This is a genomic window from Reyranella soli, from assembly GCF_007992495.1.
Classification (GTDB): Bacteria; Pseudomonadota; Alphaproteobacteria; order Reyranellales; family Reyranellaceae; genus Reyranella; species Reyranella soli.
On record NZ_BKAJ01000033.1, the window covers coordinates 112121 to 165930 of the forward strand.

Here is a 53810-nt window from a genome sequence, read left to right on the forward strand (position 1 = left end):
CGACCTGGGCGATCAGCGGCGGCAGGGAGGTCGTGTTGCCGATGCCGGCGCCGAACAGCAGGACACCCGCGACCAGCAGCACAACGTTGTCGCCGGCGGCCAGGATCAGGGCGAGCGAGCCCGCGATCTGCACGGCGTGGCTGGCACAGGCGAACAGGCGGCGGTCGCTGCCGGCCGGCATCAGCCAGCCGACGGCGGTACGGCCGGCGATCGCGCTCGCCGTCGCCAGCCCCATGACGATGCCGGCAGCCTGCTCGCCGAGAGCGGGCACCAGCAGGGAGAAGAGATGGGCGATCAGGCCGATCTGGGCGAACAGTCCCAGCGCCATTGCCGCGGCCAGCGTCAGGAAGGCGCGATCGCGCCACAGCAGGCGACCCGGCAGGGACGGTGCTGACGCCGTCGCGGCGGGAGCCGTGTCCGAGGTTTCGCCGTCGGGGAGCTGGCCCATGCCGTCCGGCGTGCGCGAGAAGATCAGGTCGGACAGCAGCCACACCGCTAAAAGCATGGTGGCGCCGATGATCGTCGCGGCGATCGGGAAGTCGAGCCAGGCGATGGCGGCGACCCAGAGCGGCGAGAAGACCACGCCGCCGATGCTGGCGCCGTTGTAGGCCATGGAGAGCGCGGCAGGCCGCTTGTGGACGAACCACGGCGCGATGATGGCGTTGACGGCGGCGGCGCCCATCGCCACCCAGCCCGCGCCGCTCGGCAGGGTCGCCAGCAGGAGCTGCCACGGCTCGCGCGCCACGGCCCAGCCGATCACGCCGATGGCGAGCAGTAGCGCGCCGGCCTTGGTGATGGTGGGCAGGCCGAAGCGCCGATAGAGCGCCGGAAGATTGGCGACGATGACGGCGCCGATCAGGAAGTGCAAGGTGACGGCCGTCGAGACCAGCACGACCGACCATTGCCGCGCCTCCTGCACGGCATGCAGGTAGACCGGCGGACCATAGAAGCCCAGGCCCCATCCGAAGACGGCCAGCACGAAAGCGCCGGCGACGACTCGCCAGCCGAAGAAATCAGTCGATGCGTTCATCGGCCGACCATGCTGCGCCACGCGTGGCCTTCGTTGCGGCGCGGGCCGAAGCGTTGGGGATGACAGGCGATTGACACACGGTATGCAATTCCGTATCGCTTAACCATCAAGTTAAGCGTTGGGAGTTGAACACATGTCCTATGTCGACGGTTTCGTCCTGGTCGTGCCGAAGCGGAAGCTCGCGATCTACAAGAAGATGGCGAGTCGCGCCGCCACGGTGTGGCGCGACCATGGCGCGCTCGACTACCGCGAATGCGTGGGCGACGACCTCAAGGTGAAGATGGGCCTGCCGTTCCCCAAGCTCGCCAAGACCAAGCCCGGCGAGACGGTGGTGTTCTCCTACATCGTCTATAAATCGCGCGCCCATCGCGACAAGGTCAACGCCAAGGTGATGAAGGACAAGCGCCTGTTCGAAGGCATGCCCAAGGAGATGCCGTTCGACATGAAGCGCATGGCCTACGGCGGCTTCAAGACGCTGGTCGAGTTCTGAGCGGTCGCGTTACAAGCGGGCATGATCGAGATCACGCCGCTTCGCCAGGACGACCGCGCCGCCTGGCAACCGCTCGCCGTGGGCTACAACACCTTCTACGAGCGGACGATGCCCGATGGGATCTACGACCATGTCTGGCGGCGCCTGATGGACGCGAAGGAGCTGAACGGGCTTGCCGCCCGGCTTGACGGCCGGGTCGTCGGCATCGCCCACTTCTTCTTCCACACCAACGTCTGGGTCGACGAGGTCTGCTACCTGGCCGACCTGTTCGTCGACGAGCAGGTGCGCGGCCAAGGGGCGGCGCGCCTGCTGATCGAGGCGGTGGCCGACAGGGCGCGCGAGCGCGGCTGCCGGCGCTACTACTGGCTGACGCAGCAGCACAATGTCCGCGCCCGCGGCCTCTACGACAAGGTCGCGCGCTTCGCGGGCTTCATCCGTTACGACTATCCGATGGGATAGGCCCAGCGGCGGCTAGTGCTTGCCGTGATGCTCGGCGTGATGCTTGCTCGCCTCGCCGGCGTGATGAGCGGCATGATGCGAATGACCATGCGCCGAATGGGCGTGATGGGCGGCCTTCTCATGCGCATCGGACTCATGATGCTTGGCGGCCTCGCGATGATGCTTGGCAGCATGCTCGTGATGCTCGGCGGCGGCAGTGTGGTGCTCGACGATCTTGTCCTTGGCCATGATGACCTCCGTGTGGGGACGCTGCCGACGCTTTGGTCGACGCGCCTACCGTAGGAGGGGCGTGTTGCACGGGGGTGACCGACCCGTGAAGCAGCGGTGGATCAGTCCGGCGTGACCCCGAAGCGGCGCTGCCAGAACTCGCGGCTGCGCCGCTCGCCGATGTCGCAGCCGAGTTCGTATTCCGGCCGCACGAACTTGGTGTAGTCGTCCTCGCCGCGAACCGGCCGCCGCCCGCTTTGCGCGAGCTGGGTGCCGTCGGGCAGGGGCCCAAGGGCGATGTCGAAGTCGCTCACAGGTCCGAAGTGGGGGCCGACGTCGGCCACCTCCTGCAGGAGCTTCTTGCGCACGGCGCGGGGAAAGTCCTCGAAGTTGGTGGCGACCTCGACGAAGGAGCGCGGCCCGCCGGTGACGCAGTGCAGGTAATACTTGTCGAGGTCGGCTTCGCTCGGGAAGCCGAACGGGTTGGGTCGGTCGTTCATGATCGGCAGGCCGTTGATGACGATGCGCTCCTTCAGCGCCTCGTAGCGCATGTCAGTCACCAGCCCGCCATCGTTGTTCGAGCCGTCGCCCGAGATGTCCAGGACCTTGCGCTCGGCCTCGTAGGGGCTGCGGCCGAACAGCGGGATGGCGTAGCGGATGGCGCCGCTGATCGAGGTGCGCCGCGCGATCGAGATCGGCGCGTTGGCGAGCTGCGTCGTGAAGGCGTCGATGGCTGCTTCCGAATCGAGCAAGGTCCAGTCGATCAGCAGGCGCTGCACCCAGGCGTCGGACCATTCATAGTAGGCGACGGCGATGCGGCCGTGGCTGCCGCCCAGGATCGCCTTCTTGATCACCGGGTCGCGGAAGGCCTGGACGTAGCCCTCGCGCTGCAGCTTGGCCTCGTCGGGATCGATGCTGCCCGAGATGTCGATGCCGAGCGCCAGCGCCAAGTCGACTTCCTTCCTGTCCTGAGCGGCGGCCGGCAGGGCGAGAAGGAGAAGCAGGGCGAGCAGCATACGCATGGCCGACCTCCAACCAAGTTTGTCATGCTGAGCGAAGCGAAGCACCTTTCGTGCCGCCGAAAGATCCTTCGCCTACGGCTCAGGACGCTGACGCGGAACCATACCGCCCGTCGGAAGCCTCGGCCAGTCGAGTACTGGACTCGGTTGTGCAGGCACCGCTAGCCTTTGTGGAAAGATCATCGGAGGAAACGCATGGATCTGGCCCTCAGCCCGCAGGACGAAGCCTTCCGCGACGAGGTGCGGCGCTTCCTTGACGAGAACCTTACGGAGGACTTACGCGAGGCCGGCCGCAAGACCGGCGGCGTCTTTGCCGACGTCGATGCCGGGATGCGCTGGCACAAGGTGCTGGCCAAGCGCGGCTGGTCGGCGCCGAGCTGGCCCACCGAATATGGTGGCACCGGCTGGAATGCAACCCAGCGCTACATCTTCGCCCGTGAATGCATCGCCGTCGACGCCCCGCGCATCTTCGCCATGGGGCTGCGCATGGTCGGCCCGGTGATCATGAAGTTCGGCACGCAAGAGCAGAAGGCCAAGTACCTGCCCCGGATCGTGGCGGGCGACATCGTGTTCTGCCAGGGCTATTCCGAGCCAGGGTCGGGCTCCGACCTCGCCAGCCTCAAGACGCGCGCCGTGCGCGACGGCGATGACTACGTGATCAACGGCACGAAGATCTGGACGACCGGCGCGCATGTCGCCGATCACATGTTCTGCCTGGTGCGCACCGCGAGCGACGGCAAGCCGCAGGACGGCATCTCCTTCGTACTGATCGATTCGATGAAGACGGCCGGCCTCACGGTGAAGCCGATCGTCACCCTGGCGGGCGACCACGAGGTCAACCAGGTGTTCTTCGACAACGTGCGTACACCTGTCGCCAACCGCATCGGCCCGGAGAACGCCGGCTGGACGGTCGCCAAGTACCTGCTCGAGTTCGAGCGCGGCGGCGACGCCTACACGCCGAACCTATACGCCCGCATCGAGGACATCAGGCGCATCGCCCGCGAGGAAGCCTCGGACGGCACCGGCCGGCTGCTCGAAGAGCGCACCTTCGCCGAGCGCCTGGCCGAAGCCGAGATGGAGATCCAGGCGCTGGAGATGATCGAGATGCAGGTCCTGTCCGACCTGAGCCGCGGCAAGAATCCGGGGGCGGTGTCGTCGGCGATGAAGATCCGCGGCAGCGAGACCCTGCAGAAGCTCGACCATCTCGGCGTCGAGGCGCTCGCCTGGTATGCTGCGCCCTTCGAGCCCGAGGCGCGCCTGCTCGGCAACAACCAGCCGACGGTGACGCCGGAGTGGGGCATCACGACGATGCCGCTTTATCTCAACAATAGTGCGTCCACGATCTACGCGGGCTCGAACGAGATCCAGCGCAACATCATCGCAAAGGCAGTTCTCGGCCTGTAGGGCTGACCCACCGCACGGTCCGACCGTTCCTGCCGACCAGGTAGCTGAGCGGCGCGTCGTCGCCCATCAGCGTGCTGCGGAAGAAGGCGACCTCCAGCCGCTCGATGGCGTCGTTCATGGCTGAGCGCCGGGAATTGGTCCGGAACAGCGTGCTCCGCCGCAGCTCGAACAGGCCATCCGCAAGGTCGTCGTGGGCCGCCGGCTCGATCATGGACCAGTAGTTGCGCGGCTGTTCCATGCGGCGCTTGTTGCGCGGTATGTCGACCGCACTGATGTGCGCGTAGTTGCGCACGGCTGGATCGGCCGAGGTCAACTCGGCTTCGGCGGGAAATGCCTCACGGCTGGACAGCAGGAAGTAGGCCTGCGGGCCGATCTGGTCGGAGGTCGGCCCCAACAGGGCGCCGTCGATGTTGAGGACGGCGAGGATGCGATGGTCCATCAGGCCCGCCTGGATCGCCGCCGCCCCGCCCACCGAGAAGCCCATGGCGCCGATGCGCGCGAGGTCGAGACGGCCGGCGAGGTTGGCAACCTGGCCTTTTTCGAGGGCGTGCAGGATAGCGATCAACCGATCGGCCTGCCTGAGGACGTGCCGGCCGCCGCGCTCGATCGTTGCCTTCAGGGCCGCATCGGATCCCAGGTCGAGCGACACGCCGCGGTCGGGATCGAGGGCGGGATCGCTTGCGACGTCGTCGCAGCCGACGACCACGAAGCCGTGGCTCGCCAGGTTCTCGATCTGGATGCTACTTTGTGTGCGCGTCCCGGCCCAGCCCGGAGAGTAGAGGATGACCGGCGCCGGCTCGCGCACCCCCGCCGGATACCAAACAGTGACCGGCAACGAGCGCCCGTCCGAGACGCGCAGCACGACTTCCATGTGGCTGACGGCCTGCGGTCCTGTTGGCGAAGGCCGGCGCGGCACGAACACCAGCACCAGCACGAGCAGGCAGCCGAGGACGAGCAGCCCCGCCACCAGCGACAGGCGCAGGGCGGTCATCCGCTGCGTTGGCCTTCGATCGCGGTCAGCAGCGGATCCAGAAACGACGCGATGGCGGCGGCCGGCTTCTCCTGGAACATGTCGAGATGGGCGCTGTCTATGTTGGCCTGGTAGAGCCTGCCGGCCACGATCGGTCCCCAACCCATGCGCTCGTCGAACAGCCGGCCGCGCAGCGTTTCGTTGCTGCGGAAGATGACGGCGTCGATGTTGGCGGGCGCTGGCCGGTGCTCGTGCGCTGCGTCGCGGATGTGGTCGTCGAACCAGCGGCCGGTGAACAGGTCGGCCTCCGTCGGCTCGGCGGGCGGCGTCTGGTGGCCAAGACGGCGCAGGATCGGCGCCCAGACGAGGTCCTTCATGCCGATCTCGCCCCGGCGGTATTGCTCTATGCGGTTGAGCCGGCCGCGTATCCGAAGCTGACACTGGCGGCGCTCCTGATTCGCGCGCGACATCGATTCGCGGTAGCCGGGCGCCCATGTGTCGAACAGGCAGACCAGCTCGATCTTCTCGCCCATGCGCTGCAGCTGTCGCGCGGCCTCGAAGGCGAGGGCGCCGTAGACGCAATGGCCGCCGAGGAGATAGGGGCCGCTCGGCTGCGCCCAGCGGATGAGCCGCACGGTATAAGTGGCGAAATCCTCGAAGCTGTATCCCGAGAGGTCCAGCGGGCCGTCGGGATGATAGGTCTGGATGTCGATTAACGGTCGGTCGGCGCCCAGCGCGCGCGAGAGCTGGTAGTACACGGAACGATTGTTGATCGCGATCATCGGCGTGCGGGTGCCGCCTTCGTTGAAGCGCACGACCTGCCGCGCCGGATCATGGACGGGAATGGGCTCGCGATGGCCACCTGTCTGAAGCGCGGGCGCTGCCATGGACGTGGCAGAGGCTCGCGTGGCAATGCCATGCAGCGCTGGACAGTCGGCCAGGCGAAGATCGGGTGAGGCCACCAGCGCTTCCAGGCAGGTGCGCCAGCCTTCCAGCAGTTCCTGCACCGTCGAGGAGTCGTAGAGGTCGCGGTCGGCCTCGCACGACATGCGCCAGCCTTCGTCGCGCCAGATCAGGAAGAAGTTGAGATCCCACGGCGTGCCCGAGGAGAAGGACGGCAGCGAGACGAGGCTGAAGCTGCCTTGGTCGCGCTCGGATTCCCGTGTGCCCGAGTAGGATCGATGGACGACGAGATTGACGGCGTGCAGCCGCTCGCCGGCCCCATCGGGCAGCTCCCGCAGCGCCACCTCGAAAGGCAGTCGCTGGTGATGCAGCGCTTCCCGTACCTCGTCGGCCGCCATGCGCGCGAAGGTGAGAAGGGAGGCCTGGCTGTCGACCGGCAGGCAGAGCGTGATCGAGTTGACGGTCGGGCCTGCCAGCAGCTCGGCCGCCGGCTCCTCGCGGTGCGCCACCTGCGATCCGATCACGACCTTGGCCTCGCCGGTCACGCGATGCAGCAGCAGTGCCAGGGCGGCAACGGCAAGGCCGTAGAGCGTGAAGCTGTGCCGGCTCGCGAAGTCGTCGACCGCATTGCTGAGGCCTGGCGGCAGCAGCAGCGAGACGATGTCGCCGTGATCGCCGGGACGGTCGGCCGGTTCGTGGTCCGCCGGAACGGCCGTGCCGGTCACGCCCTTGAGCTTGCGCTGCCAGTACTGGCGGGACTCCTCGAGGGCGCCGCTCGCCAGCAGCTCCCGCTCCCATAGCGCGTAGTCGACGACCTGCAGCTCGGGCTCGGCGTTGCCAGGGGTGGCGCCGGCCTCGATCGCCTTCGCCGCCGCCTTGAACTCCGCGACCAGCAGACCGATCGACCAGCCGTCGGCAATCGCCGCATGGAAGGTGAGAAGCAGGATGCTGCGGCCGGGGTTGAGCCGCAGCAGGCCGGCGCGGAACAAGGGCGCTACACCGAGGTCGATGGGCTCGATGGCCTCTCTCTTGGCAATCTCTTCGGCGCGCGCCATGGCGGCGTCGGCATCGAGCGTCGACAGGTCGATGCTGCGCAGCTTGACCGGGCAGTCCGGCAGGATCACCTGCTTCGGCACGCCGTCGACCTCGCGCAAGCACGTGCGCAGGATCTCGTGGCGCCGGACCAGAACCTGCAGGGCGCGTTGAGCGACATCCTGCGTGAGCCGGCCGATCACCAGCCAGCGCATGGCGCCGTTGAGACCGTAGGGCCGTGCGGACCGGGCCTGCGACCACAGCCGCTCCTGCAGCAGGGTGCAGGGAAAGGGGCGGCCCTCAGGGTCGGGCAGCGGCGCCTGGTTGTCGTCGGGCCGGCCAGCCATCACGAAGCCACCATATGCCGCCGCGCGCGATGCCGGAAATCGGCAAGGGCAGGCGCCTTTCCGCGACCCGCGTCGGCCGGCCCGCGCTTCTTGTCTAAAACCGTCCGGGCCAGGGCTGCGATGGTCGGGTTCTTCATGAGGTCGCGCGCGTCGACGGCGATGTCCTGCCGTTGCAGGCGTGCGGCGATCCGGAAGACATGCAGCGAATCGGCGCCCGCCGAGAACAGCGGATCCTCGACCCCGAAGTCATTCCGGCCGAGCACCTCCACCCACACGGCCGCGATGGCGGCTTCGATCGGCGAGGCCGGCCGCTCAGCGGTCGATTTGACCGGCCGCGGCGTTTCCGGCGGTGTCGGCAGGGCATTGCGGTCGAGCTTGCCGGCGGCCGTGAGCGGCAGGGCGTCGAGTGCGATCCAACGGGTGGGCACCATGTAGTCGGGCAGGCGCCGTGCCAGGTCGGCGCGAAGCGACGCCGGATTGCCGCTGGCCGCCACGATGTAGGCGACGAGCGCCGGGTCCGGACCGATATCGTGACGCAACAGCACCGCGCAGTCGCGGACGCCGGTGGCCTGACGCAGCGCGCTCTCGATCTCTTCAAGCTCGATGCGAAAGCCGCGCAGCTTGACCTGGCGGTCGTTGCGGCCGCGCAGCTCGAATTCGCCCGTGGGCAGCAGTCGGGCCCGGTCGCCGGTGCAGTAGAGGCGCTGCGGCGGTCGGCCCGCCAGCGAGACTTCCCGGAACGACCGGGCCGTCAGGTCCGCTCGGTCGAAGTAGCCCTTGGCAAGGCCGTCGCCGCCGATGAAGAGCGTGCCGAAGACGCCCGGCGGGACGATGCGATCGTGTTCGTCGAGCACGTAGAGCTCGGTGTTGGCAATCGGCCGGCCGATGGTCATCTCGCCGCCATCGACGGTGACCTCGCGGCCTGACGCACAGATCGCTGCCTCCGTCGGACCGTAGAGGTTCCACAGTCGCCCGCCGCCGGCCAGCAGGCGGTCGGCGAGATCGCGCGGCAGCGCCTCGCCGCCGGCCAACATCTTCATCCCGGGCCGCGCGGCGAAGCCCGCCTCAAGCAACATGCGCCACAGAGTGGGCGTCGCCAGCAGCAGGGTGGCGTTCGCCTCGTCGAGCAGCGCCACGAGCTCGAAGCCGGTCCGGACGGCTTCGGAGCCGGCGATGACGACGCGGCCGCCGGCGATCAGAGGCGTGAAGAGCTCGGGGAGCAAAGCATCGAAGGTCACGGCGCTCGCTGCGACGAACACGTCGTCGGCTGCGATCTCGCACAGCGTCGACCAGGCGATCAATGTGTTGGTCAGCGATCGATGGGCGATCTCGACGCCCTTCGGCGCGCCCGTCGAGCCCGAGGTGAAGATGATGTAGGCCGAGGCATCCGACGGCACGCGCGGCAGGTCGGGAACGCTGGCTGCCTGGGCATCGAACCTGTCGAGGTGAAACGCAAAGGCGCCCGGCGCGATCGCGGCCATCGCTTCGTCCTGGCAGACGATGCCGTCGATGCGGGCGATCGCCGCGATCTGCCGTAGCCGTTCGACCGGCTGGCGGACGTCGAGCGGGACATAGGCATGGCCCGCCTTCATCACGGCCAGCAGGCTGACGAGCAACGTACAGGATCGATCGACGGCGACGGCAATCCGGCCGCGCCGCACGGGACTCGCCTGCAAAAGGGCGTGGGCGAGGGCGGTCGATCGGCGGTCGAGTTCGGCGTAGGTCAACGATCCCGTGTCGTCGCTGCAGGCCACGCGCTCGGGCGCCCGGGCTGCCTGGGCGGCGAACAGGTCGTGGACGCAGCTCTCGCTCGGATAGGGCGTGGCTGTATCGTTGGCGATGTCGAGCACGAAGCGCTTCTGCTCCGTGGACAAGAGTTCCAGCGCTGCGAGCGGCGTTTCAGGTGCGGCGACGATGCTCTCAAGCACCAGCCGGTAGTCCTCCATCCAGCGCGCGATCGTCGCCTCGTCGAACAGGGCCGTGCTGTAGTCGCAGTCGATCCGCAGCCCCGCGTCGGACTCGATGACGTTGACGCAAAGATCGAAGATGGCGGCGGCCTTGGCGTTGGGCGTGACCTTCACCGACAGGTCGCCGAAGTCGGTCGCGGTCGACAGGCGCTCGAGGTTGAACTGGATCTCGGTGAGCGGCAGCCGGTCGACCGTGCGTTCGATCGGCAGGGCACGCACCAGGGTGCCGTAGGTGCACCGGGCGTGGTCGAAACCTTCGGCCAGCCGTCCGGCCGCCATCCGTACCATCGAGCTGAACGACTTGTTCCAGTCGATTGGTGAGCGGAAGGGAAGCATGTTCACGCAATGGCCGACGAGATCGGGCCGATCTTCCACCGCCTGGAGCGCCACCGGAACGCCGATCACGACATCGCTGGTATTCGACAGCCGGCCGATCACGATCTGCAGCGCGGTGAACAGCGTCGAGAAGAGAGTTGCGCCGCTCGCCGCCGCGGTCCGGCGCAGCCCGGCAAGAAGCGGCGCGTCGGCCTGCGTCGTGTATGTGGCGCCGGCGTAGGCGCGTTGCTGTGGGCGCGGGCGGTCCGCCGGCAGCTCCGGCAAGGGAGGAATATCGCGGTAGAGCGACGTCCAGTAGGCGAGGTCGGTTGCCTGCTCTTCGCGTGACGACGCTTCGTCGTGGGCATGGCGCGAGAATGACGCGGCGTCGGGGAGCGGTACGGGTTGCCTCGCGCGCGCCGCCCGGTAGCAGGTGGCGAGCTCCCGCAGGATGACGTTGGTCGACCAGCCGTCGCATACGATGTGATGGGCAATGAAGACGAGGACGTGGCGCTGTGCTCCGAGCTGCACCAGCGCTGCCCGCACCAGCGGTCCGGCCCACAGGTCGAAGGGCGTGCGCGCGTCAGCCGCGACGAGGGCCGCCAGGGCGGCATCGGGATCGGCCTCGTTGCTAACGTCGTGTGGACGGAGGGTGAGGGCCAGCCGGGGCGCAAAGTGCATGCGCTCGTCGTTGCGGCCGACGCGGCCGCGCAGCGCATCGTGCCTCGCGATCACCTCATTCAGTGCGGCCTCGAGGGCAGTCGGATCCAACGGGCCATCGAGCGCGATGCTGATCGATTCGTTGAAGGTGCAGGAGGCCTCGTCGCCCATCTGCGCCGCGGTGAGGATCTCGATCTGCGGCTCCGTGAGCGGCGCCGATGCGATTGCCCTGCCGCTCGCTTCGAGGATCCCGGCGGCCTCGAGGGCATCGAGCGAAGCCGTGAACGCGCTTTCGATCGCCGCGATGTCGGCGTCGCTGTGCGCCGTCGTGAGGAAGCAGGGAAAGCCTTCCTGCATATGGATGCCGAGCAGCCGCATCTGCGGCCAGAACAGGGATGCCAAGGGACCCTCGGCCGCGAAGCTGATGTGGAACCAGCTCGAATAGCCTTCGGCGCGCGTCGCCAGGCCGCGCCGTTCGAGGTCGCGGTTGAGGGTATCGACAAGCCGGCCCATGCGCTCGGCCAGCCGCTCCTGGAGCGCCGGCCCTTCGGCCTGGAGATGAAGCAGTACCGCCTTGGTGGCAGCCAGCGCCAGGGGGTGCCGCACGAAGGTGCCGGCGACGAAGGTGGCGGCCGCTTCGGGGACCGAATCGTCGCCATAGCGCCAGGTCCCGCCGTCCAGCGCGTCCATAAACTCGGCCTTGCCGGCCAGGATGCCGATCGGCATGCCGCCGCCCAAAACCTTGCCGTAGGTCACGAGATCGGCGGCAATACCGAACACCGCCTGCACACCGCCCGGGTGGACGCGGAAGCCGGTGACGATCTCGTCGAACATCAGCGCGGCGCCGCTGGCGTCGCAGAGGGCACGAAGCTTCTTCAGGAATTCGACCGGTCTCAGCGCGGGATGGCGGCTCTGCACTGGCTCGACGAGCACGGCCGCGATGTCCTGACCGTTGGCCGCGATCCAGTCCAGGCTGCGCTGCTGGCCATAGGGCAGCACGGTCATGTTGGCGATGGAGCCAAGCGGAATGCCCGGCGCTGTCGGCAGCGCCTGCGGGCCGGTGCCGCCGATCGCCTTGACCAGCGCCTCGTCGAACTGGCCGTGATAGTCGTTGTTGAACACCACCACGCGCTCGCGGCCCGTGACCGTCCGGGCCACGCGCATCGCCGCCATGACCGCTTCGGAGCCGGTGTTGCAGAACGTCACGCGCTCGCTTCCGGTCATGTCGCGAACGAGCGCAGCGACGTCGCCGGCCAACGGGCTTTGCGGGCCGATCGGAAAGCCGTCCCGGAGCTGCGCCGCGATGGCGTCGGTGACGAAATCGGGAGAGTGCCCGAACATCGTCTGGCCGAAGCCGTTCACCAGGTCGACATAGTCGTTGCCGTCGATGTCCCGGATCTTTGAGCCCTTGGCCCGGTCGGCGACCACGGGATAAACCAATTCCTTCCATTCACGCCGGAAGCCCGCGGCCGTACGCGGATCGGCCAGCACGTCGCGGTCGCGCTGGGTGCGTGCCTTCGACAGCGGCGTGCGCGCATTCAAGCGCTGCGCCAGCGTCCGGATGTAGTCCTGTTGCCGATGCGTTAGCGGCGTACTCTTGCCCCGCGAGAGGCGAGGCGGGCCGGCGACATCCTGAGTCTGCTCTGCCGCGGGCAATCGCGCCGCCGGGGCCACGGCAGGCGCCTGTCCATGCAGGGCGCGCAGCTGTTCGGCGAACAGGGCATGCATGGCGTCGAGCTGCGCCTGGAAGAGTGCCGTGGTCGGGGGAGTCAGGGTTTCCGCGGCAGTCGTTGCTGCCGATGCCGCGGGCTACGCCGGCAGGATCGAAGCGAGATGATCGGCCAGCGTCGCCGCCGAGGGCGTCTCGTTCAGCAGTTGCCTGAACGATATCTTTGTCTGGAACTTCTTCTCGATGGCGCGCGCCGCCTGCCCCAGCAGGAGGGAGTCGAAACCTTGCACGATGAAGTCGGCTTCGGGATCGATGTCGGTGACGCCGGACAGGTCGCGGAAGATCTCCACGATCTGGGTGACCAGCGCAGCGGCTGGTGGCGCCGGCATCGGAGACGACGCCACCGGCGCAACAGGTCGCGCGGCCGGCGGGGCGTGCCAGGGCGCCGGCTCGATCCAGTGCCGGCTGCGCTGGAAGGGATAAGTCGGCAGGGAAATCCGATGACCGCGTGAGCCCGCCGCGTTCCAGTCGAGCGGCAGGCCGGCGCTCCACACGGCGCCGGCCGCATCGGACAGGTCGCCAGTGTCGGGTTCCGGCATGCTCGTGATCACGCCGCGCAGCGCGGCCCGGTCGACGATCTGCGGTGCCAGCGACGACAGGGTGCGTCCCGGCCCGATCTCCAGCAGGTACGGCCGGCCGTCGCGCGCCGCGGTGGCGAGCGCAGCGGCGAACTGTACGGGCGCTCGGCAGTGGCGCACCCAGTACTGCGGATCGACGGCCTCCGTCGCGGTGATCCAGCGCCCGGTAACGCTAGAGACGAAAGGAACGATCGGCGGATGCAGCCGGATCGTCTTGGCGCTGAGCGCGATCTCAGCCAGTGCCGGTTCGACAGCGCGCGAATGAAAGGCGTGGGAAACGGAAAGACGGCGGCAGGGCACGTCTCTGCCGGCCAGCCGCGCCTCGAGCGCTTCGATTTCACGGACCGTCCCCGCCGCGACGCAGAGCGACGGCGCATTGACCGCGGCGAGGTCGAGCCCATCGCCGAGCTCGGCCTTGAGCTCCTGTTCCGGCAGGCGCACCGCCAGCATCGCGCCGGGCGGCAGCGCCTGCATGACACGGGCGCGCGCGGCGACGAGCCGGCAGCCTTCCTCGAACGAGAAGACGCCAGCCAGACAGGCGGCAACGAACTCGCCGACGCTGTGGCCGACCATGGACGTCGGCTCCAGACCCCATTCCATCCAGAGGCGCGCCTGGGCGTACTCGAAGATGAACAGCGCCGGTTGCACCAGGCCGGTGGCATCGCCGCCACGGGCATCGGGCTGGAGCAACTGCTCGCGCAGGCCTGTGCCGACGAAGGGCGTGGCGATCTCGATGCCCTGGTCGATCAGCGCGCGAAAGCTGGCATGCGGTTCGTAGAGATCGCGCGCCATCCCGGGCAACTGCGCACCCTGACCAGGAAACATGAACACGAGAGGGACCGCATTCTCGGCGGTGCGGATCGTGGCCGGCAAGGCGTGCAGCGCCTGGATCGCCTGCTCGCGCGATGTGGCGACGATGGCGGTGCGCTGTTCGAAGGCGCGCCGACCGGCCTGCAGCGTGAAGGCGACATCGTCGAAGTCGACGTCGGGACGCCCGGCAAGATCGTCGGCAAGCGCGGTCGCCGAGGTGCGCAGCGCGACATCGTCGCGGGCGGACAGCGGCAGCACGTAGTGACGCCGTGCGCTCGCTGTGGCTCGCGCGATCCGCGGCGCCTCCTCGAGCACGGCGTGCACGTTGGTGCCGCCGACGCCGAAGGAGCTGACGCCCGCCCGGCGCGGCCCGTCGCCGCTCGACCACGGCTGGGCGGTTGTCGGGAAGTAGAACGGGCTGTTCGACGCATCGATGTGCCGGTTGAGCCGGCGGAAGTTGGCGAGCGGCGGAATTTCGCCGTGATGCAGCGTGAGCGCGGCCCTGATCAGGCCGACGACGCCGGCCGCCGCATCGAGATGACCGATATTGGCCTTGGCCGAGCCGATCGCGCAGGTGGGCCGGTCGACCCGGTGCATTCCGAAGCCCTGCTGCAGGCCGGCGAGCTCAATCGGATCTCCCAGCGGCGTCGCCGTGCCGTGGCACTCGACATAGCCAATCGAGCCGGCGTCGACCGCGGCCACTGCAAGCGCCGTCGCGATGGCCTCGGCCTGGCCTTGTGCACTGGGCGCGGTGAAACCAACCTTGCCGCTGCCGTCGTTGTTCACGGCAGTGCCGCGGATGACGGCATAGATGTGGTCGCGGTCGTCCATGGCGTCGGCGAGGCGCTTTAGGGCGACGATGGCCACGCCGTCGCCGAAGACAGTGCCTGTCGCATCGTCGTCGAAGGGGCGGCAGATTCCATCCGCCGACACCATGCCGCCCTCCTGATGGAGGTAGCCGCGCTTCTGCGGGAAAGTGATCGAGACGCCGCCCGCCAGCGCCATATCGGACTGGCCCAGCAGCAGGCTCTGGCAGGCCTGGGCGATCGCCAGCAGCGACGTCGAGCAGGCGCTCTGCACGGTGATGGCTGGGCCGCGCAGGTTGAGCTTGTAGGCGACGCGCGTGGCCAGCGTGTCGGGCAGGGCGCCCAGCAGGGCGTCGTAGAAGCCGACCTGGTAGTCGCTGGCGAACCGTTCCGGATCGAGCTCTCCCGCCAGCACGTTGGTCAGCAGATAGGTCGACATGCTGCTGCCGGCGAACACGCCGATCGCGCCGGGAAAGCGCGCCGGATCGCAGCCGGCGTCTTCGAGCGCCGCCCATGAGCATTCGAGCAGCAGCCTGTGCTGCGGATCAGTGAAGGCGGCGACCTTCGGCAACATGCCGAAGAAGTCCGCATCGAACCGGTCGACGTCGCGCAGGATGGCGCGGGCGCGAACGAAGTTGGGAGCGTTGCGCACCTCGTCGGGAAAGCTGTCCTCGAGCTCGGCATCGGAGAAGCGCGTGATCGACGTCACGCCGCTTCGCATGTTGGTCCAGAATTGCCTGACGTCGTCGGCGCCGGGGAACCGCCCGGCCATGCCGACGATGGCGATGGCATTGTCGGGCAGGCTCATCGCGGCCTGGCGTTGTGCAGGCGCTGCAAGGCAGCGGCCTGGCCTTGCGCCCGCCGCTGGGCTTCCTGGGCGATCGAGCCGTGCCTGCCGTCGAGGGCGCGGGCCAGATCGCGGATCGTCGGATGGCGGAACAGCGTCAGCACGTCGACCTGCGGCCAGATCCGGCTGATCGAGGCGTGCGCCTCCATGAGTTTCAGCGAGGTTGCGCCGAGCTCGAAGAAATTGGTGGCGACGTCGATGCTGTGCACGCCCAACACACGGGTAAAGATCCCGCTCAGCATGCGTTCGGTCTCGCTGGTCGCGGACATGATCGGCGACGGCTCGACCGCAGCACGTGCCGCCAGCAGGCGCTGGTCGATCTTGCCGTTGGCGGTGAGGGGGAATTCGTCGTGCGCCACGATCCGCGACGGCCGCATATGTGGCGGCAGCGCCTGCGTCGCCTGCGCATGCACGGCGGCAACGGCCACCTGTCCCTGGCCGGCAGCGGCCGGCTTGACGTGGGCCGTCAGGACCAGGGCGCCGGTGTCGCCCTTCGTCGCCGTTACCACGGCGTCGCTGACGCCGGCGCAGCGCCGGACAGCCTCCTCGATCTCGCCAAGCTCGACCCGCTTGCCGTCTACCTTTATCTGGCGGTCCCGGCGACCGATGAAGTCGAGGTTGCCGTCCGGTCGGCGACGCACGAGATCGCCGGTGCGGTACAGCTTGCTGGCCGGACGCTGCGGATCTGGCACGAACTGCTCGGCCGAGCGCAGCGGATCGCCGGCGTAATCCACCGCGAGCCCGAGCCCGCCCGCATAGAGCATGCCGATCTCGCCATCGCGCACCGGGCGCATGGCGTCGTCGAGCAGACGTACATAGGTGCCGCCGATCGGGACGCCGATCGGCACCGGCCCGCCACCCCAGCCTTCGCGCGGGACGCGATAGCAGCAGGTGAACGTCGTATTCTCCGTGGGCCCGTAGCCGTTGATCAACTGGCAGCCGGGCAGGGCGGCGACGGCGCGCATGACGTGGTTGGGCGACAGGACATCGCCGCCGGCAAGGAGCTGGCGAAGCCCGGACAAGGCCTCGAGCTCCTGGTCGACCAGCGCCCGGAAGAAACCACGCCGTCGTCACGCCGTCGCGCCGGATCGTATCGGCGATGGACTTGAGGGAAGGGTGATCGTCGGTGACGAGGACCGCACGTGCGCCGTGCAGCAGGGTTCCCCAGATCTCGAACGTGCTGGCGTCGAACGACAGCGGCGCGTTATGGAGGAAGACCTCGTCAGCGCCGAAATGGGCGTAGGTCTGACCGGTGACCAGGCGCACCACGGCGCGGTGCGGAATGCGAACGCCCTTTGGGCGGCCGGTCGAACCCGACGTGTACATCACCTAGGCGATGTCGTCGGGCCGCGAGTCCTCTTCGAGTGCGAGGTCGGACTCGTCGCGGCTGAGGTTGATCGCGTCGGAGAGGTTGATCGCGTCGGAGAGGTTGATCGTGGGCACCGAGAAGGCACCAGCATCGCGGTTCGCCGAAAGCACCAGGTCGGCCTGACAGTCCTGCACGATGGCATCGAGATAGCTGTAAGGACTGCCCGGATCGAGGGGAACGTAGCCGGCGCGCATCTTCAACGTCGCCACCATGGCGATCAGCGACGCCAGCGAGCGACCGGCATGAAGGCCGACCAGGCTGGCCGGCTTTGCGCCGCGTCGCAGCATGAAGCGGGCGAGCTGGTTGGACTGGCGATCGAGCTCGTCATAGGTCAGGCACGTGCCACCCTCGACGGCGGCCACCGCCGGGCCTGCCGTTCGCACCGCCGCGGCAAAGCGGCTGGTTATTCCTTCGCCGGCGGCCTCGAAATCGAAGCCATCCCACTCGTGAAACGTAAGCCTCGCCGCTCCAGGTGCTGACCCAGGCATTGAACCGACCATGACGATATGCTCGAACCGGAACGCATGAGTTCACCCCGGAACCGAGTTCCGGGAGAGCTCACCGTCCGCCCCCAATTCCCACGGCCAACGCTTAGCAACATTGGGCCAAGAATCAAAGTATTTGCGTGATTCCGGCACCTTCTTGCATTGAGTCCGAACTGTCTGTGCGGGAACGCCCGCCGTTGGATGGCGTTGGCCGTCATATGGACAGGAGCGCGTTGCCACGGACGATCATGGGTTACGTGGTCCGCAGCTCGGGCCGCCATCAGATCGCGCTCGCTGCCCTGTCAGCCGCGGTGTTCGGGCTGAGCAGCGTTCCCCTTGAACTACAGCGCCGGGTCGTCAACGATGCCATCAAGAACGGCGCGACCGAAACCATCATGTGGCTCGCCATCGCCTATGCCGGCGTCGCCGTGCTCGAGCAGGCGCTGAAGATGGCGCTGAACCTCTATCGCAGCTGGGTGAGCGAGGATGCGGTGCGTACCCTGCGCAAGACCCTGGAGGATGTCGAAGGCGCCGAGCCTTGCGAGCGCGATGCGACGGGCACCCATACCGCCATGGCGGTGGCCGAGGCCGAGCCGATCGGCGGCTTCGTCGGCATGGCGATCTCCGAGCCGCTGCTGCAGGCCGGCATCCTGTTGAGCGTTATCGGCTACATGGTCTGGCTGGAACCTTGGACGATGGTGCTGAGCCTGGGCTACCTGCTGCCGCAGGCGCTGTTCGTGCCGCCCCTGCAGCAGGCGATCAACCGCCGCGCCGAGGACCGCATCAAGACGCTGCGCCAGGTGAGCGGCGATATCGTCGAAGGCGGCACGCCCGACGATCGACATGTCGAGCGCGTGTTCGAGCTCAACATGGGCATCTACAGATTCAAATTCGGCATGAACCTCGGCATGAACCTGATGTATGCCTTCGCCGTCGCCGTCGCCCTGGGCGTCGGCGGCTGGTTCGCCGCGAGCGGGCGCATCGATGTCGGCACCGTGGTGGCCGTGGTCTCGGGGCTGGGCAAGCTCAAGGATCCGTGGAGCGACTTGGTGAGCTGGGGCCGGGAATTGTCGGTCGACAGCGTGAAGTACCGGCTTTTCGTCGATGCGGTCGGCCGGCGGGGGCTTGCAACCGCCTGAATCATCATCACATTTGGCCCACTATGGCTGATCCCTATTCCGTTCTTGGCGTGCCCAAGACCGCCTCGGAAGACGACATCCGGAAGGCGTTCCGCAAGCTCGCCAAGAAGCATCATCCCGACCTCAACCCTGGCGACAAGGCGGCCGAGGCGAAGTTCAAAGAGATTTCGCAGGCCAACGATATCCTGTCCGATGCCGAGAAACGCCGCCGCTTCGACGCCGGCGAGATCGACGCCACCGGCCAGGAGATGCCGCCGCGCGGCTTCTACCGCGACCATGCCGGCGGCTTCGGCGGCGCCAAGTACGAACGGTCGGGCGGCGAGGAGGCCTTTGTCGACATGGGCGACATCTTCTCGGACATGTTCGGCCGCGCGCGTGGCGGCCGCGCCGGTCCCGGCGGCTTTTCGTTCCGCTCCGGCGGCGCTGAAGGGTTCGACATGGGCGGAATGCCGGTGACTTACAGTCTGCGTGTGCCGTTCCTGGCGGCGGCGCGCGGCGGCAAGCAGCGGGTCAACCTGCCCGACGGCAAGACGCTCGACATCGACATCCCCGAAGGCACGACCGACGGCCAGACGCTCAGGCTGAAGGGGCAGGGCATGCCCGGCGCCAAGGGCGGTCCGGCGGGCGACGCCTATGTTGAGATCCATGTCGATCCGCACGCCTTCTTCGAGCCGCGCGACAACGACATCCATGTCGAACTGCCGGTGACTCCGACCGAGGCGGTGCTGGGCGGCCGCATCCGCGTGCCGACAGTGGGCGGGCCGGTGATGCTGAATGTGCCGGCCGGCTCCAACACCGGCACGTCGCTGCGGCTGAAGGGCCGCGGCCTGCTCGACCGCAAGTCGGGCCAGCACGGCGACCAGTACGTCAAGCTCAAGGTCGTGATGCCGGACAAGCCGGACGATGCCCTGAAGGAGTTTCTGGAGAAGTGGGAGGCGGGCCGCGGCTACGACCCGCGCCAGTCGATGGAGCAGTTCACATGACCACGCTCGAGGAACTGCTGCGCGTGCACGAGCGGCTCACCACCGTCCATGTCGAGCGCTGGGTCGCGCGCGGCCTCCTGCGGCCATCGGCCGATGGCCAGGATTGGGTCTTCGAGCCGGTCGACGTGGCGCGCGCCCGGCTGCTCGCCGACCTGACCGGCGATCTCGGCTTCGACGAGGAGGCGGTCGAGACGGTGGTCGATCTTCTCGATCAGGTGCACACGCTGCGCCGCCAGCTCCATCAGCTTGGGCTGGCGATCGGCCAGCAGCCTACGCAGACTCGCGAGGCGATAGCGGTGGCGCTGAAGGATTTGCGCGAACGCTAGCTCATATTCGGACCGCGGGCCTCTGGCCCGCTCATGAGCGGGCCAGAGGCCCGCGGTCCGCGTATGACTATCCCGGCTCGACGCCGGCGCGCTTCACGGCTTCGCCCCAGGCGGCACAGCCGGTCTTCATGATCTCGGTCAGCTCGGCCGGCGTCGTGCCCGTCGCGAACAGGCCCATGTCCAGAAGCTTCTCCTTGCCTTCGGGTGTCTGCACCAGCTTGCGGATCTCCGCACTCATGCGCTCGACGATCTCTTTCGGCGTGCCGGCAGGCGCCAGGATCGCATTCCAGCCGGTGAGATTGATCTTGTAGCCGGCCTCCTCGAAGGTCGGCACGTCGGGCAGGCGCGGCCAGCGCACGGTCGAGGTGACGGCAAGCGGCGTCAGCTTGCCGCCCGAGATGGCAGGCCCGCCGGCGGCGAGATCCTGGATGGTCATCGGGATGTGGCCAGCCAGCGTGTCCTGGATCGCCGGGCCCGCGCCCTTGTAGGGCACGTGCGTCATGTCGAGCCTCTCCGCCTGGTTCAGCATCTCGTCCCAGATGTGCGACGACGAGCCGTTGCCGAACGAGGCGAAGCTCACCTTGCCCTTGCGCTCGCGCGCCCAGGCGACGAACTCCTTCACCGACTTGGGCCCCAAGGTCGGCGGCACGACCATGGCAAGCGGCGCCAGACCATGCTGCGTCACCGGTACGAAGTCCTTGAAGCCGTCATAGGGCAGCTTCTTGTAGACGTAGGGGTTGATGCACATCATCGACGAGTTGACGTACAGGAACGTGTAGCCGTCGGGCGGTGCATTCTTCGCGATCTCCGCGCCCACCATGCCCTGCGCGCCGGGCTTGTTCTCGACGATCACCTGCTGGCCGAGCACTGCACTCAGCTTGTCGGCGAAGTAGCGCGACACGACGTCGGTCTGCCCGGCCGGCGGATAGGGCGCGATCAGCTTGATCGGCTTGTTCGGCCACGCTTGCGCCGAAGCCTCGGTGGCGAACAGCAGCAATCCGCCGGCAAGCGCGGCGAGCATCTTCCGTGTCATTGAATATCCTCCCGACGGAAAACTAGCCGCCGGTCAGTCGCCTGCCAACTTTCGCCAGGCGGCGGCGATCGCAGCCGTCGCCGGAGGATCGGCGATCATGCCGAGATGAGTCTCGTTCGGCACGATGGTCACGCCGATGCGCGGATTGACCGTTTGCAGCATCGGCTTGAACTGATCGGCATTGAACAGCTCGTCGTTGGCGCCGACCACGATCTCGGTCGGCGCCGTTATGCGCGCCAGCACACCGCGCCAGTCGCGCTCGAGCTGCAGGCTCGCCGCCAAGCGGAAGGAATAGACAGGTGTGCGACGGTCGCTCGGCTTGGCGTCGGTCGCGAAGTGGACGGCGGGCAAGTCCTGGAACCAGCCGAGACCGATGCTGCTGAGCAGCGACAGCGCGATGACGCGCGGCACGGCGACGCCGGCCCAGCCGCCGGAGTTCGGCTTGTTGGTCGGCGAGTCCTGGCCGATGTAGGGCGAGATCGCGAGGTAGTCGTTGAACAGGGCAGCCTGCCGGCCGCCGGCGATACGGAGCGCGAAGCCACCGCCGGAGGAGAAGCCCATCAGCGTTCGATGCACGCTCGGCTTGTCGAGGCCCAGTTCTTTGACGAGGTCGGCGAGATCGTCGTCGAGCTGGCCGAGATAGGAGACGTCGCCGTTGGCGGTGCCGCTGCCGCCATGGCCGCGCAGGTCGATGGCATAGACGCTGGCGCCGGCAGCCTGCAGCGCCTGGGCGAGCTTCAGCATCGAGGCGTCCGTGGCGCTCGAGCCGTGCACCAGGACGACGGCGCGATCAGGGCGGGCGGGATAGGCGCGGTAGTTCAACGGGGCTCCGTCGCGCGCCTTGAGAGTCTGCAGTTTGGGCAGTTCGGCGAAGTTCCACTGGGCGATGCCGGGGACCGAGTTGCCGGCGGCCAGTACGGGCGGCGCGGCGGGTGCATTGAAGGCGATGACGGCGGCGAAGGCGCCGACGACGATAGGGACGAGCACGCCGGTGGCGATGAGGAGGCGACGGAACATGGGGCGACTATGGGCTGTCGACGTTCGCGATCCATGGTCGTTTCGCGAATTCGCCGTGCATTTCACGAAGCGTCGGAGCGCGGGCCTCTGGCCCGCTCATGATTCATGCTCTTTCGGACCGCCGGCCTCGGGCCGGCATCATGATCATGAGCGGGCCGGAGGCCCGCGCTCCCGCTAGCGCCCGTTTATCGCCCGCCACACCTTGTGCGCCGTGATCGGCATGTCGATATGGCGCACACCGAGCGCCCGAAGGGCATCGAGCACGGCGTTGGCGATGGCGGCCGGGGCGCCGTTGGTCGGCAGTTCGCCGACGCCCTTCAAGCCCATGAAGTTGTTGGACGAGGCCGTGGCGATGGTCTCGACCTGCAGGGACGGGGTGTCGTCGGCGCGCGGCAGGGCGTAGTCCATCAGGGTACCGCTCAGCAGCTGGCCGCTCTCCTCGTCGTAGACCGCCTCTTCCAGCAGCGCATTGCCCAGGCCGTGGACGATGCCGCCATGGACCTGGCCCACCAGAAGCCGCGGATTGACCACGGTGCCGCAGTCGGCGACCTCGGTCAGGCGATCGACGCGCACCACGCCGGTCTCGGGATCGACCTCGACCTCGCAGACCATGACGCCGGTGGGGAAGGATTCGATCTTGTCGCCGAACAGCGCGTCGCCGGTGAACGGCTTGGCGGCCGCCAGCTCGAACAGGCCGATGCGCCGGTCGGTGCCGACGACCTCGAAGCTGCCGTCGCGATAGGCGATGTCGGCCGGCGCCGTCTCCAGCCGCTCGGCCGCAAGGTCGCGGCCGCGCTGGATCACGACGTCGGCGGCGCGCTTCAAGGTCGTGCCGCTGATGATGGTCGAGGACGAGCCGCCGGTGCCGCCGCCGTGCGGGATGCTGCGCGTGTCGCCCTGGCGCACTTCTATGCGGTCCATCGGCACGCCGAGCGACGCCGCCAGGATCTGGGCGAACACCGTCTCGTGGCCCTGGCCCTGGCTTTGTGTTCCCACGCTTGCCACCAGCCGGTCGGGCCCGACTTGCACCACGACGTGCTCATCGGCGATCCCGCCGGTGCCGTGGAGATGACAGGCGAGGCCCAGTCCGCGCCGCTTGCCCGCGGCTTCGCTCGCCGCACGACGCGCCGTAAAGCGCGGCTCGTCGGCGGCCTTCAATGCCGTCTCGAACAGCTGCACGCAGTCGGCGGCGTCATAGGTGTAGCCGCTCGCCGCCGCGTACGGCATCTCGTCGGCCTTGAGCAGGTTCAGACGGCGCAGCTCGGCCGGCGTGTGGCCGGTCTCATGGGCGGCGAGATCGACCAGGCGCTCCAGCAGGAACAATGCCTCGGGCTTGCCGGCGCCGCGGATGGCGTCGACCGGCACGGTGTTAGTGAAGACACAGTCGAAGTCGATGCGGATCGCCGGGATGCGGTAGAGGCCGGAGATCACCTTGGCCAGGCCCGTGGTCGGGATGGTCGGCGCGAACATCGAGACATAGGCGCCGTAGTTGGCCTCGGCCTTGACGCGCACCGCCAAGAATTTGCCTTGTGCATCGAGCGCGAGTTCGCCGCTGGCAACAAGGTCGCGGGCATGGCTGTCGCTTTGCGTCAGCTCGGCGCGCTCGCAGGTCCAGCGCAGGCCGCGCTTGAGCTTGCGGGTGGCCCAGGCGATCAGTGTCGATTCGGCATAGATCGGATATTTCGGCCCGAAGCCGCCGCCGACATCCTCGGTAACAAGACGAAGCTTGTCCTTGGGCACGTTCAGCACGCGCTCGCACATCAGGCGATGCGGGATCTGCACGCCCTGCGAGGAGAAGGTGACGGTCACGAGGTCGTCGGCGTCGTCGTAGGCCGACCACGCCGCGCGCGTCTCCATGTAGTGCACGATCTGGCGCGGCGAGCGGATGGACAAGGTCGAGACGTGCGCGGCGCGCGCGAAGGCGGCATCGGTCGCCGCCGCGTCGCCCTTGCCCCATCGGCACATCAGGTTGCCCGCCACGTCGTCATGGACCAGCGGTGCATCGGGAGCGAGGGCCTGCGCGGCCGTGACGACGGCGGGCAGCGTCTCGTAGTCGATCTCCAGCAGTTCGGCCGCGTCGCGCGCCTGGTCGAGGGTTTCGGCCGTGATCATGGCGACGATGTCGCCGACATGGCGCACCTTGCCCGGCGGCATCGGCAGATGCTCGGGCTCGCGATGGCGGTTGCCGGCCGCGTCCTTGATCTCACTGATCGCCGGCAGATGGCCGACCTTGTCGGCTACAAGGTCATCGGCGGTGTAGATCGCCGCAATGCCGGGCGAGGCTAGGGCCGACGCCTTGTCGATGCCGGCGAGGCGCGCATGGGCGTGCGGCGAGCGCACGAACAGGACAGCCAGCGCACCGGCCGGCGCGGTGTTGTCGGCATAACGGCCGCGGCCGGTCAGCAGGCGGCGGTCCTCACGCCGCATCAGCGGCTGGCCAAGAGCAACTGGAGCATTCATGCGGTCGGGTATACCGGCTTTTGCAGCCGGCACGTGACGATGAAAATCTGGGGCTGGGATTACTCCTGTTCCTGGCGTCGGGCTCTTGGCGTTGGGGGGCCTTGCAGCCGGCGCACGGGCATGGCAACTCGGTTGCCATGGATAGCATTGTGGTCCTCATCAGCGTCTTCGCCGTCTTCATCCCCGCACTCATCCTGCCCGGGCCGGACTTCGTTGCCGTCGTGCGCTCATCCATGACCCACGGCACGCGCGCCGGGCTGTTGACGACGCTCGGCGTGTCGACCGGCCTCTGCATGTACTCGACGCTCAGCCTTTTGGGCCTGTCGGCCATCCTGGCGGAGTACCAGTGGCTCACCTGGACGGTGCGCGTGCTGGGCGGCTGCTATCTCGCCTACCTGGGCATCAAGCTTCTGCGGGCCAAGCCGCAGACCATCGACCTCGATCAGGAGCCGCGTCGACCCGCCGGCGCGCGTGCGATCCTGTTCGGCTTCCTGGTGACGCTGACCAACCCCAAGGCGATCGTACTGTTCGCCAGCGTGTTCGCCACGGCGGTTACGGCTTCAACGCCGACCTGGCTGATGGTCCTGATGATCGGCCTCGTGACGGCATCGTCCTTGATCTGGTATTCCTGCGTCAGCCTGTTCATGTCCTCCGGCCCGGTGATGCGGCGTTTCCAGAACGCGCGGCACTGGATCGAGCGGGCGGCAGGCGTCTGCTTCATCGGTCTCGGCGGCAAGGTTTTGGCCGACGCCGGGAGACCGATATCGTAAGCTTGCGTAACTGAGTGCTGGGCTTCCAACTGGACGAGGGGTCATCCGCCATGTCCGAGCCGCCACCGAATCGCAATCCCGCCTTTCAAGCCGTCATCAGGCGGCTGCTTGCCAGACGGCCGCCGCAGGCCAGGAGCGCGCCCGGCAAGAGCCAGGCGCGCTCCTCGTCGAAGAAGAAACCCCGGGCGGCTTGAGCGCTACGCGGCCAGCGCGTCGCTGATCACCTTCAGGGCGGTGTCGATGTCCTTGCGGTTGACGTCGAGATGCGTCACCGCACGGATGCGCGTCGCGGTGTTGGCGCCGATGCCGACGCCGCGCTCGCGGCAGGCGTCGACGAGCTTGGCCGAGGTCCAGCCGGGCTTGGTGATCTCGAAGAACACCAGGTTGGTCTCCATGCGCGGCACGTCGATCTGGATGCCCTTGATGTTGGCCAGCCCCTCGGAGAGGTGCCGGGCATTGTCGTGGTCCTCGGCCAGGCGATCCCAGTTGTGCTCCAGCGCATAGAGCGCGGCGGCGGCGATCACGCCGGACTGGCGCATCGAGCCGCCCAGCATCTGCTTCTGGCGCCACGCCTCCTTGATCAACGCCTTGTCGCCCGCGAGGCTAGCGCCGACCGGCGCGCCCAGGCCCTTGGTGTAATCGAGCCACAACGAATCGACGCAGGCCGCATAGTCGCTGGCCTTCACGCCGGACTTCACCGAGGCATTGCAGAGCCGTGCGCCGTCCATGTGCAGTGCCACACCTGCGTCGCGCGCCACCTTGGCCACGCCCTGCATGGTGGCAAGCGGCCATACCGTGCCGAAGCCGCCATTGGACGTGTTCTCGATCGAGACCAGGCGCGAGCGCGGGGCGTTGCGGCTGTTGGGGTCGCGCAGCGCGGCCTTGACCTGCTCGCCAGTGAACACGCCGTTCGGGCCTTCGATCGGCCGGATCATGACGCCGGAATTGGCGGCCGGGCCGCCGGTCTCGGCGTTGATGATGTGGGCGGTGCGGTCGGCGATCACCTCGTCACCCAGCCGGCAATGCACGCGGATGGCGATCTGGTTGGCCATGGTGCCGCTCGGCAGGAAGACGGAATCCTCCTTGCCCAAAAGCTCGCAAACGCGCTCGCGCAACCGGTTGACCGTGGGGTCTTCCATTTTCTGCTCGTCGCCGACTTCGGCGTCGGCCATGGCCTTCCGCATGCCGGGTGAGGGCTTGCTCTTGGTGTCGCTGTAAAGATCGATGAAACGGTTTTGCATGGCGTGTCAGGTTCTCCTGCTCCACCATAGCGGCAATCGGCAGGTGGAGGAAACATGAGCCAGTTTGCGGCCCAGCCCGCAGCTTCGGTAATGCCGGAAGAGCTGCTCTACGGCGTCGACGGCGCCATCGCCACCGTCACGCTGAATGCACCGCAGCGTATGAACACCATCTCCGGCCCGATGCTGAAACAGCTCACCGATGCATTGGTGCGGGCCAATGAGGATCGCGAGGTGCGCGCCGTCATCCTGACCGGCACCGGCCGCGCCTTCTGCGCCGGCCTCAATCTCGAGGCGCAGAGCAGGGGCACCGACAATCTCAGCGTCGGCTCGGGCGCCACGCCGACCAACATCGACCTGCGCAACACGCCGCCGCCGGTTCTACATGCCATGGACAAGCCGGTGATCGCCGCGCTGAACGGCTCGGCCGCGGGCTACGGCCTTGACCTGGCGCTGGGCGCCGACATCCGAGTCATGGCGCAGTCGGCCAAGCTCGCGGCGTCCTATGCCAAGCGCGGCGTGCTGCCGGAATCGGGCGGCACGTGGTACCTGCCGCGCATGTTGGGCTGGGCCAAGGCGGCCGAGCTGATCTTCACCGGCCGAACCCTCAATGCCGCGCAGTCGCTGGAGATCGGCCTGGTGAACAGGGTCGTGCCCGATACCGAGGTGCTAGGCGCCGCGCGCGAGCTTGCGTTGGAGATCGCAGCCAACGCGCCGCTCGCCATCCAGGCGGCCAAGCGCATGATGCGCATGGCCTGGAACGAGCCGTTCAACGAGCACGTCCATCACGTCTTCCTGCAGCTCCTGCCGTTGATGCAGACCGAGGACATGAAGGAGGGCATCAAGGCCTTCCTGGAGAAGCGCGAGCCGCAGTTCAAGGGACGCTGATGCAGTTGAGTGCCAGCGGAATGGCCCAGAACGCCCTCGCTGGTTCGCACTACGATATCGAGCGGGCATCTCGACGGCCAGCGTCGGTGCCGTACAATGACGGCAACGGAGCACGCCGATGAAATTCACCTGGTTCCATCTGATGCCCTGGCCGCACATGCCGGACGACTTCCGCGAGAAGCATCGTTCGGTGTGGGTCGACCTGCCCAACCGCATGTACGAGCCCGAGCTCGGGCACATCGCCTATCACCAGTATCTCGACCAGCTCGAATATGCCGAGACCGTCGGCTTCGACGGCATCGGCGTCAACGAGCACCATGCCAATGCCTACGGCCTGATGCCGTCGCCCAACATCATGGCGGCGACGCTGACGCGGCGAACCTCCAAGGCGGCCCTGGTCGTGCTGGGCAACTCGATCGCGCTCTACAATCCGCCGCTGCGCGTGGCCGAGGAGATGGCCATGCTCGACGTGCTGTCGGGCGGGCGGCTGGTCGCCGGCTTCCCGGTCGGCACGTCGATGGACACCAACTATGCCTACGGCACGATCCCAGCGCTGACGCGCGAGAAGTACGCCGAGGCGCATGACCTCATCCGCAAGGCATGGGCGGCCGATGAGCCGTTCGCCTTCAACGGCCGCTACACCAAGCTGCGCTACGTCAATTGCTGGCCCAAGCCGATCCAGCGGCCGGCGCCGCCGATCTTCATTCCCGGCGGTGGCTCGGTCGAGACCTACGACTTCTGCCTCGACAACACCTATTCGTATTCCTACCTGAGCTACTCGGGCTATCTGCGCGCCAAGCTGCTGATGGACGGCTACTGGAAGCGGGTCGCCGAGCGCAAGGCCGACGAATCGCCCTACCGCGCGGGCTTTGCCCAGGTGATCTGCGTTGCCGATAGCGATGCCGAGGCCGAGCGGCTGTACTGGCCGCACGTGAACTACTTCTACAATCGCTGCCTGCACGTCTATCCGGGCTTCGCCGACGCGCCGGGCTATCGCACGGTCAAGACCATCCAGACCGGCGCGCTGTCGCAGTTCACCCAGGCCGCGGCGCGCAACTATCCCAGCATGACCTGGAAGGACCTCGTCGACGGCCGCTATATCGTCGCCGGCTCGCCCGAGACGGTGCGCCAGCAGATGGAAGAGCTGATCAAGACCCTGCGCGTCGGCAACATCTTCTGCCTGATGCATGTCGGCAACATGCCCAACGACAAGGTGCGCTATTCGACGAGCCTGTTCGCTGAGAAGGTGATGCCACACCTGCGCAACCTGTGGCCCGAGTGGAAGAACCACGACGACCGCTTCTGGATGCACCCGATGAACGAGCCTGTGCCGCTGAAGGTCGCCGCGGAATGAAATCGCGTTTTCTCACGCTCAAACCCTCGGGCATCCGGATCCAGGTCGTCGAAGCCGGCAAGGGCCGTGACCTTCTTTATTTCCACGGCGCAGGCGGCCACATGCCGGCCGATCCGCTGATCGCGGCCCTCGCCACCAAGTACCGCGTCGTGGCGCCGTTGCTGCCGGGCTACGGCCAGTCGACGGGCGAGGACGAGCTGCGCGACATGCTCGACATCACCCTGCACGGACTCGACGTGCTGGAGGCGTTGAAGCTCAAGAAGCCCATCGTCGTTGGCCATTCCATGGGCGGCATGATCGCTGCCGAGATGGCGGCGATCGCGCGCACCGAGGTCGCCAAGCTCTGCCTGCTGGCGCCGGCCGGCTTGTGGCTGGACGACCATCCGATCGTCGATATCTTCTCCAAGCTGCCCTACGAGCTGCCTGGATTGCTGTTCCATGACGCCGAAGCCGGCGGCCGGCTCCTGGCCTCGGGCGGCGACATGAACGACCCGGAATTCCTGAAGCAGTTCCTGGTCATGAATGCGCGCCGGCTGGGCATGGCGGGCAAGATCCTTTTCCCCATTCCCGATCGCGGTCTTGGCCAGCGCCTGCGACGTATTGCAGCCCGCACGTTGATCGTGTGGGGCACGGAGGATGCGCTGATCCCGCCGGTCTACGGCCATGCCTTCAAAAAGGCGATTTCCAAATCGAAATTGGTTAAGGTCGCCAAGGCCGGACACGCTGTGGGGCAGGAGAAGCCAGCCGCCGTGCTCAAGGCGATCAGGGAATTCTTCTAAGGGAGACAAGAGCGATGCTGAAGGGTGCAATTGTCGGCGCGTTGGCCGGTCTGCTGGTCGCGGGCGCCGCCCAGGCGGAACCCGTCGTTTGGACCTGGACCGGCTATGGCAAGAACGTCCCCGGCAGCTCCAAGTGCCCGACCTACAAGATGGTGATCGACGTCACGGTCGACGGCGAAGCGGTCAAGGGCAAGTTCCAGCAGGAAGGCCGGCCGGAGCGCACCTTCGAGACGACGCTCGGCAAGAGCGGCGCCATCAAGACGGCCGCCATGGTCGGCGGCGGCGGCATGATGGACGTCATCGGCCAGATCAAGGAAGGCGATTCCAAGATCAAGCTCTACGGTTACTGCGAGTTCGAGGGCGCGCTCACCAAGAAAAAGTAGTCGGTAGCCCGGCGGCGGGCAGCGAGGCTATCGGACTCGCCGCGATCGACAGTTCAGCCCTTGTCGATGTGAGTGCAGGGGTTGAGAGAATGTTCAGCATCCATGCTGTCGTTTCGGGCGTCGCTGTCGGCGTGATGGTCGTCGGCTGTGCGCAAGCGCCGGTCCAGCCGATACCCGAGGCGGCCCGACGCAGCGTCACGTCCATCTCCGGCGACGTTTCCGGTCTCAAGCAGGCCGATACGTCGAAGCTCGGCGCACGCGGTAGCGCGGAGGGCGCGCAACTCGGCGCCCAGCAGGGCGCGTCGGTGCTGCCGGGCGGCGGCGGCCTTCTGGGTCTCGCCGTGATGGGGGTGGGGGCGATCGTCGGCGGCGTGAAGGGCGCCAACGAGGCCCAACGCGAGGATGTGGTCGATCAGACCCGCGTCTTCCTGCGGACGGCGATCGAGGATACCGACTTCACCGAGCTGCTGCGGGCGCGGCTCGCCTCGTCGAAGGCAGCCGGGGACGTCGAGATCATCAACGTGACGTCCCAGGGAACGCCTTTGGCGGCGGTGCCCGATGGCGCCAGGGCGCCGGATCATTTCCTGGTCATCGAATATCGATTGGGCCTGCAGCGCGAGGATCTGGTCAATCCCAAGGTCGGCATCATCGTGCTGGCGCGCGCCAAGGTGCGCGACGCCGGCGCCAACCAGCAGGTCCATCAGGCAATCTGGGCCTATTGCGGCGATCGTTACCATTTCGTCCAGATGGCGGCCAACAACGGCGCGGCACTGCGCGCCCAGATCGACCGGGCGGCTGCGGTGCTGGCGGAGGCGATCCCTCACGACCTCTATGTCAGCAGACGGCCGCGGCATCTCCTGTTCAACAGCACCTGCATGGATTTCAGCGACTTGCCGAGCGGCATCGGCCGGCGAGCCGTTTCGTCGCGCTCGTGATCTCGGGTAGGCGGCGGCGCGCGGGAAGGCTACCTTGCGCCGCTGAGTGCTACCGGGGGAGCTGAGATGAGATCCGCAAAACTTGCTGCTGCCGCCATTGCCGTGGCGGCGTGCCTCCCCGGTATGTCCAAAGCCATCGCCGCCGACGGCTTCGACCTAGTGGTGCTAGGCGCGCTGGGCGGCATCCAGGACGGCAATCTCAGCGCCTCGCTGATCCATCCGCATGGCGACAATCGCGGCGTGACCTGCGATGCCGGCACGCTGGTTAACGGCTTGCGCGTCGCCGAGGAGAAGGGCGCCTTCGCCAACGTCACGGTGCCGGCGGATTCCCCGCAGAGCCGCGTCGGCTACATGCTCACCAACGCGATCAAGGGCTACCTGATCAGCCATGCCCATCTCGACCATGTTGCCGGCCTGATCGTCGCTTCGCCCGACGACAGCAAGAAGCCGATCTACGTGCTGCCCTCGGTCGGCGCCGACCTGGTCGAGACCTATTTCAACTGGCGCGCCTGGCCGAACTTCAGCGATCGCGGCAAGGCCCCGCAACTCAAGAAATACGCCATCGCCGAGCTGAAGCCCGGCGAGGCAATGCCGATCGCCGACACCGCCATGACCGTGACCGCCTTTCCGCTGTCCCATGGCGGCGTGGAATCGACGGCCTTCCTGCTGGAGAGCGGTGGCGACGGCATCCTGTGCTTCGGCGACACCGGCCCCGACGCGGTGGAGAAGGGCACGCGCCTCGCCGACATCTGGGCCGCCGTCGCCGAGCGCGTGAAGCAGAAGCGGCTCAAGGCAATCGTCATCGAGGTGTCCTACACCAGTGACCGCCCGGACAACCTGCTGTTCGGCCATTTGACGCCGCGCTGGCTGATGGAGGAGCTGCGCAAGCTCGATGGGCTGGCCGGCGGCAAGGCACTGAAGGACCTGCCGGTGGTCGTGAGCCACATCAAATATTCACTGACCAAGGAACAGCCGCAGCGTCAGCTCCTGCAGGAGCTCGAGGCGGCCAACGACGTGGGCGTGCGCTTCGTCATGCCGGAGCAGGGCAGCCGCTGGCACTTCAAGTGAGCGCCGGAAATGCCGATCTACTGGACGATCGATTCCAAGCAGCAACTCGTTGTCGTGACGGCCGAGGGCGATGTCACCCGCGCCGATGCCGACGACTATCTCGACGCCGTCGAGGGCGGCGGCGCGCTCGCCTATCGCAAGCTGTACGACGCCCGCGCCGGCAACGTCGTGATGGACCATGACGAGATGATGGCGGTCGCCTTCAGGATCAGGAACTACCATGACCAGCCGGTCGGCGCGCTCGCCATCGTGCTGGCGGACAACGTCGCCGAACTGGCGAAGCGCATGCTGGGCATCCTGGCCACCGCCGACCGGCCGATCAAACTCTTCACCAGACTGACCCCGGCGCAGCGCTGGATCGACAGCCTGGCGCCGGTGCAATGACGCAAATGGAGGCCTGTTTCCCGTGAGCAACGACAACTGGGGCTGGCGGGCCCGCTTCGGCCTGTTCATCGTCGGCAACGAAGCCGTGCCGGAAGCCGAATGGTGGGCGATGGCGCCGTCCGGCGTCTCGGTGCATGCCGCCCGCGTGACGGCGCGCGCGCCCTGGCTGCGCTGGCGCGACGATCGCCGCGACGTCGAGCCGGAGGACGACCTGGTGCGCGGCTGCCGCCAGTTCGCCAACATGCGGCTGTCGGCTGTCGTGATCGCCCACAGCTCGAGCAGCCTTTTGGGCGGCAAGGGGTGGGACGAGGCAGCCGTGGTGAGCCTGCTGCCGCTGCTCGGTGACGGCACGATCGTCACCACCAACGGCATCGATACCTGTGCCGCGCTGCGTGCGTCGGGCAGCAAGCGGCCCTTCCTGGTGCTGCCGCCCTGGTTCAACGACGAGACCGTGGCGGCGGGCTGCCGTTACTACGCTGATCACGGTTTTACGCTCGCCGGCCATCTGCGCTACGACCCAGGCCGCAAGTGGCGCGACCTCGCGCCGGGCGAGCTGGTCGGCCAGGGCGCGGGCTTCGAGCAGGAGATCGAGCCGCTTTACGCGCAGATCCGGGCGGCGTGCCCGGCCGATGCCGACGCCGTCCTGATCGCCGGCACCGGCTTTCGCTGCGTCGGCATCCTCGAAGCGCTGGAGCAGGATCTCAAGCGGCCGGTGATCTCGGCCAACCAGGCCAGCCTCTGGCACTGTCTGCGCTCGGCCGGCGTCCAGGCGAAGGTCGACGGCTACGGCAGTTTGCTCAGGCTGTAATGGGAGCGCGGACCTCCGGTCCGGATATGAGCGGGCCGGAGACCCGCGCTCCCGTTAGAGCAACGCGTCGTAGCCGCGCTCGTTGAACTTCAGCAGGCAGAAGCCGTGGCCGAACGGATCGGCCAGCATGGCGATGCGGCCCCAGCTCGTGTCCTTGGCTTCGGCCTCGAGCTTGGCGCCCGCCGCGACCGCGCGCTCGACCGCGGCGTCGACGTTCTCGACGACGATGTCGGGATGGACCGGCGTCCAATGCCGGCTGTACCGCCGGGGATCGCCGCCGGCGCCGATCGTGCCGGCCGCCTTGGTCAGGAGATAGACCGGCGCCGGCCAGCCCAGCAGCTCGACGAAGTCGGCGCCGAAGCGGCGGCCGACCTTGAGATCGAAGGCCGTCGTGTAGAAGCGCAGGGCGGTCTCGACATCGGGCACGTCGATATTGAGCAGCAGCGTCATGGCGGGCCTCATGGGTCAGGGGAGGTCGCCATAGTTTCACATGCGTGCGGCCGCTTCTCGCGATTTTCGGCCTCGGTCGCTGTCAGCAACCGTTGGATGACAGTCACGTTGCGACCTGTGCCCTTTCAGGCACAAGGAGCCCTCATGAAGTTCGTGATCATCGGATTGACACTGGCCGTGGCCACCGCGGCCTGCACCGTCCAGGAACGCACCACGGTCCAGCAGCGGCCCGCCGCGACGACAACCACCACCTACAGCACGCCGGCTACCGCCAGCACCACCACAGTGACGACGCCGGCCGCTCCGGCCGCGACAACGACCGTCTACACGCGCTGAACGTCCACGCCCGGCGTCCGCTGACTTGAGCGGGCGCCGTCGGCTTGGGATGGCGGCAGATTACTCGGCCGGCGCGACCGCCGGCGCAGGCATCGGCTTGGTTTCCTGCGGTCCCGTCAGTAGCCGCTTCAGTAGCCACATGGCCGCCCGGCGCCACAGGGGCGGCGGGCCGAAGTGCGAGGCGAACTCGCGGTTGATCATGAGGGGCCGCCAGTAGTTGGCGTGCCAATCCTGATAGGCCGCATGGAAGACCTTGGCCTGTTCCGGTCTGGCGCGCAGCAGCGAGCAGTCGCAGAGGGCATCGATCTGGACGTCACCCTCGCTGTCGAAGCGGAACCTGTGCCGACTGCGTGGGTGATGAAGCGTGTCGTTGATGAACTCGAATTCCTCCGGTCGCGCACGAAGGGCCGTGATGGCCGGAGCAAGGTCCAGGTAGGTCATCGGATGCTCCTCTCGTAACATCCATCAATGACCAGCCGGCGGGCTTTGGTTGCACCGGTTCACAGGTATTTTACGCCCCTGTCGTCTCGGCGGCCTGGCGCGCCTGCCGGAGCAGCCCGTCGTCCGTGGGACGATCCATGGGCGAGATGCAGAGGAGCTGCTGTCGAAGGCCGGCAATATGCCCGTCACGGTCCTTGTACCTGTCGAGGTAGCCGACCAGCTCTTCCTTGGCGCCGTCGGGGCCGGCCAGGCACCAGGCGCGCGTGCCGCGCAGGGAATCGATGACCCGGTCGAGGAAGTCGAGGTCGGCAGCGGGCCGGCCGGCATGCATGCGGCCGGCCTTGTGGTCGACCTTGAGGAACGGGCTGTCGGCGTGAAGGCGGTCCTGGACGAGATCGTCCGCGCCGAACCTGAAGACGCTGGCTTGGCGTGAATCCATCCAGACGATCGCTCGACTGAGGGGCATCGGTATTTCCTGTCGCGGTTGAGGATCAGCTGATGATCAGCAGCAGGCGGCGCAGCTCGCGCGCGCCGTCGCGGGCGGGCAGCTCCTCTGGCGCACGCGGCCGGGGTACGGGTTCGCCGGTCACGATGAGGTTGCGCAGGCACTCGCGCACGCTGCGCAGCAGGCGATCGGCCACTTCCTTCTCGGTCTCGCCGTCGGCGCTGATGCCGGGCAGGTCGGGCACCCATCCCCAGAAATGGCCATCCTCGCCTCGTTCGATGATCGAGTAGTAGCTGGCGTCCATCACACCCTCCACCGAACAGGATAGGTGCTGCCTGCCGTCGCTCGTTGATCTGGATCAAACACAAGCTTGGGGTGGTTGGCGATCATCGTCGCGACCAACGGAGGTGCCGATGACGACCGATCAATTCTACTACCTGCTTCTCGTGATCTTCTCCTTTGTCGGCTTCGGCGTGTCGATCGGCATCGCCTATATCCGCTACCGCCGCTGGCTGGCGACCCAGCCGCCTAGGCACGTCTGATCGCGGGCGCGACCTCGGCAACGCCGAACGGTCGCGCGACGCCGTCGTGCTCGGTGATGGTGACGTATTCGCCGATCACGAAGCGGTGCCTGTCGAACTTGAAGATCGGCTCGTCGTCGTCTTCGCTGGGAGCGTAGGAAAACGCCCAGCTCCCGTTGCGGCGGTGGATCAGCGCGCCGTGCTCGTCGGTCGCGCCGGCCCAGAAGCGGTGCACCGTGCATGCCCCTTTCTGCGTCGGCCATTCCGATGAGGCGAGGTGCCCTGTGCCGTCGAGCGGCGCCATGAACTCATAGCCGTGCGACGAGCTGCCGTTGGGATGATCGGGCGTGCGGGCCGGTTCCAGGCGGCTGCGCTTAAGGCTCATCGGCTTCACTCCTGCTCGATCTCGTCGTAGGCGGTCTTGACCATCCACCAGCAGAACAGGACGGCGTAGAGCGCCAACGCCAAGCCGAAGGCGAGGATGCCGAAATCGCGCGCGGCGCCCGCCATCAAGAGACCGGCCAGCCCGAGCAGCCCAGTCAAGATCCCCATGATCCAATGAGACATCGTTCTCTCCTTACTCGTCGTCGAACAGGATGCGGCCCGCCGCCCCGTCGGGGTCGTCGTATTGGCCGTTGCGCAGCGCCCACAGGAACGCCGCCAGTGCCAGAAGGCCGAGCAGCAGGGCGGCGGGAACCAGGATAAGCAGGCTATCCATCGGTTTTCCTCCGCGAGCGTGGTGCGAGGCGCAGCGCGTTGCCGATGACCAGCAGCGAGGACGAGGACATGGCGACCGCCGCGACCAGCGGTGTCACTTCGCCCAGGATGGCGAGGGGCACGGCGCTCAGGTTGTAGAGCAGGGCGAGCGCCAGGTTCTGACGCATCAGCCGGCCGGCCCGCCGCGAGACGTCGACGATCTCGACGACACCGCGCAGCGCATCGCCCTGGAACACAGCGTCGGCGGCATTTTGCGTCGCCTCCGCCGCGGTGGACGGCGAGATCGAAGCATGGGCCGCCGCCAATGCCGGCGCATCGTTCAAGCCATCGCCGATCATCAGGACGCGCCGGCCTTCGGCGGCCAGCGACGCCAGGCGCTGGGCCTTGGCAGCCGGCGGGACTTCGGCGCGCCAGGCCGCCAGACCGACCTCGCGGGCGACGCGCGCCACTGCCGCCGGGCGATCGCCGGACAGCAGCTCGAGCGTGAGGCCGCGCTTGGCCAGGCGAGCGACGGTATCGACCGCGTCCGGCCGCAGGCGATCGGCGAAGGCCAGCCGCACCGGCGTCGCTCCAGGCCGCACGAACCACAATTCGGAATGACCGTCGTCCGGCGGATCGTTTATGCCGCAGAAGCGGGCCGAGCCCAGCCGGCTCTCGCCACACTCCAGGCCGAAACCGGCATGCTCCACCACGCCGTCGGCGGGTGTCGCGTCGGCAGTCGCGCGTAAGAGCGCCTGGGCCAGCGGATGGCGCGAGTTGGCGGCGATCGCCGCAGCCTGCCCCAGCATTGCGGGATCGTGGCCCGTGCCGACGAGCTCGGGGCGGCCCAACGTCAAGGTGCCGGTCTTGTCGAGGATCACGTGATCGGCGCCGGCCACGCGCTCCAGCGCGGTCGGCGACAGCAGCAGCACGCCCTCGCCGAGCAGGCGCGTGCTGGCCACGACCTGCACCACCGGCACAGCGAGTGCCAGCGCACAGGGGCAGGTGATGATCAGCACGGCCGTAGCGACCAGCAGCGCGCGGTCCCAGGCAAGACCGCCCAGCAGCAGCCAGCCCAGGAAGGTCAGCAGTGCGGTCAAGTGAACGACCGGCGCGTAGGCGCGCGCCAGCCGGTCGGCGATGGCGACGAAGCGCGAACGGCCGCGCTCGGCCGCCTCGACCAGGCGGACGATCTCCGACAGGAGCGTGCATTCGCCCGCCGCCGTGACGCGCACCCTGAGCGGCGTGCCGAGGTTGACCATGCCGGCGAACACCTGGGCGCCGAGCTCGACGGGCCGCGGCACGCTCTCGCCGCTCACCAGCGCGGTATCAAGCAGGGAGTGGCCGTCGGCGACGACGCCGTCCGCCGCCAGCCGCTCGCCGGCGGCGACCAGCAGCATGTCGCCCGGCACGAGCTGGTCGACGCGCCGCGACTCCGTGCGGCCGTCGGCGGCGATCACGGTAGCGCTCCGCCCACTGAGCGCCAGCAGGGCCTGCACCGCCTGGCGCGCCCGGCCACGCGCGCGCCTGTCGAGGTAGCGGCCGATCAGCAGGAAGAAGAGCAGCGTGATCGCCGAATCGAAATAGGCATGCTGCTCGCCGACCCACGCTTCGTGCAGGCTGACGACCGATGCCAGGGTGACGCCGATCGAGATCGGCACGTCCATGTTGGTGCGTCCCGCCTTGAGCGCGTTGACCGCCGAGCGAAAGAACGGCCGCCCGGTATAGGCGATGGCCGGCAGGGCGATGGCGGCCGACAGCCAATGGAACAGGGTGCGCGTGGCGTCGCCCATCGACCCGTCGTGGCCCGACCAGATGGCCACCGACAGCAGCATGACATTGGCCGCGGCGAACCCCGCCACGCCGAGGCAGCGCAGCAGGTCGCGCGTCTCGCGGTCGTCGTCGCCGATCGTTGCCGATGCCTGGAAGGGCGCCGGTCGGAAGCCGAGCGCGGCGACCAGCCCGACATGGGCATTGGCGTCGCTGGCGGGTCCGATCCAACGCAGCGCCAAGCGGCGCGTCGACAGATGGGCGCGGGCGCGATGGATCGCTGCGTTGCGGGCCAAGAGGCTTTCCAAAAGCCAGACGCAGGCGGCGCAATCCAGGCCCTCTACCAGCAGGTCGAGCTCATGCTCGGTGTCGCCGGCGGACCGGCCGTAGCTTGCGAAATCGACGTCGAGCGGCACCGGCCGATGCGCCCTCTTGTCCTCGAGCCGCCGGTAGAACGCCGCAAGCCCGGCCGCGCCGATGATGGCGTGGGCGCTGGCGCAACCGGCGCAGCAGAACTCGCCCATCCCGCGGACTGTTTCGCCGCAATGGGCACAGGCACGAGCGGTGCGTGGTTCGGCCGGTGCGATGAGGGCGATGTCGCTCATCTCAGGAACATCCGCCGCGTCAGCGCATAGCGTTCGCCGTGGTGCTCGACCACGATGTCGACATCCCAGTTGCCGCGCGCCGGCAACTCGACATGGCCCGCAAAGCGGCCGATGTCGATGGCGTCCATCGTCACCGCCAACGGCCGCTGTTTCTCGACCGGACGGATCAACTCGACCTCGATGCGGGGGCCGCCGAGCGGCTGGCCGGCGGCGTCAAAAGCCGCGACTTCCAGGCGGTTCGCGGCGGGATGCCATGCGGTATCGATGCGCCAGCCCAACGCATCGCGGCTCTTCTGCGCTTCGACGACGGCGTTGTAGTTCAGCCCGCGGTCGCGCGGCTTGGCGGTGTAGAGCCCCGAGAAGGAGCCGACGGCCAGCCAGATCATGGTGGCGTTCACGGCAACGACCAGGGCGAAGCCCGCGACGAACAGCCAGGGGATGTAGCGGCTGCGCAGAGCAATGGCGGTCATTGGCGGGCTCCTATCGCTCGGGTCCGATGAACACCGCGCCATGCGATGCGCGGACGAAGCCGGCGGCATCGCGGATGACGAAGTCGATCGCGTGCGAACCGGCCCGCGCCGCCGACGCCGGAACGGTCACGAAGACGCGGAACGTTCCGACGGCGTCGGGATGGACGACCAGGCTCGATAGGGTCTCGGTCCCGATGGTGCCGAGGCGTGCCTCCGGCAAGCCGTCGAGCGCCAGTGCGAAGCTCTGTTCGCTGCGCCGCTTGTTCAGGATCTTTACAGTATAGGCGTTGCGGATACTGCCGTCGGACAGACGCACGAAGTTCGGGCTGCGGTCGCGCTGGACCGTCAGCTCGGCCTCGCTTCGCGACAGGAAGGCGGCCAGCATGAAGGCCGCCACCAGGCCGAACAGCAGACCATAGAGCAGCGTCCGTGCGCGCAACGGCCGCCATGCTGCGCTGGCGCCGCGCTCCTTGGCTTGCTGATCGGCGAGCGTGTCCCAGCGGATCAGGTCGCGCGGGCGGCCGACCTTGGTCATGGTCTGGGTGCAGGCGTCGATGCACAGGCCGCAGCCGATACATTCGATCTGCTGGCCATCGCGGATGTCGATGCCGGTCGGGCAGACCGCGACGCAGAGCGAGCAGTCGATGCAGTCGCCGCGGCCCTGCCAGTCGTCGCCCGCCTTCTGCTTGCCGCGCGGTTCGCCGCGCCATTTCTGGTAGGTGACGATGACGCTCTGCTCATCGAGCATCGCCGCCTGGAAGCGCGGCCAGGGGCACATATAGGTGCAGAACTGCTCGCGCGCCCAGCCGGCCAGCGTGTAGGTTGTGGCGGTGAGCAGGCCGACGAAGAAGTAGACTTCGAGCGACGCTTCGCCGGTGAAGATCTTGGCGAGAGCCGACGGCGCGTCGACGAAGTAGAAGACCCAGGCGCCGCCGGTGGCGGCGGCGATGGCGATCCAGGCGGTGTGCTTCAATCCCTTGCGCAATGCCTTGCCGACCGACATCGGCGCGCGGTCGAGCCGCATGCGCTGGTTGCGGTCGCCCTCGATCAGGCGCTCGACCTGCATGAAGAGGTCGGTCCACACGGTCTGGGGGCAGGCGAAGCCGCACCAGACGCGGCCGAACAGCGAGGTCGCCAGGAACAGGCCGATGGCGCCCAGGATCAGGAGGCCGGTGACGAAATAGACTTCCTGCGGCCAGATCACGACATCGAAGAACCAGCCGCGCCGGCCGTCGAGGTCGATCAGGATGGCCTGGTCGGGCGCGCCGGGCCCGCGATCCCAGCGCAGCCACGGCACGAGGTAGTAGACGCCGAGCAGCAGCAGGAGGGCGGCCCACTTGATGCGCCGCCATTGCCCGCCGACGGCGCGCGGATAGACCTTGATGCGCTTGAGATAGAGCGGCACCTCGGCCTTGCGCTGACGCAGCGAGACCGCATCGTCGTCCTTGAGGTCGGCATCCATCGCGCGCTCAGCGACCGCCGCCCAGCGAGTGGACGTAGATTGCCAGCATCTTGAGGGTGGCCTCGTCGAGCCGCCCGCTCCAGGCCGGCATGCTGCCGTTGCGGGCGTAGAAGATCGAACGGTAGATCGAGTTGCGGTCGCCGCCGTACAGCCAGATGCCGTCGGTCAGGTTGGGCGCGCCCAGCTCCTGGTTGCCCTTGCCGTCGGGCTGGTGGCAGGCGGCGCACTGCTCCTGCCAGATCTTGGCACCCTCCGCCGTGGCCTGGCCGCGGCCCGAGAGGCTCATCACATAGTCGGTCACGGCGGCGACCTGCGTACCGGTCAGCAGGCCGTCGACGCCGAACTTCGGCATCATCGACTGGCGCGACTGGTCGTCTGCGTTGCGGATGCCGTGTTGGATGGTGGCGTAGAGCTGGTCGATCTTGCCACCCCACAGCCAGTCGTCATCGACCAGGTTGGGGAAGCCGGTGTTGCCGGCGCCGCCCGCACCATGGCACTGCATGCAGTTGGTCTGGAAAGCCGAACGGCCACCGGCCATGGCGAAGGCAAGGAGTGATGGATCCTTGCGGATTTCTTGGAGCGATGCCGAGCGAATGCGCTCGACGAGGGCGCCGCGGTCCTTGGCTTGTGCATCGAGCTGGCGCACGAGGTCGGCCCGGTTGGTCTGGCCGAGCAGGCCCTGTGTATGGCTGTTGATCCACGGCCACGACGGATAGAGCACGCAGTAGACGATGGCGAACACGATGGTGGCGTAGAAGGTGTAGACCCACCAGGTCGGCAGCGGCGTGTTGAGCTCCTTCACGCCGTCCCACTCGTGGCCGGTCGTATCCTGGCCGGAGAGGGCGTCCTTCTCGATCTTGGTCGGCATGGCGTCAGTTCTCGTCGTTGAGCGGGATGTTGGCGTCCTGCTCGAAGCGGCGGCGATTGGCCGGCCGCCAAGCCCAGCGCGCGATGCCGGCGAAGATCAGAACCGCCCAGATGGTCCAGGCCGATGCAAGGATCTGGTGAAGGGCTTCGAGAGCCATGCTCGTCTCCTATTGCCGCAGCCGCTCGGGTGGCAGGTCGCCGAAACTCACCAGCGTGCCCAGCATCTGCAGGTAGGCCACCAGCGCATCCATCTCGGTGAGGCCCTCGGCCTGGCCGTTGGCCTTGCCGACCACCGCGCGCGGGTAGCGCTTCAGCAGGGCCGTCGGATCGGCGTCCGGATCGGCCTGGGCCAGAAGATCGGCGCGGGCATTGGCGATCATCTCGTCGCTGTAGGGCGTGCCCGCTGCGCGCATCGCCTTCAGGTGCTGCGCGATGTCGGCGTACTCGAGCTTGCGTTCGGCGAGGGCCGGATAGGCCGGCATGATGCTCTCCGGCACCACTGCGCGCGGCGAGACGAGGTGGGCGACATGCCAGTCGTTGGAGTAGCGGCCCCCGACGCGCGCCAAGTCGGGGCCGGTGCGCTTGGAGCCCCACTGGAACGGCTTGTCGTACATGCTCTCGGCGGCGAGGCTGTAGTGGCCGTAGCGCTCGACCTCGTCCTTGAAGGGGCGGATCTGCTGGCTGTGGCAGGTGTAGCAGCCTTCGCGGACGTAGATGTTGCGACCCAGCAGCTCGAGCGGCGTGTAGGGCCGCATGCCGTCGACGCGCTCGATCGTGGTCTCGATGGTAAACAGCGGGATGATCTGCACCAGACCGCCGATCGAGACGGTGATCAGGGTCAGCACCACCATCAGGATGACGTTCTTCTCGATCGTCTCGTGACGCATGAACATCGATCGCCTCCTAAGCCGCGATGGCCCGGGGCGCCGCGACGGCGGAGGCCGAGACCTCGCCGCGTATGGTGCGCCACATGTTGTAGGCCATGATCAGGCCGCCGCTCAGGAAGAACAGGCCTCCCAGCAGGCGGATCATGTAGAAGGGCTGCATCGCCGCCACCGTCTCGACGAACGAGTACTGCAGGAAGCCCAGCTCGTCGTAGGCGCGCCACATCAGCCCCTGCATGATGCCGCTCACCCACATCGCGGTGATGTAGAGGACGATGCCGAGCGTGGCGATCCAGTAGTGCCAGCTGATCAGCCGCACCGACCACATGGCCGGCCGGTTCCACATCTTCGGTGTCAGATAGTAGAGCGTGCCGAACACGATGAAGGCGACCCAACCCAGCGCGCCGGAATGGACGTGCCCGATCGTCCAGTCGGTGTAGTGGCTGAGCGAGTTCACCGCCTTGATCGACATGACCGGCCCCTCGAAGGTGGCCATGCCGTAGAAGCCCACCGCGGTCACCGAGAAGCGCAGGCCGGGATCGGTGCGCAGCTTGTCCCACGCGCCGCTCAAGGTCATGAGGCCGTTGATCATGCCGCCCCAGCTCGGCATCCACAGCATGACCGAGAACACCATGCCGAGCGTCTGCGCCCAGTCCGGCAGCGACGTGTAATGCAGATGGTGCGGGCCGGCCCAGATGTAGAGGAACACCAGGGACCAGAAGTGGATGATCGACAGCCGGTACGAGTAGATCGGCCGGTTCGCCGCCTTGGGGATGTAGTAGTACATCATCCCGAGGAAGGCCGCGGTCAGGAAGAAGCCGACGGCGTTGTGGCCGTACCACCACTGGATCATCGCATCCTGCACGCCCGACCAGGCGCCGTAGCTCTTGCTGCCGGTGATCGACACCGGCACCGCGAGGTTGTTGACGATGTGCAGCATCGCGATGGTGATGATGAAGGCGAGGTAGAACCAGTTGGCGACGTAGATGTGCGGCTCCTCGCGCTTCAGCACGGTGCCGAGATAGGCCACGAGATAGGCGACCCACACGATCGTCAGCCACAGGTCGATGAACCATTCGGGCTCGGCGTACTCCTTGCTCTGGGTGATGCCGAGCAGGTAGCTGGCCGCCGCCGTGACGATGAAGAACTGGTAACCCAGCAGCACGAACCAGCCGAGCGGCGCGCCGCCGAACAGGCGGGCGCGGCAGGTCCGTTGCACGACGTGGAACGCCGTGCCGATCAGCGCCGTGCCGCCGAAGGCAAAGATCGCCGCCGACGTGTGCAGCGGGCGCAGGCGACCGAACGTCAGGTACTGGCTGTCGAAGGAGAGCTGCGGCCACACGAGCTGGGCTGCGATCACGACGCCGGCGAGGAAGGCCACGACGCCCCAGAACATGGTGAGCACCACGGCGGCGCGGATGACGTCTTCGACGTATCGCGGTCCGCGATGGTCGGCGCGCGCGACGGCTAGGCTGGACATCTTCTCTCCCACGGCTGTGTCGCGATGAGGTCTACGAGGCGTGCCCCCGCGCCTCCTTGATCTGGGTCAAGGACCGCGGCCACGCGAGGCGGTGGATTCGCAGGCAACAGGAGGAAACTGCATGAGCGACACGATTGCCGTGTTCCCTGCGCAACCGCGCATCCGCCAGGTCGCCGTCGACCGCGCCTGGTCGTGGCTCGGCGCCGGTTGGCGTGATCTCTGGATGGCGCCTCTGCACAGCCTCGCCTTCGGCGCCGCCGCTGTCATCGCGGGCTGGCTGGTCATCGCGCTGCTGCTGTGGCGCGATCTGCCGTATCTCGTGCTGCCGATCAGTGCCGGGTTCTTCTTCGTCGGTCCGTTCATGGCGGTCGGCCTCTACGAGATCAGCCGCCGACTCGAGAACGGGCTGCTGGTCGACGCCGAATCGACCTTCCTCGCCTGGCGGCGCAACCCCGACCAGATCGCCCTGATGGGCACCGTGCTGTTGCTGCTGCATCTCGCCTGGATGCGCGCGGCCCAGCTGCTGTTTGCCTTGTTCGACTGGCGCACCGTGCCGTCGTGGGGCCATTTCCTCGATCTCGCCTGGTATTCGGCGCGCAACCTGCCGTTCCTCGCGATCGGCGTAACAATCGGTGCAAGCCTGGCGGCGCTCGCCTTCGCCATCGGCGCCTTCTCGATGCCCTATCTGCTCGATCGTCGCGATGCCAACCTGTTCGAGGCGATCGCCACATCGGTCGCTGCGGTGCGTCTCAACCTGCGGCCGATGCTGCTGTGGGCCGGCCTGATCGTCGTGCTGGTGGCGCTGGCCATGGTGCCGGGCCTGCTCGGCCTGGTCATCGTTCTGCCGGTGGTGGCGCATGCGAGCTGGCACGCCTATCGAGACATCGTGCGTTTCCCGCCGGGCGACGCCTGACGCCGATCGTCAGAGGCGTTGGCTTGCCAGCCCCAGCATCATCAGGCCGTTGACGACCAGCAGCGGCGTCGCAACCCAGTGCGCGATGCCGCGCAGCCGGCGACGCAGCAACAGGCCGAGCCAGCCCACGCCAATCAGCGCCGGCATGGTGCCGAGCCCGAATGCCAACATCGCGATCGCGCCATCGCGGGCGCCGCCCGTTCCCGCCGCGGCGGCCAGCGCGCCATAGAGCAAACCGCAGGGCAGCAAGCCCAGCACCAGGCCGAGGGCATAGCGGCCGGCCGAATGGCGTGAAGCGCTGAGCGGCAAGGCAAAGCGCGTGACGAGACGTGAAAGAGGAGAGGCGGCACCCAGCGCCAGGCCGAGCGCTTGCAGGATCATCAGCAGCGCGCCGAGCACCAGCAACCCGGCCGACAGCCAGGCGAAACCGGTAGTCGCGGCAAACAGCGCGGTCGCCGCACCGGCAACCGCCCCGAGCGCGCTGTAGGTCGTGAGGCGGCCGAGGTGATAGGGCAGAAGCGCGGCGCCGGCGAGGCGTTGCCATTCACCGTATTTGCCCCGTGCGTGCTCGCTGTCGGCGACGACCTGCCCCAGCACGAAGGGACCGCACATGCCGACGCAGTGCACCAGGCTGCCGGCGAGGCCGGCCAGCAGCAGGGCCAGCGGCAGGCCAGGCGACAACGACGCCAGCACATGCAGCTTCTCGCCGCAGAGCGCGGTGAAGTAGGCGATCACCTCCATCGTTGATACCTACCGCCGCGTCTGTGGGCCGTTCTTGACCTGGGTCAAGGCCGCAGGATACGGGCCGCGACATTGTCCGGTCCATCGCGCCAAATCGGGGACCGACATGACCTACAAGACCATTCTCGTGCATTGCAGCGCCCAGCCAAAGGTCGAGCAGAGGCTGGCCGTCGCGGTCGACCTGGCGCAGCGACACGGTGCCCTACTCGTCGGCGTGCACGTCCAGGAGCCGTTCATGACGCCCGCGATGTTCGACGGCACGGCCGCCCTGGACGATCTGTTTGCGGCCTACGAACAGAGGGCGCAGGCTGACGTGACGGCTGCGAAGGCGGCCTTCTTCAAGGCCGTGAAGGGCACGCACCTTTCGACGGAATGGCGATCGGAAAGCGGCTATGCCGCCACCCAGCTCGGCATCCACGCCCGCTATGCTGATCTGGTCGTGCTGGGGCAGGCCGATCCCGACGGTGATGACGACGCGCCGACCGATCTTCCGGAAACTCTTGCCCTGTCGACCGGACGGCCGGCGCTCGTCGTGCCGCACATCGGTGCCAGGTCGCCGGTCGGCAAGACGGTCATGCTGTGCTGGAACGCCAGCCGCGAAAGCGCGCGGGCGGCATCGGACGCCCTGCCGCTGCTGCGCGGCGCCGACAAGGTGATCGTCCTGTCGGTCGATCCGAAACCCTCCGCCGGTGGCCATGGCGCCGAGCCGGGTGCCGATGTCGCGACCTGGCTGGCTCGTCACGGCGTGAAGGTCACGGTGCAGCGCGACGTTGCTGCCGATTCCGATGTCGGCGGCATCATCCTGTCGCGTGCGGCCGATCACGACGTGGACCTGATCGTCATGGGCCTCTACGGCCATTCGCGCCTGCGCGAGATGGTGCTGGGTGGCGCCAGCCGCACGCTGCTCGCCAGCATGACCGTCCCCATCTTCGTGGCGCACTGAGTCCGGCCATGGATGCCCGCACTGTCGCGGCCTACGACAGGCCGGTGCCGCGCTACACCAGCTATCCAACTGCCGCCCAGTTCGGACCGTCGGTCGGGCCGGCCGAGGATGCGGCGTGGCTGGCCGGGCTTGGATCGCGCGCGGCCACGTTCTATCTGCACGTGCCGTTCTGCCGGCGGCTCTGCTTCTACTGTGCCTGCCACACCGTCGCGATGAACCGGCAGGATACGCTGGAGGACTACGCCAGCGCCCTGAAGGCCGAGCTCGAGATCGTCGCACGGGCCGCACCGGACGTCGTGGTCGGCTCGGTGCAATGGGGCGGCGGCACGCCATCCCAACTCGGCGCGGAGCGGCTGGTGTCCGTTGGTCGCCGGCTGTCGGCGTTGTTCGACGTCCGCTGTGGCCGCGAGATGTCCATGGAGGCCGATCCGCGCTTCTGTGACGAGGCGCTGGCCGATGCCATGGCGGCGCTCGGCGTCACGCGCGTCAGTCTCGGCGTGCAGGATTTCGACGTTGCCGTGCAGCAGGCCATCAATCGCCTGCAATCACCGGAAGACACGGCGGCCGCCCTGCAGAGGCTGCGGCGCGCCGGCATTCGCCATTTCAACATCGATCTCGTCTATGGCCTGCCGCTGCAGACGCTGGAAACCCTGTCGAGCACCCTCGACGCGGCGATCGCGCTTGGGCCCGATCGCTTTGCCGTGTTCGGCTATGCCCATGTTCCGTGGATGAAGCCGCGCCAGAAGCTGATCGATGGCGCCACGCTGCCCAACGCGATGGCGCGGGCGGCGATGGCCGATCTGGTCGAGCGGCGGTTGCTCGCGGCGGGCTATGTGAAGGTGGGGCTCGATCATTACGCCCGGCCGGGCGACCGCCTGGCGCGCGCGGCAGCGGAACGCAGGCTGCGCCGCAATTTCCAGGGCTATGTCGCGGATGAGCAGCCCTGGGTCGTCGGCATCGGCGCTTCGGCGATCTCCTGCCTGCCGCAGGGCTACACCCAGAACGCGGCCGAGGCGGGACCCTACGCGCGGGCCGTCGCACAGGGCGTCCGGCCGACCGTCCGCGGCATCGCCTGGTCGGAGGCAGACCGCCTGCGCGGCGACATCATCAACGAACTGATGTGCCACTTCGAAGTTGACCTGGCCGATGTCTGCCATCGCCACGGCGCCACGCTGAAGCCACTGCTGTCCGATGTGGCGGGGCTGCCGGCGCTGATCGACGACGGCTTGGCGGCGCTCGACGGCACGCGGCTCAGCATCACCGAGCGGGGACGGCCACTGGTGCGTTCGGTCTGCGCCGCCTTCGACCGCCATTACACCGGCGGCGAGGGCCGCCATGCACGCGGAATCTAGTGGGAGGAGAAGGGATATGAGCACGTATCAGCTTGTCGCCCGGCACGTCGAGGCCGCGCTGACCGAAGCGGCCGAGCGCAAGATCGACGAGGATGTCGTTGCCCGATGCCTGCTGTCGGAGGCCATTCGCCTCTTCAAGCTCGGTCGCGCCAACGACGATATCGCGGCCGAGCTGACGGCGGCGGCGGAGAACCTCGACGACGACAGCCCGCTGGTCTTCATGCGGCCGTGACGAGGGGTGACGCGCTAGAGTCCGTCGTTGATCTCGCGCGGCATGACAACGACATTGTTCACCACGCGCCGTACACCGGACACGCACTCGACGGCGATGCGCACCGCCTCTTTGGCCGGTGCGGAATTGACATGGCCCCACAGGCTGACCGTGCCGCTGTCGACGACGATGTTGGTGATGTCGGCCGCCCATGAATGGCGGGCGAGTTCCTTGTAGACCTTGTCCCTGATCCGGTCGTCGCCAAGCGGTGCGTCCGCCGGAAACGGTTCGCGCGCCAACAGGCCTTGCAGGAGATTGGCGCGGCTAACGATGCCGACCACCTTGCCGTCTCGCATGACCGGCAGGCGCTTGAGGCCATGCCGCTGCATCAGCAGCGCGACATCATGCAGCGGGGTACGTTCCTCCGCCGTCACCACCTTGCGGGTCATGACATCGGCAACATGATGAGAATGTGACCGTACATAGTCGCGCGCCAGCCGGGCATCGCTGGTAAGCAGGCGCTGCAGCCAGGTCCTGGTCGGCACCGTCCCGGTTTCCGGCCGGTTCATGAGGTCGGCCTCGCTCACGATGCCGACCATCCGCCCGTCGGCATCGATGACGGGGGCGGCGCTGATGCGCGAGCCGAGCAGGATGTCGGCTGCGGCATACACCGTCGCATCGGCCGGCACGGTCACGACCGATCGTGTCATTACCTGCGAAGCGTGCATGATTCTCTCTCCCAGGCGAAGGTCTCCCGGCTTGCTTCCTTCCATATGCCGGGCAGCGGCGCTTTGCTGCAGATCAAGCCAGCGGCGTCCATCGCTGCGCATGCTAGATTGAAGGTGAGAAGTGGCACGATGAACCAATCCCCAGCCAGCTCGTCGGATTCTTTCGACATCGCCCGTTCGGTCTCGCTGTCATCCGAGCCGGAGTTGGCGTTTGCACCGGACCTCACCGTGGTCGCATGCAATGCCGCTTATGGCTCGAAGCTCGGCGTGCCGTGCGGGGCGATGATCGGCCGGCCGGTGCGCGAGGCCTTTGCCGATGGCCCTGCGCTCGAGCGCCTGATTGAGTCGCTGCAAACCGTCCGGCAGTCGCGCCGGCCGCACTGGGTCGCGGCGCCTGCACCGAGACCCGTGGGAGCGGCGGGAACGGCGGCAGACTTCGCCATGGTCAACATGCCCGTACTGGGCGCCGACGGTACGGTGCAATGGATCCTGCACAGTCTCGAGGCCGTGCCGGCATCGACTGATCGTGCCGCGCTGGAGGCGGCCGAGGCGCGGCTGCGTTCGATCCTGCAGACCGTGCCGGATGCCATGATCATCATCGACGAGCGTGGCCGCATCGAATCGCTCAGCACCACGGCCGAGCGCCTGTTCGGCTACTCGATGGCCGAGGTCGCCGGCAGGAACATCAGCCAGCTCATGCCGTCGCCGGACCGCGAGCAGCACGATTCGTATCTCAAGCGTTACCTGTCGACCGGCGAGCGGCGGATCATCGGCATCGGCCGCATCGTCGTCGGCCGGCGCAAGGACGGCACCACCTTCCCCATGCATCTGACGGTGGGTGAGCTGAGATCGGCCGAACGCCATTACTTCACGGGCTTCATCCGCGATCTCACTGCCCAGCAGCTCACCGAGGCGAGGGTCAATGAGCTGCAGTCGGAGGTGACGCACATGTCGCGCTACACGGCGCTGGGCGAGATGGCCTCGACCTTGGCACACGAGATCAACCAGCCGCTTACGGCGATCAGCAACTACCTCAGGGGCTGTCAGCGGCTGCTCGACCGTCTCGAAGCCGAGCCCACGCCGATGCTGCGCGAGGCACTGGGCAAGGCCGCCGACCAGGCGTTGCGCGCCGGCCACATCATTCGTCGGCTGCGCGAGTTCGTGGCGCGTGGCGAGGGCGACCGCCGTATCGAGGATCTGCCGAAGCTGATCGAGGATGCAAGCACTCTGGCCCTTGTCGGCGTCCGTGAGGCGGGGATCGCCGTGTCTTATCGCCTCGATCCCAAAGCACAACTCGTGCTTGCCGACCGCATCCAGATCCAGCAGGTCCTGGTGAACCTGATCCGCAATGCCATGGAGATCATGATCGAGACCGCGAACGATCGGCGGCTGGAGATCGCGACCGTCGCCATCCCCGGCGACCTCGTCGAGGTGAGCGTCGCCGACACCGGCGCGGGCCTGGCGCCCGAGGTGGCGCAGAACCTGTTCCGGCCGTTCGTCACGACCAAGCGGCACGGCATGGGCCTGGGCTTGTCGATTTGCCGGACCATCGTCGAGGCGCACGGCGGCAAGATCTGGGTTGAGAACCGCTCGGGAGGCGGCACGACTTTCCGCTTCACCCTGCGCGCTGCCGCGATCGAGGAGGCGGAACATGTCGGCTGAAGTGGTTCACGTCATCGATGACGATGCCGATGTGCGCCAGTCCATGGCGTTCCTGCTGACGGCCGCGGGCTTCACCGTGCGCCTGCACGAGTCTGCCGTCGCCTTCCTGGCGGTGCTGGCCGAAGCGAGGGGTGGCTGCGTCATCACCGACATCCGCATGCCGCAGATGAACGGCCTGGAACTGCAGCGTCGCCTGGATGAGCTGAAAGCCGGCCTGCCGGTGATCGTCATGACCGGTCACGGCGACGTGCCGCTGGCGGTCGAGGCGATGAAGGCGGGCGCCGTCGATTTCATCGAAAAGCCGTTCGACGACGAGGTCCTTCTGTCCGCCGTCCGGGCGGCCCTGGCGCGCCGCGCGCGTGAGAGCGCCCGCGACGCCCGCACCCTCGAAATCCAGGGTCGGATCAAGCGGCTATCGGAGCGTGAGCGCGAGGTGCTGGACCGGCTGGTCGCCGGCAAAGCCAACAAGGTGATCGCCTTCGAGCTCGGCATCAGTCCGCGCACCGTCGAGATCTACCGCGCCAACGTCATGACCAAGATGCAGGCCGATAGCCTCTCCGAACTGGTCCGCATGGCGCTGATCGAGGATCGCGCGCCCTGACCCGTGCTGCGACCGATTTGCGCTAGATCAACGCGGGCGAAGGGTTGGGCGGCCAGATTGGGCTGATGTCGCCTGTGCCAGAAATCGTATTGGTCGTCGATGACGACGCCGCCGTTCGGGCGGCGCTGAAGTTCGCCCTCGAGGTCGAGGGGTTCCGTGTCCGTCTCTATGACAGCCCCGAGGCGGTACTGGATGATTTCGAACTCCCCGAGCGCGGCTGCCTCGTCGTCGATTACCGCATGCCTCGTATGGACGGCATCGAACTGATCGAGCGCCTGCGCGAGCGACAGGTGGCGCTGCCGGCCATCCTGATCAGCGCCCGAGTCAACACGCAGCTTCGTCGTCTGGCCGAGCGCATCGGATTGGCGGGCGTGCTCGAGAAACCGCTGTCGGACGCCGCTCTGGTCGACAGCATCCGCAGCGCCCTGGCGCCCCAGCCTGATCGGCCGCCTACGTAGAATCCCTTAGGTGAAGACCTGAATAGCGACCTCCCCGACAGAAGGGCTACTCCGGAGCTGCCGGACGCTTTTTGAGGGAGACCACGATGCAAGGCCACACCGCCACCGCCACCGCAACCCGGACTGCGAAATTCCCCGCGACGATCGGCCTGCGCAGCCCGATGGCGGCCGGCATGCAGATGGTGCTGACCAGGGGCGAGGAGCTGTTCGCCGAAGGCGACGAGGCCGAGTATTTCTACAAGGTCGTGTCGGGCGCAATTCGCTCTTACAAGCTCCTGAGCGACGGCCGCCGTCAGATCGACGCCTTCCATCTGCGGGGCGACATTTTCGGGCTGGAAGCCGGCAGTGAGCATCGCTTCTCCGCCGAAGCCGTCGGCGACGTTCAGGTCATTGCCTATCGCCGCAGCCGGCTCAGCGCCATCATCGAGCAGGACGCGGTCTTTCGCGACCGCATCATGACGGCGACCCTGCGCAACCTGCAGCGCGCCCAGGACCACATGCTGCTGCTTGGCCGCAAGACGGCGCAGGAGAAGCTGGCGACGTTCCTGCTCGACATGGCGGAGCGCCTGTCCGGCGACGACGAGCATTTCGACCTGCCGATGCAGCGGTCGGATATCGCCGACCATCTCGGCCTCACCATCGAGACGGTGTCGCGCACGCTCACCCAATTCACGCGCAGCGGCCTGATCCGGCTGCCGCCGGCCGGCCGTTCGATCAGCCTGTGCAACCGGATGGCCCTGAAGAGACTTGATGCCTGAGCCTTGCGGCCAGCAGTGGAGGGTACCATGAGCGAAGCGACAGATCCGGCCGTCACGGCATGGATGCAGGCGATCGATGGTTACCAGGCCTGTCTACAGGCCTGCATCGGCTGGCAGCAGGAACTGGCGCGGTTCACCGACCTCAGGTTGGCCGGCAATCGCCGCACCTGGGGAGCGCTGATGTCCTCGCGCGACGTGGCGGACGCGCTGAAGATCCAGCAGGACTGGGCGGCGCAGGCCGCGAACGACTACACCGAAGAGGCCACGCGGCTTGCCCGGCTCGTCACCAGCCTCTCGCTGACCGGTACAACGCCGGACGTGCAACAGGCAGCCACGCTGGTCGCCTGACCGAAGGTCAGGCCGGCGAATTGGGCAACATGCGGTCGATTGCCTTGAACGCACGGCGGGCATGATCGAGCAGCTCGCCGTCGGTCGGATGGTCCATGGTCTCGGTGCCGACCAGGCTGCGGCGCAGTTCGGCCCTGTGCGTATCGAGGTGTTTCAAGAACTCGAGCTTGGCGGTCGACGGCCCCACCAGCAGCCACTCCGTCGCGCCGTGAAGCGCCTCGACGACATGGTCGAAGAAGCCGGCATCGAGGTCCATGTGGCCTGCGCCGATGACGCCTGCCTTGTGATGGACCTGGCGAAACTGATTGTGCGCCTGGAAGTGCGCCTTCTCCACGTCGGATGCATTGAAGCGAAAGATACGGGCTTCCTTGGAATCCATCCAGACGATGGCGTGACTGTGCGGCATGCGTGCCCCTCGAAAGTAGTCGCCGGAGAAGGTCTATGCTTTGCTACCGGCCTGCGTTGATGCAGGTCAAGCGACGAAGTGTGGCGGACTGCGCCTACATATAGCCGCCGCGGAAGCTGATCAGCGGTTCCTTCATCGAGGCGCTGTAGGCCACGACACGCCCCAGGGCGATGACGGTGCCGTGGCGCTCGATCAGCTCGTCGAGCTGGCAGTCGATCACACCGACGGAGTCGATCAGCGTCGGCGCGCCGGTCTTGAGCTCGCCCCAGGCGCCGGGCAGGAAGCGGTCGGCGCCCTTGAGCGAGCCCTGGCCGCCGAATTCCTTGACCAGGGCGTCGGCGCCCTTGGGTACGTAGTTGATGGCGAAATGGTTGGACTGCCGCACGGCGCCCAGCGCTGACGTCGTGAGGCCGATCGACACCATCATCATGGGCGGGCTGGCCGCCAGATGCGTGGCCGACAGCGCCAGGAAACCGGCCGGCCCGTCGGCGCCCTTGGCGGTCACGATGGCCACGCCGATGGCGCGGCAGCCGATCGCCTTCCAGAAGGTCTTTGCGTCGATCTCGGTATCCATCGAATGCTCCTGTGCTGTCGCCGCAGCTTAAGCGAAAAGAGTGCCGAACTGCGGTACGCGAATGTCGCGCCAGCTTCCCGGAAAAGGCTACAGTCGTCCGCAACAATCGGGGAGGCCAAGATTTGGCATCGCTTACGCTCTTTCACGGTTGGAGATCGTCGGCATCGCGCCGCGTGCGCCTGTGCCTGGCGGAGAAGGGCCTCGCATTCGAGAGCAAGGTGGTCGATCTGGTGAAGGGCGAGCACCATTCGCCGGAATTCCTCAAGCTCAATCCCAACGGCGTCATTCCTCTCCTGATCCTGCAGGATGGCCGCGTGCTCTACGAAAGCGGCACGATCTGCGAATATGTCGACGAGACTTGGCCCGATCCTCCGCTCCGCCCGGCCAATGCCTATGGGCGGGCCGAAATGCGCAACTGGATCCGCCATGTCGACGGGCTGATCGGCAACCTAATCATCTTCAACTGGGCGCACGGCATGGCGCAGGTCGCCCAGAAATGGACCGACGCCGAGCTCGCCGAGCGGCTCGCCCGCGTGCCGAGCAAGGAGCGCCGCGAGGCCTGGCTGCGCACGGCGCGCAAACCCTACACCGAAGAGGAGCGGGCCGAGGCGCGCGACAAGCTCAAGACCGCGCTGCTCGACCGCATGGAGGCGGCGATCGGCCCGAGCGGCTGGCTGGTCGGCGACCGCTATTCGC

Annotated in this window: 57 protein-coding genes and 1 pseudogene (2 of these 58 running past the window's edge); 27 read left to right on the plus strand and 31 right to left on the minus strand. The window is 67.5% G+C overall.

Translation table 11 applies throughout. The features are described 5' to 3' along the window. Positions 1-1030, minus strand: partial view of an MFS transporter gene (locus tag RSO01_RS11010; RefSeq protein WP_147149135.1) — the 5' portion only. Its footprint begins 221 nt before the window's first position; only the first 1030 of its 1251 coding nucleotides appear in the window; the start codon lies at positions 1028-1030; its stop codon lies off the left edge, out of view. 133 nt (positions 1031-1163) lie between these two features. Here RSO01_RS11010 and RSO01_RS11015 point away from each other — a divergent pair, with 133 nt between their 5' ends. Together RSO01_RS11015 and RSO01_RS11020 are read left to right on the plus strand one after the other, a co-directional pair. Continuing rightward, positions 1164-1520, plus strand: coding sequence for a DUF1428 domain-containing protein (locus RSO01_RS11015; protein WP_147149137.1), 357 nt, complete (start codon positions 1164-1166; stop codon positions 1518-1520). 21 nt (positions 1521-1541) lie between these two features. Continuing rightward, the gene (locus tag RSO01_RS11020) at positions 1542-1979 is read left to right on the plus strand and encodes a GNAT family N-acetyltransferase (protein WP_147149139.1); all 438 of its coding nucleotides are present in this window, start codon (positions 1542-1544) and stop codon (positions 1977-1979) included. A 12-nt stretch (positions 1980-1991) separates the two neighbouring features. Here RSO01_RS11020 and RSO01_RS11025 read toward each other — a convergent pair whose 3' ends face one another. Next, entirely contained in the window at positions 1992-2207 is a 216-nt protein-coding gene (locus RSO01_RS11025) for a hypothetical protein (RefSeq protein ID WP_147149142.1), read from the minus strand. Positions 2208-2308: 101 nt separating this feature from the next. Next, entirely contained in the window at positions 2309-3208 is a 900-nt protein-coding gene (locus RSO01_RS11030; RefSeq protein WP_147149143.1) for a DUF1194 domain-containing protein, read from the minus strand. 192 nt (positions 3209-3400) lie between these two features. Here RSO01_RS11030 and RSO01_RS11035 point away from each other — a divergent pair, with 192 nt between their 5' ends. After that, entirely contained in the window at positions 3401-4609 is a 1209-nt protein-coding gene (locus RSO01_RS11035; protein ID WP_147149144.1) for an acyl-CoA dehydrogenase family protein, read from the plus strand. Here the strand turns inward: RSO01_RS11035 and RSO01_RS11040 are convergent. The 6 genes and pseudogenes from RSO01_RS11040 to RSO01_RS49445 form a co-directional block, all read right to left on the minus strand. Next, complete coding sequence (locus RSO01_RS11040; protein WP_147149145.1) at positions 4581-5600, minus strand: alpha/beta hydrolase family protein; 1020 nt, start codon at positions 5598-5600, stop codon at positions 4581-4583. The genes RSO01_RS11035 and RSO01_RS11040 overlap by 29 nt on opposite strands. Continuing rightward, the gene (locus RSO01_RS11045) at positions 5597-7861 is read right to left on the minus strand and encodes a condensation domain-containing protein (RefSeq protein ID WP_147149146.1); all 2265 of its coding nucleotides are present in this window, start codon (positions 7859-7861) and stop codon (positions 5597-5599) included. The genes RSO01_RS11040 and RSO01_RS11045 overlap by 4 nt, the downstream gene beginning before the upstream one ends. Beyond that, the gene (locus RSO01_RS48925; protein ID WP_246158297.1) at positions 7861-12531 is read right to left on the minus strand and encodes a non-ribosomal peptide synthetase; all 4671 of its coding nucleotides are present in this window, start codon (positions 12529-12531) and stop codon (positions 7861-7863) included. Before RSO01_RS48925 ends, RSO01_RS11045 begins: the two co-directional genes overlap by 1 nt. Positions 12532-12612: 81 nt before the next feature. After that, on the minus strand, positions 12613-15534 hold the full coding sequence (locus RSO01_RS48930; protein WP_246158299.1) for a type I polyketide synthase: 2922 nt from the start codon (positions 15532-15534) through the stop codon (positions 12613-12615). Next, positions 15531-16367, minus strand: coding sequence for a non-ribosomal peptide synthetase (locus RSO01_RS49440; protein ID WP_373867894.1), 837 nt, complete (start codon positions 16365-16367; stop codon positions 15531-15533). Before RSO01_RS49440 ends, RSO01_RS48930 begins: the two co-directional genes overlap by 4 nt. Next, positions 16359-17442: pseudogene (locus tag RSO01_RS49445) on the minus strand (AMP-binding protein); the annotation flags it as partial. The gene RSO01_RS49440 and the pseudogene RSO01_RS49445, both read right to left, overlap by 9 nt. 218 nt (positions 17443-17660) lie before the next feature. On the opposite strand from RSO01_RS49445, the gene RSO01_RS11075 reads away from it, so the two are divergent. From RSO01_RS11075 to RSO01_RS11085, 3 genes are read left to right on the plus strand one after another with little or no spacing between them, the layout of a single operon-like run. Next, positions 17661-18566: an ABC transporter ATP-binding protein gene (locus RSO01_RS11075; RefSeq protein WP_147149148.1), complete on the plus strand. Its 906-nt coding sequence runs from the start codon at positions 17661-17663 to the stop codon at positions 18564-18566. A gap of 23 nt (positions 18567-18589) precedes the next feature. Continuing rightward, positions 18590-19549, plus strand: coding sequence for a DnaJ C-terminal domain-containing protein (locus RSO01_RS11080; protein ID WP_147149149.1), 960 nt, complete (start codon positions 18590-18592; stop codon positions 19547-19549). Continuing rightward, positions 19546-19875, plus strand: a complete 330-nt coding sequence (locus tag RSO01_RS11085; protein ID WP_147149150.1) for a chaperone modulator CbpM — start codon at positions 19546-19548, stop codon at positions 19873-19875. Before RSO01_RS11080 ends, RSO01_RS11085 begins: the two co-directional genes overlap by 4 nt. A 67-nt stretch (positions 19876-19942) precedes the next feature. Here the strand turns inward: RSO01_RS11085 and RSO01_RS11090 are convergent, their stop codons facing one another. The 3 genes from RSO01_RS11090 to RSO01_RS11100 form a co-directional block, all read right to left on the minus strand. After that, entirely contained in the window at positions 19943-20908 is a 966-nt protein-coding gene (locus RSO01_RS11090; protein ID WP_147149151.1) for a Bug family tripartite tricarboxylate transporter substrate binding protein, read from the minus strand. 33 nt (positions 20909-20941) lie between these two features. Beyond that, positions 20942-21925 carry an alpha/beta fold hydrolase gene (locus tag RSO01_RS11095; protein ID WP_147149152.1) on the minus strand — a complete coding sequence of 328 codons (984 nt, stop codon included), beginning with the start codon at positions 21923-21925 and terminating at the stop codon, positions 20942-20944. Between the two features lie 174 nt (positions 21926-22099). Beyond that, entirely contained in the window at positions 22100-24385 is a 2286-nt protein-coding gene (locus RSO01_RS11100; protein WP_147149153.1) for a xanthine dehydrogenase family protein molybdopterin-binding subunit, read from the minus strand. Between the two features lie 137 nt (positions 24386-24522). Between RSO01_RS11100 and RSO01_RS11105 the strand changes: the two genes are divergently transcribed. Continuing rightward, positions 24523-25155: a LysE family translocator gene (locus tag RSO01_RS11105; RefSeq protein ID WP_147149154.1), complete on the plus strand. Its 633-nt coding sequence runs from the start codon at positions 24523-24525 to the stop codon at positions 25153-25155. Between the two features lie 197 nt (positions 25156-25352). Here the strand turns inward: RSO01_RS11105 and RSO01_RS11110 are convergent, their stop codons facing one another. Further along, entirely contained in the window at positions 25353-26396 is a 1044-nt protein-coding gene (locus RSO01_RS11110; RefSeq protein WP_147149155.1) for a threonine aldolase family protein, read from the minus strand. A 54-nt stretch (positions 26397-26450) separates the two neighbouring features. Between RSO01_RS11110 and RSO01_RS11115 the strand changes: the two genes are divergently transcribed. From RSO01_RS11115 to RSO01_RS11150, 8 genes are all read left to right on the plus strand, one after another. Further along, a complete protein-coding gene (locus tag RSO01_RS11115; protein WP_147149156.1) occupies positions 26451-27281 on the plus strand; it encodes an enoyl-CoA hydratase/isomerase family protein in 831 nt (276 codons plus the stop codon). 118 nt (positions 27282-27399) lie between these two features. Beyond that, positions 27400-28635 carry an LLM class flavin-dependent oxidoreductase gene (locus RSO01_RS11120; RefSeq protein WP_147149157.1) on the plus strand — a complete coding sequence of 412 codons (1236 nt, stop codon included), beginning with the start codon at positions 27400-27402 and terminating at the stop codon, positions 28633-28635. Then, the gene (locus RSO01_RS11125; protein WP_147149158.1) at positions 28632-29414 is read left to right on the plus strand and encodes an alpha/beta fold hydrolase; all 783 of its coding nucleotides are present in this window, start codon (positions 28632-28634) and stop codon (positions 29412-29414) included. The genes RSO01_RS11120 and RSO01_RS11125 overlap by 4 nt, the downstream gene beginning before the upstream one ends. Positions 29415-29428: 14 nt before the next feature. Then, complete coding sequence (locus tag RSO01_RS11130; RefSeq protein WP_147149159.1) at positions 29429-29797, plus strand: hypothetical protein; 369 nt, start codon at positions 29429-29431, stop codon at positions 29795-29797. An 89-nt stretch (positions 29798-29886) separates the two neighbouring features. Then, on the plus strand, positions 29887-30732 hold the full coding sequence (locus RSO01_RS11135) for a hypothetical protein (protein WP_147149160.1): 846 nt from the start codon (positions 29887-29889) through the stop codon (positions 30730-30732). A 123-nt stretch (positions 30733-30855) separates the two neighbouring features. Next, complete coding sequence (locus RSO01_RS11140) at positions 30856-31800, plus strand: MBL fold metallo-hydrolase (protein ID WP_246158302.1); 945 nt, start codon at positions 30856-30858, stop codon at positions 31798-31800. Between the two features lie 9 nt (positions 31801-31809). Beyond that, positions 31810-32184, plus strand: coding sequence for a hypothetical protein (locus tag RSO01_RS11145; RefSeq protein ID WP_147149162.1), 375 nt, complete (start codon positions 31810-31812; stop codon positions 32182-32184). A 22-nt stretch (positions 32185-32206) separates the two neighbouring features. Further along, positions 32207-32992, plus strand: a complete 786-nt coding sequence (locus RSO01_RS11150; RefSeq protein WP_147149163.1) for a maleate cis-trans isomerase family protein — start codon at positions 32207-32209, stop codon at positions 32990-32992. A 54-nt stretch (positions 32993-33046) separates the two neighbouring features. Here the strand turns inward: RSO01_RS11150 and RSO01_RS11155 are convergent, their stop codons facing one another. Next, complete coding sequence (locus RSO01_RS11155) at positions 33047-33442, minus strand: VOC family protein (RefSeq protein WP_147149164.1); 396 nt, start codon at positions 33440-33442, stop codon at positions 33047-33049. A gap of 144 nt (positions 33443-33586) precedes the next feature. Between RSO01_RS11155 and RSO01_RS11160 the strand changes: the two genes are divergently transcribed. After that, positions 33587-33778, plus strand: a complete 192-nt coding sequence (locus RSO01_RS11160; protein WP_147149165.1) for a hypothetical protein — start codon at positions 33587-33589, stop codon at positions 33776-33778. A 60-nt stretch (positions 33779-33838) separates the two neighbouring features. On the opposite strand, the gene RSO01_RS11165 is transcribed toward RSO01_RS11160, so the two are convergent. From RSO01_RS11165 to RSO01_RS11175, 3 genes are all read right to left on the minus strand, one after another. Continuing rightward, positions 33839-34219: a hypothetical protein gene (locus tag RSO01_RS11165; RefSeq protein WP_147149166.1), complete on the minus strand. Its 381-nt coding sequence runs from the start codon at positions 34217-34219 to the stop codon at positions 33839-33841. A gap of 70 nt (positions 34220-34289) precedes the next feature. Beyond that, positions 34290-34685: a hypothetical protein gene (locus RSO01_RS11170; protein WP_147149167.1), complete on the minus strand. Its 396-nt coding sequence runs from the start codon at positions 34683-34685 to the stop codon at positions 34290-34292. Positions 34686-34710: 25 nt separating this feature from the next. Beyond that, complete coding sequence (locus RSO01_RS11175) at positions 34711-34968, minus strand: type II toxin-antitoxin system HicB family antitoxin (RefSeq protein ID WP_147149168.1); 258 nt, start codon at positions 34966-34968, stop codon at positions 34711-34713. 109 nt (positions 34969-35077) lie between these two features. Between RSO01_RS11175 and RSO01_RS49450 the strand changes: the two genes are divergently transcribed. Then, complete coding sequence (locus RSO01_RS49450) at positions 35078-35206, plus strand: hypothetical protein (RefSeq protein WP_281291438.1); 129 nt, start codon at positions 35078-35080, stop codon at positions 35204-35206. Here the strand turns inward: RSO01_RS49450 and RSO01_RS11180 are convergent. Genes RSO01_RS11180 through ccoN form a run of 10 tightly spaced genes read right to left on the minus strand, consistent with a single transcriptional unit; the run spans position 35193 to position 43419 of the window. After that, positions 35193-35570 carry a hypothetical protein gene (locus RSO01_RS11180; RefSeq protein WP_147149169.1) on the minus strand — a complete coding sequence of 126 codons (378 nt, stop codon included), beginning with the start codon at positions 35568-35570 and terminating at the stop codon, positions 35193-35195. The genes RSO01_RS49450 and RSO01_RS11180 overlap by 14 nt on opposite strands. Positions 35571-35575: 5 nt before the next feature. After that, a complete protein-coding gene (locus tag RSO01_RS47195) occupies positions 35576-35737 on the minus strand; it encodes a hypothetical protein (RefSeq protein ID WP_170302988.1) in 162 nt (53 codons plus the stop codon). 25 nt (positions 35738-35762) lie between these two features. Beyond that, positions 35763-35903 carry a cbb3-type cytochrome oxidase assembly protein CcoS gene (gene ccoS / locus RSO01_RS11185; protein WP_147149170.1) on the minus strand — a complete coding sequence of 47 codons (141 nt, stop codon included), beginning with the start codon at positions 35901-35903 and terminating at the stop codon, positions 35763-35765. Then, positions 35896-38256 (minus strand): copper-translocating P-type ATPase, encoded by a 2361-nt coding sequence (locus RSO01_RS11190; protein ID WP_170302989.1) that lies wholly within the window; start codon positions 38254-38256, stop codon positions 35896-35898. Before RSO01_RS11190 ends, ccoS begins: the two co-directional genes overlap by 8 nt. Then, the gene (locus tag RSO01_RS11195) at positions 38253-38726 is read right to left on the minus strand and encodes a FixH family protein (RefSeq protein ID WP_170302990.1); all 474 of its coding nucleotides are present in this window, start codon (positions 38724-38726) and stop codon (positions 38253-38255) included. Before RSO01_RS11195 ends, RSO01_RS11190 begins: the two co-directional genes overlap by 4 nt. A gap of 10 nt (positions 38727-38736) precedes the next feature. After that, positions 38737-40188, minus strand: a complete 1452-nt coding sequence (gene ccoG, locus RSO01_RS11200; RefSeq protein WP_147149172.1) for a cytochrome c oxidase accessory protein CcoG — start codon at positions 40186-40188, stop codon at positions 38737-38739. Between the two features lie 7 nt (positions 40189-40195). Further along, on the minus strand, positions 40196-41056 hold the full coding sequence (ccoP, locus tag RSO01_RS11205; RefSeq protein ID WP_147149173.1) for a cytochrome-c oxidase, cbb3-type subunit III: 861 nt from the start codon (positions 41054-41056) through the stop codon (positions 40196-40198). A gap of 4 nt (positions 41057-41060) precedes the next feature. Next, positions 41061-41213: a cbb3-type cytochrome oxidase subunit 3 gene (locus tag RSO01_RS11210; protein ID WP_147149174.1), complete on the minus strand. Its 153-nt coding sequence runs from the start codon at positions 41211-41213 to the stop codon at positions 41061-41063. 9 nt (positions 41214-41222) lie between these two features. Beyond that, positions 41223-41948 carry a cytochrome-c oxidase, cbb3-type subunit II gene (gene ccoO / locus RSO01_RS11215; RefSeq protein WP_147149175.1) on the minus strand — a complete coding sequence of 242 codons (726 nt, stop codon included), beginning with the start codon at positions 41946-41948 and terminating at the stop codon, positions 41223-41225. Between the two features lie 10 nt (positions 41949-41958). Continuing rightward, a complete protein-coding gene (gene ccoN, locus RSO01_RS11220; protein ID WP_147149176.1) occupies positions 41959-43419 on the minus strand; it encodes a cytochrome-c oxidase, cbb3-type subunit I in 1461 nt (486 codons plus the stop codon). Positions 43420-43540: 121 nt separating this feature from the next. On the opposite strand from ccoN, the gene RSO01_RS11225 reads away from it, so the two are divergent. Beyond that, the gene (locus tag RSO01_RS11225) at positions 43541-44332 is read left to right on the plus strand and encodes a DUF2189 domain-containing protein (protein ID WP_147149177.1); all 792 of its coding nucleotides are present in this window, start codon (positions 43541-43543) and stop codon (positions 44330-44332) included. A gap of 9 nt (positions 44333-44341) precedes the next feature. On the opposite strand, the gene RSO01_RS11230 is transcribed toward RSO01_RS11225, so the two are convergent. Beyond that, positions 44342-45073 (minus strand): sulfite exporter TauE/SafE family protein, encoded by a 732-nt coding sequence (locus RSO01_RS11230; RefSeq protein ID WP_147149178.1) that lies wholly within the window; start codon positions 45071-45073, stop codon positions 44342-44344. Positions 45074-45179: 106 nt separating this feature from the next. Between RSO01_RS11230 and RSO01_RS11235 the strand changes: the two genes are divergently transcribed. The 3 genes from RSO01_RS11235 to RSO01_RS11245 are packed head-to-tail and all read left to right on the plus strand — an operon-like array spanning position 45180 to position 47600. Next, on the plus strand, positions 45180-46016 hold the full coding sequence (locus RSO01_RS11235; protein WP_147149179.1) for a universal stress protein: 837 nt from the start codon (positions 45180-45182) through the stop codon (positions 46014-46016). A gap of 8 nt (positions 46017-46024) precedes the next feature. Next, complete coding sequence (hemN, locus tag RSO01_RS11240; RefSeq protein ID WP_147149180.1) at positions 46025-47368, plus strand: oxygen-independent coproporphyrinogen III oxidase; 1344 nt, start codon at positions 46025-46027, stop codon at positions 47366-47368. 16 nt (positions 47369-47384) lie between these two features. Continuing rightward, on the plus strand, positions 47385-47600 hold the full coding sequence (locus RSO01_RS11245) for a hypothetical protein (RefSeq protein WP_147149181.1): 216 nt from the start codon (positions 47385-47387) through the stop codon (positions 47598-47600). Between the two features lie 14 nt (positions 47601-47614). On the opposite strand, the gene RSO01_RS11250 is transcribed toward RSO01_RS11245, so the two are convergent. Next, the gene (locus RSO01_RS11250) at positions 47615-48409 is read right to left on the minus strand and encodes a CBS domain-containing protein (RefSeq protein ID WP_147149182.1); all 795 of its coding nucleotides are present in this window, start codon (positions 48407-48409) and stop codon (positions 47615-47617) included. A gap of 27 nt (positions 48410-48436) precedes the next feature. Between RSO01_RS11250 and RSO01_RS11255 the strand changes: the two genes are divergently transcribed. From RSO01_RS11255 to RSO01_RS11275, 5 genes are all read left to right on the plus strand, one after another. Then, on the plus strand, positions 48437-49969 hold the full coding sequence (locus RSO01_RS11255) for a PAS domain-containing sensor histidine kinase (RefSeq protein WP_147149183.1): 1533 nt from the start codon (positions 48437-48439) through the stop codon (positions 49967-49969). Next, entirely contained in the window at positions 49959-50570 is a 612-nt protein-coding gene (gene fixJ, locus RSO01_RS11260; RefSeq protein ID WP_147149184.1) for a response regulator FixJ, read from the plus strand. The genes RSO01_RS11255 and fixJ overlap by 11 nt, the downstream gene beginning before the upstream one ends. 65 nt (positions 50571-50635) lie before the next feature. Continuing rightward, positions 50636-51028: a response regulator transcription factor gene (locus tag RSO01_RS11265; RefSeq protein ID WP_147149220.1), complete on the plus strand. Its 393-nt coding sequence runs from the start codon at positions 50636-50638 to the stop codon at positions 51026-51028. Between the two features lie 86 nt (positions 51029-51114). Continuing rightward, entirely contained in the window at positions 51115-51786 is a 672-nt protein-coding gene (locus tag RSO01_RS11270; protein WP_147149185.1) for a helix-turn-helix domain-containing protein, read from the plus strand. 27 nt (positions 51787-51813) lie between these two features. Then, entirely contained in the window at positions 51814-52134 is a 321-nt protein-coding gene (locus RSO01_RS11275; protein WP_147149186.1) for a hypothetical protein, read from the plus strand. Positions 52135-52141: 7 nt separating this feature from the next. Here the strand turns inward: RSO01_RS11275 and RSO01_RS11280 are convergent, their stop codons facing one another. Beyond that, on the minus strand, positions 52142-52540 hold the full coding sequence (locus tag RSO01_RS11280) for a translational machinery protein (RefSeq protein ID WP_147149187.1): 399 nt from the start codon (positions 52538-52540) through the stop codon (positions 52142-52144). A gap of 94 nt (positions 52541-52634) precedes the next feature. After that, entirely contained in the window at positions 52635-53114 is a 480-nt protein-coding gene (locus RSO01_RS11285; RefSeq protein WP_147149188.1) for a flavin reductase family protein, read from the minus strand. A gap of 122 nt (positions 53115-53236) precedes the next feature. Between RSO01_RS11285 and RSO01_RS11290 the strand changes: the two genes are divergently transcribed. Beyond that, a protein-coding gene (locus tag RSO01_RS11290) for a glutathione S-transferase family protein (protein WP_147149189.1) crosses the window boundary here: on the plus strand, positions 53237-53810 show its 5' portion. 164 nt of this gene lie beyond the right edge of the window; only the first 574 of its 738 coding nucleotides appear in the window; its start codon is at positions 53237-53239; its stop codon lies beyond the right edge, outside the window.

What these genes read in the sequence shown, in the direction of transcription:
- RSO01_RS11015 (WP_147149137.1), top strand. Translation starts at nt 1,164, where the DNA reads ATGTCCTATGTCGACGGTTTCGTCCTGGTCGTGCCGAAGCGGAAGCTC.
- RSO01_RS11020 (WP_147149139.1), top strand. Translation starts at nt 1,542, where the DNA reads ATGATCGAGATCACGCCGCTTCGCCAGGACGACCGCGCCGCCTGGCAA.
- RSO01_RS11025 (WP_147149142.1), bottom strand. Translation starts at nt 2,207, where the DNA reads ATGGCCAAGGACAAGATCGTCGAGCACCACACTGCCGCCGCCGAGCAT.
- RSO01_RS11030 (WP_147149143.1), bottom strand. Translation starts at nt 3,208, where the DNA reads ATGCGTATGCTGCTCGCCCTGCTTCTCCTTCTCGCCCTGCCGGCCGCC.
- RSO01_RS11035 (WP_147149144.1), top strand. Translation starts at nt 3,401, where the DNA reads ATGGATCTGGCCCTCAGCCCGCAGGACGAAGCCTTCCGCGACGAGGTG.
- RSO01_RS11040 (WP_147149145.1), bottom strand. Translation starts at nt 5,600, where the DNA reads ATGACCGCCCTGCGCCTGTCGCTGGTGGCGGGGCTGCTCGTCCTCGGC.
- RSO01_RS11045 (WP_147149146.1), bottom strand. Translation starts at nt 7,861, where the DNA reads ATGGCTGGCCGGCCCGACGACAACCAGGCGCCGCTGCCCGACCCTGAG.
- RSO01_RS48925 (WP_246158297.1), bottom strand. Translation starts at nt 12,531, where the DNA reads ATGCATGCCCTGTTCGCCGAACAGCTGCGCGCCCTGCATGGACAGGCG.
- RSO01_RS48930 (WP_246158299.1), bottom strand. Translation starts at nt 15,534, where the DNA reads ATGAGCCTGCCCGACAATGCCATCGCCATCGTCGGCATGGCCGGGCGG.
- RSO01_RS49440 (WP_373867894.1), bottom strand. Translation starts at nt 16,367, where the DNA reads ATGCGCCCGGTGCGCGATGGCGAGATCGGCATGCTCTATGCGGGCGGG.
- RSO01_RS11080 (WP_147149149.1), top strand. Translation starts at nt 18,590, where the DNA reads ATGGCTGATCCCTATTCCGTTCTTGGCGTGCCCAAGACCGCCTCGGAA.
- RSO01_RS11085 (WP_147149150.1), top strand. Translation starts at nt 19,546, where the DNA reads ATGACCACGCTCGAGGAACTGCTGCGCGTGCACGAGCGGCTCACCACC.
- RSO01_RS11090 (WP_147149151.1), bottom strand. Translation starts at nt 20,908, where the DNA reads ATGACACGGAAGATGCTCGCCGCGCTTGCCGGCGGATTGCTGCTGTTC.
- RSO01_RS11095 (WP_147149152.1), bottom strand. Translation starts at nt 21,925, where the DNA reads ATGTTCCGTCGCCTCCTCATCGCCACCGGCGTGCTCGTCCCTATCGTC.
- RSO01_RS11100 (WP_147149153.1), bottom strand. Translation starts at nt 24,385, where the DNA reads ATGAATGCTCCAGTTGCTCTTGGCCAGCCGCTGATGCGGCGTGAGGAC.
- RSO01_RS11105 (WP_147149154.1), top strand. Translation starts at nt 24,523, where the DNA reads ATGGATAGCATTGTGGTCCTCATCAGCGTCTTCGCCGTCTTCATCCCC.
- RSO01_RS11110 (WP_147149155.1), bottom strand. Translation starts at nt 26,396, where the DNA reads ATGCAAAACCGTTTCATCGATCTTTACAGCGACACCAAGAGCAAGCCC.
- RSO01_RS11115 (WP_147149156.1), top strand. Translation starts at nt 26,451, where the DNA reads ATGAGCCAGTTTGCGGCCCAGCCCGCAGCTTCGGTAATGCCGGAAGAG.
- RSO01_RS11120 (WP_147149157.1), top strand. Translation starts at nt 27,400, where the DNA reads ATGAAATTCACCTGGTTCCATCTGATGCCCTGGCCGCACATGCCGGAC.
- RSO01_RS11125 (WP_147149158.1), top strand. Translation starts at nt 28,632, where the DNA reads ATGAAATCGCGTTTTCTCACGCTCAAACCCTCGGGCATCCGGATCCAG.
- RSO01_RS11130 (WP_147149159.1), top strand. Translation starts at nt 29,429, where the DNA reads ATGCTGAAGGGTGCAATTGTCGGCGCGTTGGCCGGTCTGCTGGTCGCG.
- RSO01_RS11135 (WP_147149160.1), top strand. Translation starts at nt 29,887, where the DNA reads ATGTTCAGCATCCATGCTGTCGTTTCGGGCGTCGCTGTCGGCGTGATG.
- RSO01_RS11140 (WP_246158302.1), top strand. Translation starts at nt 30,856, where the DNA reads ATGTCCAAAGCCATCGCCGCCGACGGCTTCGACCTAGTGGTGCTAGGC.
- RSO01_RS11145 (WP_147149162.1), top strand. Translation starts at nt 31,810, where the DNA reads ATGCCGATCTACTGGACGATCGATTCCAAGCAGCAACTCGTTGTCGTG.
- RSO01_RS11155 (WP_147149164.1), bottom strand. Translation starts at nt 33,442, where the DNA reads ATGACGCTGCTGCTCAATATCGACGTGCCCGATGTCGAGACCGCCCTG.
- RSO01_RS11160 (WP_147149165.1), top strand. Translation starts at nt 33,587, where the DNA reads ATGAAGTTCGTGATCATCGGATTGACACTGGCCGTGGCCACCGCGGCC.
- RSO01_RS11165 (WP_147149166.1), bottom strand. Translation starts at nt 34,219, where the DNA reads ATGACCTACCTGGACCTTGCTCCGGCCATCACGGCCCTTCGTGCGCGA.
- RSO01_RS11170 (WP_147149167.1), bottom strand. Translation starts at nt 34,685, where the DNA reads ATGCCCCTCAGTCGAGCGATCGTCTGGATGGATTCACGCCAAGCCAGC.
- RSO01_RS11175 (WP_147149168.1), bottom strand. Translation starts at nt 34,968, where the DNA reads ATGGACGCCAGCTACTACTCGATCATCGAACGAGGCGAGGATGGCCAT.
- RSO01_RS49450 (WP_281291438.1), top strand. Translation starts at nt 35,078, where the DNA reads ATGACGACCGATCAATTCTACTACCTGCTTCTCGTGATCTTCTCCTTT.
- RSO01_RS11180 (WP_147149169.1), bottom strand. Translation starts at nt 35,570, where the DNA reads ATGAGCCTTAAGCGCAGCCGCCTGGAACCGGCCCGCACGCCCGATCAT.
- RSO01_RS47195 (WP_170302988.1), bottom strand. Translation starts at nt 35,737, where the DNA reads ATGGGGATCTTGACTGGGCTGCTCGGGCTGGCCGGTCTCTTGATGGCG.
- ccoS (WP_147149170.1), bottom strand. Translation starts at nt 35,903, where the DNA reads ATGGATAGCCTGCTTATCCTGGTTCCCGCCGCCCTGCTGCTCGGCCTT.
- RSO01_RS11190 (WP_170302989.1), bottom strand. Translation starts at nt 38,256, where the DNA reads ATGAGCGACATCGCCCTCATCGCACCGGCCGAACCACGCACCGCTCGT.
- RSO01_RS11195 (WP_170302990.1), bottom strand. Translation starts at nt 38,726, where the DNA reads ATGACCGCCATTGCTCTGCGCAGCCGCTACATCCCCTGGCTGTTCGTC.
- ccoG (WP_147149172.1), bottom strand. Translation starts at nt 40,188, where the DNA reads ATGGATGCCGACCTCAAGGACGACGATGCGGTCTCGCTGCGTCAGCGC.
- ccoP (WP_147149173.1), bottom strand. Translation starts at nt 41,056, where the DNA reads ATGCCGACCAAGATCGAGAAGGACGCCCTCTCCGGCCAGGATACGACC.
- RSO01_RS11210 (WP_147149174.1), bottom strand. Translation starts at nt 41,213, where the DNA reads ATGGCTCTCGAAGCCCTTCACCAGATCCTTGCATCGGCCTGGACCATC.
- ccoO (WP_147149175.1), bottom strand. Translation starts at nt 41,948, where the DNA reads ATGTTCATGCGTCACGAGACGATCGAGAAGAACGTCATCCTGATGGTG.
- ccoN (WP_147149176.1), bottom strand. Translation starts at nt 43,419, where the DNA reads ATGTCCAGCCTAGCCGTCGCGCGCGCCGACCATCGCGGACCGCGATAC.
- RSO01_RS11225 (WP_147149177.1), top strand. Translation starts at nt 43,541, where the DNA reads ATGAGCGACACGATTGCCGTGTTCCCTGCGCAACCGCGCATCCGCCAG.
- RSO01_RS11230 (WP_147149178.1), bottom strand. Translation starts at nt 45,073, where the DNA reads ATGGAGGTGATCGCCTACTTCACCGCGCTCTGCGGCGAGAAGCTGCAT.
- RSO01_RS11235 (WP_147149179.1), top strand. Translation starts at nt 45,180, where the DNA reads ATGACCTACAAGACCATTCTCGTGCATTGCAGCGCCCAGCCAAAGGTC.
- hemN (WP_147149180.1), top strand. Translation starts at nt 46,025, where the DNA reads ATGGATGCCCGCACTGTCGCGGCCTACGACAGGCCGGTGCCGCGCTAC.
- RSO01_RS11245 (WP_147149181.1), top strand. Translation starts at nt 47,385, where the DNA reads ATGAGCACGTATCAGCTTGTCGCCCGGCACGTCGAGGCCGCGCTGACC.
- RSO01_RS11250 (WP_147149182.1), bottom strand. Translation starts at nt 48,409, where the DNA reads ATGCGCAGCGATGGACGCCGCTGGCTTGATCTGCAGCAAAGCGCCGCT.
- RSO01_RS11255 (WP_147149183.1), top strand. Translation starts at nt 48,437, where the DNA reads ATGAACCAATCCCCAGCCAGCTCGTCGGATTCTTTCGACATCGCCCGT.
- fixJ (WP_147149184.1), top strand. Translation starts at nt 49,959, where the DNA reads ATGTCGGCTGAAGTGGTTCACGTCATCGATGACGATGCCGATGTGCGC.
- RSO01_RS11265 (WP_147149220.1), top strand. Translation starts at nt 50,636, where the DNA reads ATGTCGCCTGTGCCAGAAATCGTATTGGTCGTCGATGACGACGCCGCC.
- RSO01_RS11270 (WP_147149185.1), top strand. Translation starts at nt 51,115, where the DNA reads ATGCAAGGCCACACCGCCACCGCCACCGCAACCCGGACTGCGAAATTC.
- RSO01_RS11275 (WP_147149186.1), top strand. Translation starts at nt 51,814, where the DNA reads ATGAGCGAAGCGACAGATCCGGCCGTCACGGCATGGATGCAGGCGATC.
- RSO01_RS11280 (WP_147149187.1), bottom strand. Translation starts at nt 52,540, where the DNA reads ATGCCGCACAGTCACGCCATCGTCTGGATGGATTCCAAGGAAGCCCGT.
- RSO01_RS11285 (WP_147149188.1), bottom strand. Translation starts at nt 53,114, where the DNA reads ATGGATACCGAGATCGACGCAAAGACCTTCTGGAAGGCGATCGGCTGC.